The sequence below is a fragment of the Quadrisphaera sp. GCM10027208 genome (genome assembly GCF_042658805.1).
In the GTDB taxonomy this organism is placed as follows: domain Bacteria; phylum Actinomycetota; class Actinomycetes; order Actinomycetales; family SCSIO-59966; genus SCSIO-59966.
The window spans coordinates 343,209-400,517 of the sequence record NZ_JBHSRC010000003.1 but is presented as its reverse complement, the minus strand read 5'-3'; the positions used below and the strand labels follow the sequence as shown (position 1 = coordinate 400,517).

Here is a 57,309-nt window from a genome sequence, read left to right as displayed (position 1 = left end):
CGGTCGACGGACTGCTGTCCGAGCTCGACGAGTACGCCGTCGAGGAGGCGCTCAAGCTCAAGGAGTCCGCAGAGGCCGAGGTCGTGGTCCTGACCATGGGCCCGGCGGACGCCGCCGACGCCGTCCGCAAGTCCCTGCAGATGGGCGCCGACTCCGGCGTCCACGTCCTCGACGACGCCCTGCACGGCTCGGACGCCCCGGCGACCTCCCTCGTCCTCGCCCAGGCCGTCCGCAAGATCGGCGAGAGCGGCCCGGTCGACCTCGTCCTCACCGGCATGGCGTCCACCGACGGCACGATGGGCGTCGTGCCCGCGATGCTCGCCGAGCGGCTCGGTCTGCCGCAGGTCACCTACGCCTCGGAGCTGACCGTCGGCGACGGCACCGTGACCATCCGGCGGGACGGGGACGCCTCGACGCAGGTCGTCGAGGCGAGCCTGCCTGCGGTGGTCAGCGTCACCGACCAGATCAACGAGCCCCGATACCCCTCGTTCAAGGGGATCATGGCGGCGAAGAAGAAGCCGGTCGAGACCTGGTCGCTCGCCGACCTCGGCCTCGACCCCTCCCAGGTCGGGCTGGCCGCCGCCTGGACGAAGGTCGAGTCCTTCACCGCTCGTCCCCCGAGGACCCAGGGCGAGGTCGTCACCGACGAGGGCGACGGCGGCGTGAAGCTCGCCGAGTTCCTCGTCTCCCGCAAGTTCGTCTGACCGGCGTCGTCCACGCCACGAAGGAGGAGAACCTCAGATGACCGAGGTCCTCGTGCTCGTCGACCACGTCGACGGCGCCGTCCGCAAGACCACTCACGAGCTGCTCACCATCGCCCGCCGGATCGGCGAGCCCGCTGCCGTGCTCATCGGTGACGGCTTCGACGCCGCCCAGCCCTCGCTCGCCGAGTACGGCGCCGCGAAGGTGTACGTCGTGCCCTCCGGCGACGTCACCGACTACCTCGTCGCGCCCACGGCGGAGGTGCTCGCCCAGCTCGTCGAGCAGACCTCCCCGGCTGCGGTGCTGCTGCCCTCCAACGCCGAGGCCAAGGAGGTCGCGGCCCGGCTGTCCATCAAGACCGGCAGCGGCCTGATCACCGACGCGGTCGACGTCCAGGCGGACGGCGGGCTGCGCACCACCCAGTCGGTGTTCGCCGGCTCCTACACGGTGGAGGCCACCGTCACCACCGGCACCCCGATCATCACCGTCAAGCCGAACTCGACGACCCCCGAGCCGGCCCCGGCTGCCGCCGAGCGGGTCGACGTCACGCCGACCGTGTCCGAGGCGGCCAGGACCGCCCGGGTGACCGAGCGCAGGCCGCGGGAGAAGAGCGGCCGCCCCGAGCTCACCGAGGCGGCCATCGTCGTCTCCGGCGGGCGGGGCACGAACGGCGACTTCGGCCCCGTGGAGGCCTTCGCCGACGCGCTCGGGGCGGCGGTCGGTGCCTCCCGCGCCGCTGTGGACGCCGGCTGGTACCCGCACGCGAACCAGGTCGGGCAGACCGGCAAGACCGTGTCGCCGCAGCTGTACGTCGCCGCGGGCATCTCCGGGGCGATCCAGCACCGGGCCGGGATGCAGACCTCGAAGACCATCGTCGCGGTCAACAAGGACGAGGAGGCGCCGATCTTCGAGCTCGTCGACTTCGGCGTCGTCGGTGACCTGTTCACCGTGCTGCCACAGGCCACCGAGGAGATCCTCCGCCGCAAGGGCTGAGACCCGGCGCGTCGCCGAGCCGACCTAGACTCCTCGGTCGTGACGGCCTACCTCGACCACGCGGCGACCACGCCGATGCTGCCGGAGGCGGTGGCAGCGATGACGGCCGAGCTCACCGCTGTGGGCAACGCCTCGTCGCTGCACACCTCCGGCCGGCGTGCCCGCCGGGTGGTCGAGGAGTCCCGGGAGCTGCTCGCGGCCGCGCTCGGTGCCCGCCCGGGCGAGGTCGTCCTGACCGCCAGTGGCACCGAGGCCGACAACCTCGCGGTCAAGGGGCTGTTCTGGGCCCGCCGGGACGCCGACCCGCGCCGGCGCCGCGTGCTCGCCTCGGCGGTGGAGCACCACGCCGTCCTCGACGCGCTGGAGTGGCTCGCCGTCCACGAGGACGCCGACGTCGTCCTGCTGCCCGTCGACACGGTCGGCCGGGTGGACGTCGACGCCCTGCGCGCCGAGCTGGCTGCCGACCCCGGGTCCGTCGCCCTGGTGACGGTGATGTGGGCGAACAACGAGGTCGGCACGGTCCAGCCGGTCGCCGACGTCGTCGCCGCCGCGGCCGAGTACGGCGTCCCGGTGCACTCCGACGCCGTCCAGGCGGTCGGGGCGCTGCCGGTCGACTTCACCGCCAGCGGGCTGGACGCGCTCACCGTCTCGGCGCACAAGCTCGGTGGTCCGGTCGGAGCCGGGGCCCTGCTGCTGCGCCGCGGCGTCGGGGTGGTCCCGCTGCTGCACGGCGGTGGCCAGGAGCGCGGGGTGCGCTCGGGCACGCTGGCCGCCGCCTCCTTCCGGGGCTTCGCGGTGGCCGCGGACACCGCGGTGCGCCGCCGCCCGCAGACCGCCGCACGGGTGGCCGCTCTGCGCGACCGTCTCGTCGCCGGGTTGCTCGAGGCGGTGCCGGACGTCGTCCTGCGCGGCGACCCGGACCCGGCCGGACGGCTTCCTGGCAACGTGCACATCACCGTGCCCGGCTGCGAGGGGGACTCGCTGCTCTACCTGCTCGACGCCCGTGGCGTGGAGTGCTCGACCGGGTCCGCCTGCCAGGCCGGGGTCGCCCGGCCGAGCCACGTGCTGCTCGCCATGGGCCTGGACGAGCAGACCGCCTCGGGCGCGCTGCGGCTGACCCTCGGCGCGGCCTCGACCGAGCAGGACGTCGACGCGGTGCTCGAGGCCATCGGGCCGGTGGTGCAGCGGGCCCGTTCAGCCGGGCTGGCCGCGGCCGCGCCCCGGGTGGCGTCGTGAGGGTCCTTGCCGCGATGAGCGGCGGGGTCGACTCGGCCGTCGCCGCGGCCCGCGCGGTCGACGCCGGCCACGACGTCGTCGGCGTCCACCTGGCCCTGTCCCGGGAGCCGGCGGGGGAGCGGACCGGCGCTCGCGGCTGCTGCACGGTCGAGGACGCCCACGACGCCCGGCGCGCCGCCGACGTCCTCGGCGTCCCGTTCTACGTCTGGGACCTGTCCGCGCGGTTCGCGACCGACGTCGTCGACGTCTTCACCGCCGAGTACGCGGCCGGTCGCACACCCAACCCGTGCCTGCTGTGCAACCAGCGGATCAAGTTCTCCGCGCTGCTCGACCGCGCCCTGGCGCTCGGCTTCGACGCCGTCGCCACCGGGCACTACGCCCGGATCGCGCCGGGCCCGGACGGCCGGCCCGCCCTGCACCGGGCGGCCGACCGCGTCAAGGACCAGTCGTACGTGCTGTCAGTGGTGCCCGCCGCCCGGCTGGCCCACGCGCTGTTCCCGCTCGGGGACGCGGTGGACAAGGCCGCCGTCCGCGCCGAGGCGGCTGAGCGCGGGCTCGCCGTGGCCGGGAAGCCGGACAGCCACGACATCTGCTTCGTCCCGGACGGCGACACCCGCGGCTGGCTGGCTCGCCGGCTGCCGCCGCAACGTCCCGGCCCCGTCGTGGACACCGCCGGGCAGGTCGTCGGCAGCCACGACGGCGCCGCCGGGCACACCGTCGGCCAGCGGCGCGGACTCCGGCTCGGCACGCCCGCGCCGGACGGCCGGCCCCGCTACGTGCTCGACGTCTCGGTGGCCACGAACACCATCACGGTCGGCTCGGCCGAGGACCTCGGCGTCGACCGGGTCACCGGCACCGGGCCGGTCTGGTGCGGCCCACCGGCCGAGCCCGGTGCCGTCGTCGGCGTGCAGGTCCGCGCGCACGGGGAGGAGGTGCCGGGCACCGTCACCGAGGCCGGCGAGCGGCTCGTGGTCGCCCTGCACCGGCCGGTGCGCGGGGTCGCCCCCGGGCAGACGGCCGCCCTGTACGACGGCGACCGCGTCGTCGGCAGCGCCACCGTCGAGGCGGCGGGGCGCGACCGGTGACCCGCGCCACCGGCATCGGCTCCTGGCCCGGGGCCGACCCGCTGGAGGCCGCTCGCACGGTGCTCGGTGAGCTCGGCGCCGGCCACCTGCCGCACCTCGTCGAGCTGCCCGCACGCGGTCCCGGCGCCGACATGACCGGGCGCGCTGCCGCCCTCCTCGTCGAGCTGCCGGTGGACCTGCAGCCGACCGGGTGGCGGCTGGTCGACCGGCCGGGGCGTGACCTCGAACGGGCCCGGGCCCTGCTGCGCGCCGACCTCGACGCGCTGGCCGAGGCCGCCGACGGGTGGACCGGGGAGCTCAAGGTGCAGGTGTGCGGGCCGTGGACGCTGGCCTCCACGGTGCGGCTCGCCCGCGGGGAGCGCGTCCTGGGCGACACCGGGGCCCGCCGCGACCTGGCCGTGTCGCTGGCCGAGGGCGTCGCGCAGCACGTACGGGAGGTGCAGCGGCTCGTCCCGGGTGCCCGGGTCGTCGTCCAGGTCGACGAGCCGGGGCTACCGGCCGTGCTCGCCGGCCACCTGGCGACGTCCAGCGGGTGGGGGCGGCTGCCCGCCGTCGACCGCCCCGAGGCCACCGAGGCCCTGCGCTCGGTGCTGTCCGCGGCGACCGGCGCCGGCGCCGCCGGCACGGCGGTGCACTGCTGTGCGGCCGAGCCGCCGGTGGCCCTGCTCCGCGACGCCGGCGCCGGCGCGCTGTCGGTGGACGTCTCGCTCCTGGGTGACGGCGCCTGGGAGTCGGTGGCCGTGGCGGTCGAGTCCGGTGTGGCGCTGTGGGCGGGGGCGGTGCCGACACCGGGCCCGCTGCCGTCGGTGACCGCGGTGGTGGACGCCGTTCGCCGCCCGTGGGCGCGGGTGGGGCTGCCGGACAGCGCCCTGGCGGACGTCGTCCTGTCGCCGGCCTGCGGGCTGGCGGGGTCCTCACCGGCGCACGCACGCGCCGTCCTGGCGAGGGTGGTGGAGGCGGCCGGTGCGCTGACCGAGGCCGCCGCCTGACCCCCGGCCGGAGGTTCGCGCACCCAGTGGCGGTGGTGTGGCCCCTGACGGCCCGGTTTGACGACCACTGTGTGTGCGAACCCCGGCGGAGGTGGGCTCGGGCAGGATGGGCGCGTGAGCGAGAGCAGCCCCGCCGATCTCCCGGACGACGTCCCGCCGGCGACCGAGCAGGAGGCGCCGCCACCGGAGGCCCAGCACGAGTGGACCGAGCTGGCCGAGGAGATCCGCTCCCACCAGTTCGCGTACTACGTCCGGGACGCACCGGTCATCAGCGACGGGGAGTACGACGCGCTCGTCCGCCGGCTGGCGGAGCTCGAGGAGCGGTACCCGGGTCTGCGCCGGCCCGACTCGCCCACGCAGGTGGTCGGCGGGACGTTCTCCACCGACTTCGCCCCCGTCGACCACCTCGAGCCGATGCTCAGCCTCGACAACGCCTTCTCCACCGAGGAGCTGCTCGCCTGGGCGGCCCGCGTCGAGCGGGAGGTCGGGGGCGCCGACGTCCACTACCTGTGCGAGCTGAAGATCGACGGGCTGGCGGTCAACCTGCTGTACGAGGAGGGCCGGCTCACCCGGGCCGCCACCCGCGGGGACGGCCGCACCGGCGAGGACGTCACGAACAACGTGCGCACCATCAGCGGTGTCCCGCACGTGCTGGCCGGCGCCGGGCACCCCCCGCAGGTGGAGGTCCGCGGCGAGGTGTTCTTCCCGGTCGAGGCGTTCACCGACCTCAACGCAGCGCTCGTCGAGGCGGGCAAGCCACCGTTCGCCAACCCCCGCAACGCCGCCGCCGGCTCCTTGCGGCAGAAGGACCCGCGGGTCACCGCATCCCGGCCGCTGCGGATGCTCGTCCACGGCCTCGGGCTGCACGACGGTCTGCACGTCGAGCGCCAGTCACAGGCCTACGAGGTGCTCGCCTCGTGGGGGCTGCCGACCTCGCCGCACACCCGTGTCGTCGACACCATCGAGGAGGTCCAGGCGATCGTCGCCGCCTACGGCGAGGACCGGCACGCGGTCGAGCACGAGATCGACGGCGTCGTGGTCAAGGTCGACGAGGTGGCCCTGCAGCGGCGCCTCGGGTCGACCAGCCGGGCACCTCGGTGGGCGATCGCGTACAAGTACCCCCCCGAGGAGGTGACCACCGAGCTGCTCGACATCCGGGTCAACGTGGGGCGTACCGGGCGGGTCACCCCGTACGCCGTGATGCGACCGGTCCGGGTCTCCGGCTCGACCGTCGAGATGGCCACCCTGCACAACGCCGACGAGGTCCGGCGCAAGGGCCTGCTCATCGGGGACACCGTGGTGGTCCGTAAGGCCGGCGACGTCATCCCCGAGATCGTCGGCCCGGTCGTCGACCTGCGCGACGGCGACGAGCGTGAGTTCGTCATGCCCACCCACTGCCCCTCGTGCGGCACCGAGCTGCGCCCCGAGCGCGAGGGCGACAAGGACATCCGCTGCCCCAACACCCGGTCCTGCCCGGCCCAGCTGCGCGAACGGCTCTTCCACGTCGCCAGCCGCGGGGCGTTCGACATCGAGGCGCTCGGGTGGGAGGCGGCCGGCGCCCTGCTCGAGGCCGGCGTCCTGGACGACGAGGGCGGGCTGTTCGACCTGACCGAGGACGACCTGCGCCGCGTCCCGCTGTTCACCCGCAAGGACGGGCAGCTGTCCGCGAACGGGCGGCGGCTGCTGGACAACCTCCAGCGAGCCCGGTCCCAGCCCCTGTGGCGGGTGCTCGTGGCGCTGTCGATCCGGCACGTCGGTCCGACCGCGGCCCGGGCGCTGGCCCAGCACTTCGGGTCGCTGGAACGGATCTTCGCCGCGGACGTCGAGGAGCTGGCGGCCGTGGACGGCGTGGGACCCGTCATCGCCGAGGCCGTCCGCGCCTGGTGGCAGGTCGACTGGCACCGCGAGGTCGTCGAGCGCTGGGCGGCTGCCGGGGTGCGCACCGCCGACGAGCGGGACGAGTCGGTACCCCGCACCCTCGAGGGCCTCACCGTCGTCGTCACCGGCAGCCTGGCCGGGTTCACCCGCGAGGAGGCCAAGGAGGCGATCCTGGCCCGCGGGGGCCGCGCCGCGTCCAGCGTGTCGAGGCGGACGTCGTTCGTCGTCGTCGGGGACTCCCCGGGCAGCAAGGCGGACAAGGCAGCCGAGCTCGGCGTGCCCGTCCTCGACGAGGAGGGGTTCCGCGTTCTGCTCGAGGGCGGTCCTGAGGCCGTGGCGGGCCGGTCCGAGGGCTGAGGGGGCACCCGACCGGCTCAAGAACCGCCCGCCGGTGCCGATGGTGGACCAGGGCATCGGCGCGGGAAGTGAGACGTGGAGCGGATGACGGCACGATGACGAGCGCGACGGACGTCGAGCGCGAGCGTCCGGCGCCGGCCCGGCCCGCGGTGTTCTGGGTGCACGTCGTCACCGTGCCCGTCCTGGCCGTCCTGCTCGTCGCGTGGCAGGCGGTGACTGCCGGGCCGTGGTGGCTCGCCGACGGCCAGGCGTTCCCCACCGGTGCGGCCGTCGCGCTGGCGGTCGGGGTCGTGCTCGTCGTCGGGGGCGAGCTGTGGCCCGTCCTCGGCAGCCGGACCGTCGACCCCAGCGGAGTGGCCTGGTCGACCACGTTCGCGTTCGCCGTCCTGCTGTTCGCCGGGCTGCTGCCGGCGGTCGCCCTGCTCGCGGGCGCCTCGGTGCTCTCCGGCGTGCTCGCCCGCAAGGCCGCCTACCGCTGGGTCTTCAACGCCGGCCAGTACAGCCTCAGCCTGCTCGCCGCCTGGGGCGTGCTGGTGGCGTTCGACCGCGACGCCCGCCCCACGGAGCTGTGGTCCCCGGCGGACCTGTCCGACCTCGGTGTGGTCGCGCTCGCCGCCGCCGCGTACTTCGTCGTCAACGAGCTGCTCGTCACCTTCGCGGTCAGCGCGCTGAGCGGCACCAGCCTGCTCGACGACCTGCGGTCGATCCTCTACTTCGAGCTCGTCGCCAACGGTGCGCAGCTCGGGCTGGCGCCGCTCGTCGCCGTCGTGATGGAGCACGCACCGGCGCTGACCGCACTCGGCGTGCTGCCCGTGCTGGCCATCCACCGGCAGGCGGTCGCCGAGCGGGAGAGCCGGCACGCCGCCACCCACGACGACCTCACCCAGCTCGCCAACCGCAAGCACTTCGTCACCCTGGCCGAGAGCGCCATGGACCTGGCAGCCCGCAGCGACCAGTCGCTCGCCCTGCTCGTCGTCGACCTCGACCGGTTCAAGGAGGTCAACGACGTCCTCGGCCACCAGGCCGGTGACCGGACGATCGTCGAGGTCGGCCGGCGGCTGCGGCACGCCGTCCGGGACGGGGACGTCGTCGCGCGGCTGGGCGGCGACGAGTTCGCCGTCCTGGTCCCGGCGATCACCTCCGTCGACGACGCTCTCGGCGTGGCCGAGCGGGTGGTCGCCGAGCTCGAGCGGCCGTTCGAGGTGGAGGGCCGGCTCGTCGACCTCGGCGGCAGCGTCGGGGTGGCGCTGCTGCCGCAGCACGCCGGGGACTTCGAGGCCCTGTTCTCCCGGGCGGACGCCGCCATGTTCGCCGCCAAGCGCGACGGCGGCGGCATCCGGGTCTACGGCCCGGAGCTGGACTCCGGTGCCACCGGGCGGGTCGGTCTGCTCGGGTCGCTGCGCCGCGCGATCGAGGCCGGCGACCTCGTCGTGGAGTACCAGCCCAAGATCGACATGCGCACCGGTGCGACGGACGGCGTCGAGGCACTGGTCCGCTGGCGCACCACCGGCGGCGTGCTCGTGCTGCCGGACGACTTCGTCCCGCTGGCGGAGCAGTCCGGGCTCATGCCGCGGCTCACCGCGTCGGTGCTCGAGCAGGCGCTCGCCCAGTGCGCGGCGTGGCAGCAGGCGGGGCTGCGCGTCCCGGTCGCGGTCAACGTGTCGCTGCGCGACGTGCTGGACGCCCGGTTCGCCGTCGGGGTGGCCGAACGGCTGGTCCGCTACGGCGTGCTCGGGCCGATGCTCACGCTGGAGATCACCGAGCGGGTCCTCGCCGAGGACATGCTGCGCGTCCAGGCCACTCTCGAGGAGCTCAGCGGGCTCGGCGTGCGGGTCTCGCTGGACGACTTCGGCACCGGCTGGTCCTCCCTCGTGCTGCTGCGCCGGCTGCCGGTCGCCGAGGTCAAGCTGGACCGGTCCTTCGTCGCCCAGGTCGCCCGGTCCCGCAGCGACGCCGCCATCGTGCGCGCCGTCATCGACCTCGCCCACGAGCTCGATCTCGTCGTCGTCGCCGAGGGGGTCGAGGACGCCGCCACCTGGTCGGCGCTGGCGGCGATGGGCTGCGACACCGCTCAGGGGTGGCACATCGCCCGGTCGCTGCCCGCGCCGGCAGCGACCGCGTGGGTGCGTGAACGAGCCGGGGACCGCCACGGTGCCCGCCAGGTCGGCGACCCCAGGGATCGCCCGCAGCCCGTGCCGGGCCAGACGGGGGACGGGGCCGGCCTGGCCGGTCGGTAGAGTCCGTCCCCATGTCCGCCATCTCCCGCAGCGAGGTCGCGCACCTCGCTCACCTGGCGCGGATCGACCTCACCGACGACGAGCTGGACCGGCTCGCCGGCCAGCTCGACGCCATCGTCGACGCCGTCGCCACCGTGTCCACGGTGGCCGGTGAGGACGTGCCGGCCACCTCCCACCCGCTGCCGCTGACCAACGTCACCCGCCCCGACGAGGTCCGGCCCTCGCTCACCGCCGAGCAGGCCCTCTCCGGCGCGCCGGACAGCGAGCAGCAGCGGTTCCGGGTGCCGCGGATCCTCGAGGAGGAGCAGTGACCGACCTCACCCGCCTGGACGCCGCCGACCTCGCCGGCCGGCTCGCCGCCGGGGAGGTCAGCTCGCAGGAGGTGACCAGGGCCCACCTGGACCGGATCGAGGCCGTCGACGGCGTCGTCCACGCCTTCCTCCACGTGGCCGCCGACCGGGCGCTGGCCGCCGCTCGGGACGTCGACCGGCGGCGGGCCGCGGGCGAGCCGCTCGGCCCGCTGGCGGGCGTCCCGGTCGCCGTCAAGGACGTCCTGGTCACTACCGGCATGCCGACGACCTGCGGCTCCCGGATGCTCGAGGGCTGGGTGCCGCCCTACGACGCCACCGTGGTGCGCCGGCTCGCCGACGGCGGCCTCGTCGTCCTCGGCAAGACGAACATGGACGAGTTCGCGATGGGGTCGAGCACCGAGCACTCCGCGTTCGGGCCCACCCGCAACCCGTGGGACACCGACCGGATCCCGGGCGGGTCCGGCGGCGGGTCCGCCGCGGCCGTCGCGGCCTTCGAGGCCCCGCTGGCCATCGGCACCGACACCGGCGGGTCCATCCGTCAGCCCGGTGCCGTCACCGGCACGGTCGGGGTCAAGCCGACCTACGGCGGCGTGTCCCGCTACGGCCTCGTCGCCCTGGCCTCCAGCCTTGACCAGGCCGGTCCGGTCACCCGGTCGGTGCTCGACGCGGCCCTGCTGCACGAGACCATCGGCGGGCACGACCCGCTGGACTCGACGTCCCTGCCGGACGACGTCCCCGCCCTGGTGGAGGCCGCCCGCCGGGGCGCGTCCGGCGACGGGCTGCACGGTCTGCGCGTCGGTCTGGTCCGGGAGCTCGACGGTGACGGGTACGCCCCCGAGGTGCGCGCCCGCTTCCACGAGGCCGTCGACCTGCTCGCCGGCGCCGGCGCCGAGATCGTCGAGGTGTCGTGCCCGAGCTTCGCGTCCGCGCTCGCCGCGTACTACCTCATCCTGCCGAGCGAGGCGAGCAGCAACCTCGCCAAGTTCGACGCGATGCGCTACGGCCTGCGGGTGCTGCCCGACGGGGTCGGCGCCCCCACCGCGGCCCAGGTGATGGCCGCGACCCGCGCCGTCGGGTTCGGCGAGGAGGTGAAGCGCCGGATCATCCTCGGCACCTACGCCCTGTCCGCGGGCTATTACGACGCCTACTACGGCAGCGCGCAGAAGGTCCGCACACTCATCCAGCGCGACTTCGCCGCCGCGTTCGAGCGTGCCGACGTCCTGGTGTCCCCCACGGCGCCGACGGTCGCGTTCCGGCTGGGGGAGAAGCTGGAGGACCCGCTGGCCATGTACCTCAACGACATCGCGACGATCCCCGCCAACCTCGCCGGCGTGCCCGGGATGAGCCTGCCCAGCGGGCTCGCCGAGGACGACCTGCCCGCCGGCGTCCAGCTGCTCGCCCCGGCCCGCGCCGACGACCGGCTCTACCACGTCGGCGCCGCCCTGGAGGCCATGCTCACCGAGCGCTGGGGCGGCCGCCTGCTCGACCGGGCCCCGGAGGTGACGGCGTGAGCACCGAGACGGTGACCCCGATGGGGTTCGAGGAGGCGATGGAACGCTTCGACCCGGTGCTGGGCCTGGAGGTCCACGTCGAGCTCAGCACCGCGACGAAGATGTTCTGCGGGTGCCCGACGGAGTTCGGCGCCGAACCGAACACCCAGGTCTGCCCCACCTGCCTCGGTCTGCCCGGGGCGCTGCCGGTGCTCAACGCCGCCGCCGTGGAGTCGGCCATCCGGATCGGGCTGGCGCTCAACTGCGACATCGCCTCGTGGTGCCGGTTTGCGCGCAAGAACTACTTCTACCCGGACATGCCGAAGAACTACCAGGTCTCCCAGTACGACGAGCCGATCGCCACCGGCGGCTGGCTCGACGTCGAGGTGCCGGCCCCCGAGGGCAGCGACGCCGCACCCGAGGTGGTGCGGGTCGAGATCGAGCGCGCCCACATGGAGGAGGACACCGGCAAGTCCCTGCACGTCGGCGGCGGCACCGGCCGCATCCACGGCGCGGAGTACTCGCTGCTCGACTACAACCGGGCCGGCGTGCCGCTGATCGAGATCGTCACCAAGCCGGTCGAGGGCACCGGGTCACGGGCCCCGGAGGTCGCCCGCGCGTACGTCGCCACCCTGCGGGACCTGCTGCGGGCGCTCGGGGTGTCCGACGTCCGGATGGAGCAGGGGTCGCTGCGCTGCGACGTCAACCTCTCCCTGCGGGAGAGTCCGCAGGCCCCGCTGGGCACCCGCACCGAGACGAAGAACGTCAACTCGCTGCGCTCGGTCGAGCGGGCCGTCCGCTACGAGATCGGCCGGCAGGCGGCGGTGCTCGCCGCGGGAGGCCGGGTGCACCAGGAGACCCGGCACTGGCACGAGGACACCGGGCTGACCACGCCGGGGCGCAGCAAGGAGACCGCCGAGGACTACCGCTACTTCCCCGAGCCCGACCTCGTGCCCGTCGCCCCCGACCCGGCCTGGGTGGAGGAGCTGCGCGGCACCCTGCCGGAGCCGCCGGCGCAGCACCGGCGCCGGCTGCAGGCGCAGTGGGGGTTCTCCGACCTGGAGATGCGCGACGTCCTCAACGCCGGTGCGGTGCCGCTGATCGAGGCCACCGTGGCGGCGGGGGCCAGCCCCGCCGCCGCCCGCAAGTGGTGGAGCGGTCCGGTCGCCCGACGGGCCAAGGAGGACGGCGTCGACCTGGCGGACCTCGGCATCACCCCCGCGCAGGTCGCCGAGCTGCAACGGCTCGTCGACACCGGCCGGATCAACGACAAGCTCGCCCGCCAGGTCCTCGACGGGGTGCTGGCCGGTGAGGGCGACCCCGAGCAGGTGGTCGCCGCCCGCGGGCTCGAGGTGGTCAGCGACGACGGCGCCCTCGGGGCAGCCGTCGACCGGGCGATCAGCGCCAACCCCGACGTCGCCGACAAGATCCGGGCGGGCAAGGTGGCCGCCGCCGGTGCTCTGATCGGCGCGGTGATGAAGGAGATGCGCGGGCAGGCGGACGCCGGGCGGGTCCGCGAGCTCGTCCTGGAGCGGCTCGGCCAGTCCGGCTGAGCGGGCGTCAGCCCAGCGGCAGGCGGACCAGCCGGTCGTCGCCGGGGCGGGGCTCGCCGCGGGCGGTGTTGTTCGTCAGCACCCACAGGGCGCCCCCGTCCGGGGCCAGGACGACGTCGCGCAGCCGGCCCAGCTCCCCGGTGAGCAGGGCCTCCGGCTCGCCCACCTGGCCGTCGTCCAGCGGCACCCGCCACAGGCGCTGCCCGCGCAGGGCGGCCAGGTAGACGGCGTCACCGGTGACGAGCAGCCCGCTGGGGGAGGCGTCCGCCGTCGGCCAGGTGAGCAGCGGGTCGACGAAGTCGTCGTCACCGCCGGGCCCCTCGACGTACGGCCAGCCGTAGTTGGCGCCCGGCTCGAGCAGGTTCAGCTCGTCGAGCCGGTCGGTGCCGAACTCGCTGGCGTACAGCCGACCCTCTGCGTCCCAGCCCAGGCCCTGCACGTTGCGGTGCCCCACGGTCCAGACCGGGGAGCCCGGGAACGGGTTGTCCGCGGGGACACCGCCGTCGGGTGTGAGCCGGAGCACCTTGCCGCCCAGCGAACCGAGGTCCTGGGCCAGGTCCGCCTGGCCGGCGTCCCCGGTGGTGGCGTAGAGCATGCCGTCCGGGCCGAACGCGATCCGCCCCCCGTTGTGGTTGACCCCGGCGGGGATGCCCTCGAGCAGCACCTCCGGCTCCCCGAGGGTGAGCCCGTCCAGCGGCGCCCGCACGACGCGGTTGCCGTCCGCGGCGGTGAGGTAGAGGTACACCAGGGCGTCCTCGGTGAACGTCGGGGAGACCGCCACGCCGAGCAGCCCGCCCTCCCCGTCCGGCCGCACGCCCGGCACCCGGCCGTCCTCGCCGGTGGCGGTGACGACCTCCGGCGTGCCGTCCGCGCCGACTCGGACGAGCTGTGCCCGGTCACGCAGCGAGACCAGCGCCGACCCGTCCGGCAGCACCGCCACCGACCACGGCACGTCGAGGTCGGTGACGACGTCGCGGGGTGCGCCGGGACGTCCCGTCACCCGGGTCGCGGCGTCCGGGCCGACGGCGGTGGGCGTGGCGGCCGGCTGGGACCCGGTCCCGTCCCCGGTCACCGTGGGGGCCGGCGCCGCCGCCTGGCCGGTCCCGCCACTCTGCTGTTCCGGGGAGTCCGTGCACGAGGCGAGCAGGGCGGTCGCGACGGCGGCGGACAGGGCGGCGAGCGCAGCGCGGGGCACGGCAGCAGTGTGCCTCCCAGGGGTGGCCGGCGGCACGGCGTCGCTGCCACGATGCCGGGCATGCTGTCGTTCCCGGAGTCCTGGGTGATCACCCTGCCGGACGCCCAGTGGGTGGAGGATCTCGGCGACCTGCCCGGGGGGGTGCGCGCCGCCGTCTGGGACGTCGAGCACCCGCCCGCCGGCGCGCTCGGCACCGACCTCGCCGACGTGGCCGTCGTCGTCCCGCCCTACCTGCACCCGGCCCGCGGCCTCCCGTCGCTGCGGGACCTGCCGGCACTGCGGCTGGTCCAGACGCTCACCACCGGGTACGACGCGGTCGCCCCGCACGTCCCGCCCGGGGTCGCCCTGGCGACGGCGTCCGGGGTGCACGACGCGGCGACCGCCGAGCTCGCCGTCGGGCTCGCCCTCGCCTCGCTGCGCGGCATCGACGACGCGGCGCGGGACATGGAGTCCGCCCGCTGGCGGCACGTGCTGCGGCCCTCCCTCGCCGACCGGCGGGTGCTCGTCGTCGGCACCGGTGGCATCGGCCGCGCCGTCGTCGAGCGGCTGCGGCCGTTCGAGGTCGCCCTCACCCGGGTCGCGACCCGGGCCCGGCAGGACGACGACGGTCACGTGCACGGCGTGGACGAGCTGCCCGCGCTGCTGCCCGGGCACGACGTCGTCGTGCTCGCCGTGCCGCTGACCCAGCGCACCCGTCACCTCGTCGACGCCGCGTTCCTCGCCGCGATGCCGGACGGTGCGCTGCTCGTCAACGTCTCGCGCGGCCAGGTCGTCGACACCGGCGCGCTGCTCGCCGAGCTGCGCCGGCACCGGCTGCGGGCGGCCCTGGACGTGGTCGACCCGGAGCCGCTGCCCGCCGACCACCCGCTGTGGGGAGCCCCCGGGCTGCTGATCACCCCGCACGTCGGCGGGGACACCACGGCGATGCGGCCACGGGCGCTCGAGCTGCTGCGCGACCAGGTGGCCCGGCTGGCGCGCGGCGAGCCGCCACGCAACCTCGTCCCGGACTCCCGTCTCGGCACGTGAGCGCAGCGTCTTAGGACTCGGACGATCGGTACAGTGCGGTCATGACCGAGGTGCCCACCCAGTCCGACATCAAGCCCCGCAGCCGGGACGTCACCGACGGCCTGGAGCGTGCTGCCGCCCGCGGCATGCTGCGCGCGGTGGGGATGGGGGACGAGGACTTCGCCAAGCCCCAGGTCGGCGTCGCCAGCAGCTGGAACGAGATCACCCCGTGCAACCTGTCGCTGGACCGGCTCGCCCAGGCGGCCAAGGACGGCGTGCACGCCGCCGGCGGCTACCCGCTGGAGTTCGGCACGATCTCCGTGTCCGACGGGATCTCGATGGGCCACGAGGGGATGCACTTCTCCCTGGTGTCACGTGAGGTCATCGCCGACAGCGTCGAGACGGTCATGCAGGCCGAGCGCCTCGACGGGTCGGTGCTGCTGGCCGGGTGCGACAAGTCGCTGCCCGGGATGCTGATGGCCGCGGCGCGTCTCGACCTCGCCAGCGTCTTCCTCTACGCCGGGTCGACGCTGCCCGGCATCGCCAAGCTGTCCGACGGCACCGAGCGCGAGGTCACCATCATCGACGCCTTCGAGGCCGTCGGGGCGTGCGCGCGGGGGCTGATGAGCCGCGCGGACGTCGACGCGATCGAGCGCGCGATCTGCCCCGGTGAGGGGGCCTGCGGCGGCATGTACACCGCCAACACCATGGCCAGCGCGGCCGAGGCCCTCGGCATGTCCCTGCCCGGCAGCGCCGCGCCGCCGGCCACCGACCGCCGCCGCGACGGGTACGCCCGGCGCTCCGGGCAGGCCGTCGTCGGCATGCTCGCCCGCGGCATCACCGCCCGGCAGGTGATGACCCGCGAGGCGTTCGAGAACGCGGTGGCCGTCGTCATGGCCCTCGGCGGGTCGACCAATGCCGTTCTGCACCTGCTCGCCATCGCGCACGAGGCCGAGGTCGAGTTCACCCTCGACGACATCCAGCGCGTCGGCGACCGCGTCCCGCACCTCGCCGACGTCAAGCCGTTCGGCCGGCACGTCATGACCGACGTGGACCGGGTCGGTGGTGTCCCGGTCGTCATGAAGGCGCTGCTGGACGCCGGGCTGCTGCACGGCGACTGCCTCACGGTCACCGGCCGCACCGTGGCGGAGAACCTCGCCGACATCGCGCCGCCCGACCCCGACGGACAGGTCCTGCGGGCGCTCGCCGACCCGATCCACGCCACCGGCGGCCTGACCATCCTGCGGGGGTCGCTGGCACCTGACGGCGCTGTCGTCAAGAGCGCCGGCTTCGAGCGCACGGAGTTCGTCGGCACCGCGCGCGTGTTCGACCGGGAACGGGCCGCGATGGACGCGCTCGAGGACGGCACGATCGGCGCCGGGGACGTCGTCGTCATCCGCTACGAGGGCCCCAAGGGCGGCCCGGGCATGCGGGAGATGCTCGCCATCACCGGGGCTATCAAGGGCGCCGGCCTCGGCAAGGACGTGCTGCTGCTCACCGACGGCCGGTTCAGCGGCGGGACGACCGGGCTGTGCGTCGGGCACCTGTGCCCGGAGGCCGTCGACGGCGGGCCGATCGCCTTCGTCCGCGACGGCGACCGGATCCGCCTGGACCTGCGGACCCGCGCCCTCGACCTGCTCGTCGACGACGACGAGCTCGAGCGGCGCCGGGCCGGCTGGCAGCCGCTGCCACCCCGCTACACCCGCGGCGTCCTGGCCAAGTACGCCCGGCTCGTCGGTCCGGCGTCCGGGGGTGCCGTGTGCGACTGACCGGCCGGCCGCTGCCGGTGACGTCCGGATACCGAGCGTCCGGATACCGAGCGTCCGGATGCCGAGACGTGCGTCCCACGGCGTTGACACCGGGGGTGAACCGCAGCAACCTGGCGGCGTGCGGACCAACTCCCGGCTCCTCGTACTCGGACGGCGCGCGTAAGCCGACCCGAGAGCCGACCTGACCGCGCGCGACCCCTCGCTGAGCCTCCGGGCCGAGGGGTTTTTTCGTGCCGCAGCACCGAGCGGACCACCCCGGCCCGCGTCACCACCGAAGGGAAGCCAGATGTCCAGCGGACCACGTGCGGTGCCCCGCCCCGCACCCCGGCCCAGCGGCCGGCGCGTCGACGAGGCCCCGGCCGACCGACCGGCCCCGGCACACCCGGAGCCGGTACGCACCACCGGGGCCGGCAGCCTCGTACTGGCCCTCGAGGCCGCCGGGGTGGACGTGGTCTTCGGCATCCCGGGCGGGGCGATCCTGCCGGCCTACGACCCGCTGCTGGACAGCGAGAAGGTCCGCCACATCCTCGTCCGCCACGAGCAGGGCGCCGGGCACGCCGCGGCCGGCTACGCCCAGGCGACCGGCCGGGTCGGGGTCTGCATGGCGACGTCCGGACCGGGGGCGACGAACCTCGTCACCGCCATCGCCGACGCCCACATGGACTCCGTGCCCGTGGTCGCGATCACCGGTCAGGTGTCCAGCGCGGCGATCGGCACCGACGCCTTTCAGGAGGCGGACATCGCCGGGATCACGATGCCGATCACGAAGCACAACTACCTCGTCACCGACGCCGACGACATCCCGCGCACGATCGCCGAGGCCTTCCACATCGCCGGTACCGGGCGGCCCGGCCCCGTGCTCGTCGACATCTCCAAGGACGCCCTGCAGGCCGCGACGACGTTCCGCTGGCCCACCCGGATCGACCTGCCGGGCTACCGCCCGGTAACCCGCCCGCACGGCAAGCAGGTGCGCGAGGCCGCCCGGCTGCTCGCCACCTCCCGTCGTCCGGTGCTCTACGTCGGGGGCGGGGTGATCAAGGCCGACGCGACCGAGGAGCTGCGGCGGCTCGTCGACCTGTCCGGTGCACCCGCGGTCACGACGCTGATGGCCCGCGGCGCCCTGCCCGACTCCCACCCGCAGAACCTCGGCATGCCCGGGATGCACGGCACCGTCGCGGCCGTCACCGCGCTGCAGAAGGCCGACCTCATCGTGTCCCTCGGTGCCCGGTTCGACGACCGGGTCACCGGCCAGCTGTCGACGTTCGCGCCGCACGCCACCGTCGTGCACGCCGACATCGACCCGGCCGAGATCTCGAAGAACCGGGTCGCGGACGTGCCCATCGTCGGGGACGCCAAGGAGGTCATCGCCGAGCTCGTCACCGCCCTGGCCGAGGAGCACGCCAGCTGCGGGCGGCCCGACCTGGCGCCCTGGTGGCGGCAGGTGGACTCCTGGCGGGAGACCTACCCGCTCGGGTACACCGAGCCGGACGACGGCACGCTGTCGCCCCAGTACGTGATCGAGCGGCTGGGCGCGCTCGCCGGCCCGGACGCCGTCTACGTCGCCGGGGTCGGTCAGCACCAGATGTGGGCCGCCCAGTTCATCCGGTACGAGAAGCCTCGCAGCTGGATCAACTCCGGCGGCCTGGGGACGATGGGCTTCGCCGTCCCGGCTGCCATGGGGGCCCAGGTCGGGCGCCCGGACGCCACCGTCTGGGCGGTCGACGGCGACGGCTGCTTCCAGATGACGAACCAGGAGCTCGCCACCTGCGCCATCAACGGCATCCCGATCAAGGTGGCGATCATCAACAACTCCAGCCTCGGCATGGTGCGCCAGTGGCAGACCCTCTTCTACGACGGCCGGTACTCCCACACCGACCTGCACACCGGTTCGGCGGTCGAGGCCGGCCAGCGGGTGCCGGACTTCGTCAAGCTCGCCGACGCCTACGGCTGCGTGGGCCTGCGCTGCGAGCGGCCCCAGGACGTCGACGACGTGCTGCGCCGCGCGATGGAGGTCACCGACCGGCCGGTGGTCATCGACTTCGTCGTCCACCGGGACGCGATGGTCTGGCCGATGGTGCCCGCCGGGGTCAGTAACGACGACATCCAGGTCGCCCGGGGCACCGCCCCCGTCTGGGACCGGGAGGAGGGGTAGCGATGAGCCGTCACACCCTGTCGGTGCTGGTGGAGAACAAGCCCGGCGTGCTCACCCGGGTCGCCGGCCTGTTCGCCCGCCGCGGGTTCAACATCCACTCCCTGGCCGTCGGCCCCACCGAGCACGACGACGTCTCCCGGATGACCGTGGTCGTCGACGTCGACGAGCTGCCGCTGGAGCAGGTCACCAAGCAGCTCAACAAGCTCGTCAACGTGCTGAAGATCGTCGAGCTGGCGCCGGAGGCCTCGGTGCAGCGCGAGCAGGTGCTGGTGAAGGTCCGCGCCGAGGCCGCGACCCGCTCCCAGGTCCTCGACGTCGTCACCCTGTTCCGCGCCAAGGTCGTCGACGTCGCTGCCGACTCCCTCACCGTCGAGGCGACCGGCGACAGCGAGAAGATCGAGGCGCTGCTGCGGGTGCTCGAGCCGTTCGGCATCCGCGAGCTCGTCCAGTCCGGGATGGTCGCCATCGGACGGGGCGGGCGCTCGATCACCGACCGGGCGCTGCGCACGGCCTGACTCCAGGACCTCACGAGACCCGACCTGACCCCGACCGATCCTCAGACACACCGCCAGACACCACCAGGCACCCCGAGACACAGGAGAACCCCTACCGTGGCCGAGATGTTCTACGACGACGACGCCGACCTCAGCCTCATCCAGCAGCGCAACGTGGCCGTCCTCGGCTACGGCAGCCAGGGGCACGCCCACGCCCTGTCCCTGCGCGACTCCGGCGTCGACGTCCGGGTCGGGCTGCCGGAGGGCAGCCGCAGCCGGGCCAAGGCCGAGGCCGAGGGGCTACGCGTCGTCACCCCGTACGAGGCGTGCGAGGAGGCGGACCTGATCATGGTCCTGGTCCCCGACCACGTGCAGCGGCACCTCTACGCCGAGGCGGTCGCCCCCAACCTCGTCGACGGCGACGCCCTGTTCTTCGGTCACGGCTTCAACATCCGGTTCGGCTACATCGAGCCGCCGGCGGGCGTGGACGTCGCGATGGTCGCCCCGAAGGGCCCCGGCCACCTCGTCCGCCGGGAGTACGTCGACGGCCGGGGCGTGCCGGTGCTCGTCGCGGTGGAGCAGGACCCGAGCGGCGGCGCCTGGCCGCTCGCCCTGGCCTACGCCAAGGCCATCGGCGGGCTGCGGGCCGGCGGCATCCGGACGACGTTCACCGAGGAGACCGAGACCGACCTGTTCGGTGAGCAGGCCGTCCTGTGCGGCGGGGTGTCCAAGCTCGTCCAGTACGGCTTCGAGACGCTCACCGAGGCCGGCTACCAGCCCGAGGTCGCCTACTTCGAGTGCCTGCACGAGCTCAAGCTCATCGTCGACCTCATGTACGAGGGCGGCATCGCCAAGCAGCGCTGGAGCGTCTCGGACACGGCCGAGTACGGCGACTACGTCTCCGGCCCGCGCGTCATCGACCCCCACGTCAAGGAGAACATGCAGGCAGTGCTGGAGGACATCCGCAACGGCTCGTTCGCCCGGCGGTTCATCGAGGACCAGGACGCCGGCGCGCCGGAGTTCCGCCGGCTGCGCGCGCAGGAGGAGCAGCACCCGATCGAGGCCACCGGGCGAGAGCTGCGCAAGCTCATGAGCTGGGTGCGCAGCGACGACTCCGACTACACCGAGGGCACCGCGGCCCGCTGATAGTCCGGAAGGTGAGACAGGATGGACCGGCAGGTGGACGACGGGCGTAGCCTGGGTCCTGCTATGCGGCACGCCCTCATCCTTCGCTGCCGCGGCGGGGCCTGAGCCGGTCGGTCGCCCCGCCGCGGAGACCCCGCGCACCGACCGCAGGTCCGACCACAGCGAAACCGACGCCGGCAGCGAGCCGGCACACCGAGAGGGGCATCCCGTGGACGACGCAGCTCGCCAGGCACTGCAGGAGTCGATGGACCGCCGCGACCAGGGTCGTTGACCCGCGGCACCACCACCGAACGGACCCCGGGCACCTGAGGTGCCCGGGGTCCGCGCACGTGCCGGACTGTTCAGCTGCTGGACGCACCGTCCGACCGGTGGACGTCGCGCCGTAGGGTCGGAGGATGAGCGACGCGATCCGGGTGGCCGTGGTGGGCGGGGACGGCATCGGTCCCGAGGTCACCGCGGAGGCCCTCAAGGTGCTGCGCGCGGCCGACCCGGGCGCGACCGTGGAGACCACCGAGTACGACCTCGGCGCCCGCCGCTGGCACGCCACCGGCGAGACCCTGCCCGACTCGGTGCTCGAGGAGATCCGCGGGCACGACGCGATCCTGCTGGGGGCCGTCGGGGACCCGAGCGTGCCGAGCGGCGTCCTGGAGCGCGGGCTGCTGCTGCGGCTGCGGTTCGAGCTCGACCACTACGTCAACCTGCGCCCCGCCCGGCTGTTCCCCGGGGTGCTCTCTCCGCTGGCCGAGCCCGGTGATGTCGACGTCGTCGTCGTCCGGGAGGGCACCGAGGGCCCGTACACCGGTAACGGCGGCGCGCTGCGGGTCGGGACGCCGCAGGAGGTCGCCACCGAGGTCAGCGTCAACACCGCTTTCGGCGTCGAGCGCGTCGTCCGCGACGCCTTCGCCCGGGCGCAGCGCCGTCCGCGGCGGCGGCTGACCCTCGTCCACAAGCACAACGTGCTGTCCTACGCCGGGCACCTGTGGCGCCGCACGGTCGACGCCGTCGGGGCGCAGTTCCCCGACGTCACGGTCGACTACCTGCACGTCGACGCGGCCACCATCTTCCTCGTCACGGACCCGGGGCGCTTCGACGTCGTCGTCACCGACAACCTCTTCGGTGACATCGTCACCGACCTGGCTGCCGCGGTGACGGGCGGCATCGGGCTGGCGGCGTCCGGCAACATCAACCCGGACCGGACCACGCCGAGCATGTTCGAGCCGGTGCACGGGTCGGCTCCGGACATCGCCGGCACCGGCAGAGCGGACCCGACGGCCGCCATCCTCTCCGCGGCGATGCTGCTGGAGCACCTGGGGCGCACGGACGCCGCGGCCCGGGTGGTGGAGGCGGTCGCCGCCGACCTCGCCGTCCGGGGGACCGCCCCGCGCAGCACCCAGGAGATCGGTGACGCCGTGGCCGGTCGCCTCGGCTGACGGGTACGGTGCGGACCCATGAGTACGACCGCGCCGCACCGCACCTCGTCCCTGCAGTTCGAGCTGACGCCCAGTGCGCACCCCCGGTCCGAGGCGGAGCGGGAGGCGATCCTCGCCGCCCCCGGCTTCGGCAAGTACTTCACCGACCACATGGCGCGGGCCCGGTGGACCGCCGAGAGCGGTTGGGGAGAGGCCCGGGTGGAGGCCTACGGTCCGCTCCAGCTGGATCCCTCGGCCGCCGTCCTGCACTACGCGCAGGAGATCTTCGAGGGGCTCAAGGCCTACCGGCACGAGGACGGGTCGATCTGGGCCTTCCGGCCCGAGGCGAACGCCGCCCGGTTCACCCGCTCGGCACGTCGACTGGCGCTGCCCGAGCTGCCCGAGGACGCCTTCCTGGCCTCCATCGAGGCTCTCGTGGCCGCCGACGCGGCGTGGGTGCCGACCGGCGGTGAGGCGTCGCTGTACCTGCGGCCGTTCATGTTCGCCTCCGAGGGCTTCCTCGGCGTCCGGCCGGCCGCCCGCGTGGACTACCTGGTGATCGCCTCCCCGGCCGGCGCGTACTTCCCGGGGGGAGTGCAGCCGGTGAGCATCTGGCTCTCCCGCGACTACACCCGTGCCGCACCCGGGGGCACCGGCTCGGCGAAGTGCGGCGGGAACTACGCAGCGAGCCTGGCTGCCCAGCGGGAGGCGGCCGAGCACGGCTGCGACCAGGTCTGCTTCCTCGACGCGGTCGAGGGGCGGTGGGTCGAGGAGCTCGGTGGGATGAACCTGTACTTCGTCCACCGGGACGGCACCGTGGTCACCCCCGCGCTGACCGGGACCATCCTCGAGGGCGTGACCCGGGACTCCATCCTCACCCTGGCCCGCGAGCAGGGGCTCGGCGTCCAGGAGCGACCGGTCTCGGTGCAGGAGTGGACCGAGGGCGTCGCGTCCGGGGACATCGTCGAGGTCTTCGCCTGCGGGACGGCCGCCGTCATCACCCCCGTCGGCCGGCTGCTGGACGGCGACACCGAGGTCTCGACCGGCGACCGGCCCGGCGAGGTGACGATGCGGTTGCGGGACGCGCTGCTCGACCTCCAGTACGGCCGCACCGAGGACACCCACGGCTGGATGCGCCGCCTCACCCCCTGACCTGTCCGACCTCCCCTCCGTGATCATGCAATCCCGCCACCCTCGTGGTGCGTGGTCCCTCCCCCTCCCCCTTGTCCGTGATCATGCAATCCCGCCACCCTCGGTGTGCGTGATCCCTCCACCCCCTCGTCCGTGATCATGCAATCCCGCCACCCAGCCGCCGCAACAGAATGCTGTGCTCCGCAGGCTTCTTGCGGCGTGTTGCGCCAGCAACCCAGCATTCTGCGAGCGGACGGACGGTGGTGCGGGTGGCGGGATTGCATGATCACGAAGGGGTGGACGGTGGTCCGGATGGTGGATGGGTGGTACCGGACGGCGGGACGACGTGCCAGGATGTCGCCGTGACCACCACCGTGATCATTACCTGAGGCGCGCCGGCACCACCCCGCCGAGCGCGCAGACCTCCCGTACCCGGGGGGTCTTTTTCGTTGTCGGAGCAGCTCGACGTCTGAGCAGCTCGTACTCCAGGCCCGAGGGACATCGTGAACGCCAGCACCGCCAGCACCTCGAGAGCAGCCGGCATCGAGGTCTACGACACCACCCTGCGCGACGGGGCCCAGCAGGAGGGCCTGTCCCTGTCGGTGGGTGACAAGCTCGCCATCGCCGGGCACCTCGACGACCTGGGCGTCGACTACATCGAGGGCGGCTGGCCCGGCGCGATCCCCAAGGACACGGAGTTCTTCCACCGTGCTGCCCAGGAGCTGACCCTCCGGCACGCGGTCCTGACGGCGTTCGGCGCGACCCGCCGACCCGACCGTCGGGCGGACGACGACCCGCAGGTCCGGGCGCTGCTGGACTCCCAGGCCGCTGTGGTCACCCTCGTCGCCAAGAGCCACCCCCGGCACGTGGAGTCCGCGCTGCGGACGACGCTCGCCGAGAACCTGGCCATGGTGCGCGACACGGTGCGCCTGCTCCGGCAGGAGGGGCGACGCGTCGTCCTGGACGCCGAGCACTTCTTCGACGGGTACCGCGCCGACCGCACCTACGCGCTCGAGGTGGTGCGCGCCGCCGCGGAGGCCGGGGCCGAGGTCGTCGCGCTGTGCGACACGAACGGCGGGATGCTGCCGGCCGACGTCGCCGGCGCGGTCGCCGACGTGCTGGAGACGACCGGAGCCCGGCTCGGGATCCACTGCCACAACGACACCGGCTGCGCCGTGGCGAACACCCTCGCCGCGGTGGACGCCGGCGCGACCCAGGTGCAGGGCACGCTCAACGGGTACGGCGAGCGGACCGGGAACGCCGACCTGCTCACCGTCGTCGCCGACCTCGTGCTCAAGCAGGGCCGCCCGGTGCTGGACCCGACGCGGCTTCGGGAGGCGACCCGGGTCGCGCACGCGGTCAGTGAGATCACGAACGTGCCGCCCTACTCCCGCCAGCCCTACGTCGGAGCGAGCGCCTTCGCGCACAAGGCGGGCCTGCACGCCTCGGCGATCCGGGTGGACCCCGACCTGTACCAGCACGTCGACCCCGGGGCGGTCGGCAACGACATGCGAATGCTGGTCTCGGACATGGCGGGCCGGGCCAGCATCGAGCTCAAGGGCCGCGAGCTCGGCTACGACCTCGCCGGCGAGCCAGAGGTCCTCAGCCGGGTCATCGCGCGGGTCAAGGCCCTGGAGGCCGCCGGGTACACGTTCGAGGCCGCGGACGCCTCCTTCGAGCTGCTGCTGCGCGAGGAGGTCGAGGGGGCCCGCGCGGCCCTGTTCGACGTGGAGAGCTGGCGGGTCATCACCGACTACCGCGAGGCCGACCGGGACGCCCGGTCCGAGGCCACCGTCAAGCTGCACGCGGCCGGTCGCCGGCACGTCGCCACCGGCGAGGGCAACGGCCCGGTCAACGCCCTGGACCAGGCCCTGCGCCAGGCGCTGCTGCCCGCCTACCCCGAGCTGGAGCGGATGGAGCTCATCGACTTCAAGGTCCGGATCCTCGACGCCGCGCACGGCACGGACGCCGTCACCCGGGTGCTGATCGAGACCACGGACGGGCAGACGAGCTGGCAGACGGTCGGCGTCGGTCCGAACGTCGTCGAGGCCTCCTGGGAGGCGCTCGTCGACGGGGCCGTCTACGGCCTGCTGCGCCAGGGCGTGCAGCGTCGGTGACGTCGAGCCGTCATGCTGGTGGCGTGACCCAGCCCGACGACGGCCAGACCGACAGCACCACCTTCGCCGACCTGGGCCTGCGCAGCGAGCTGCTCGAGGCCCTTGACACCCTCGGCTACGAGGAGCCGACCCCGATCCAGCGGGAGTCGATCCCCTGCCTGCTCGAGGGGCGGGACCTCGTCGGCCAGGCGGCCACCGGGACCGGCAAGACCGCCGCCTTCGCCCTGCCGATCCTGCACCGGCTCGTGGCGGGCTCCAGGCCGGACGCCGCCGGGCCGGTTGCACTCGTGCTCGTGCCCACCCGTGAGCTCGCCGTCCAGGTCTCCGAGGCCGTCCACCGCTACGGCCGCAGCCTCGGCGTCCGGGTGCTGCCGATCTACGGCGGTCAGCCGATCGGCCGCCAGCTCGCCGCCCTCAAGGCCGGTGTCGACGTCGTCGTCGCCACCCCGGGACGGGCCCTGGACCACATCGGACGCCGGACCCTGCGCCTGGACGACCTCGCCGTCGTCGTCCTGGACGAGGCCGACGAGATGCTCGACATGGGCTTCGCCGAGGACATCGGCGCCATCCTCGACGCCACGCCTACTGGCCGGCAGACCGTCTTGTTCTCCGCGACGATGCCGCACCGCATCGACGCCATGGTGCGTCGGTACCTGCGCGACCCCGTCCGGCTGCGGATCGAGCGGGAACGGCCGGCCGAGGGGGAGCAGCCGCAGCTGCGGGAGAGCGCCTACCTCGTGGCCCGTGCCCACAAGCCCGCCGCCCTGGGGCGGATCCTCGACGTCGAGGTGCCGACCGCCGCTCTCGTCTTCTGCCGGACCCGCGACGAGGTCGACCAGCTCACCGAGACCCTCAACGGGCGCGGGTACCGGGCCGAGGCGCTGCACGGCGGGATGGGCCAGGAGCAGCGGGAGCGGGTGATGTCCCGGCTGCGCTCGCAGACCGCCGACCTGCTCGTCGCCACTGACGTCGCCGCGCGCGGGCTGGACGTCGAGCACCTCACCCACGTCGTCAACTACGACGTCCCGTCCGCTCCGGAGGCGTACGTGCACCGGGTCGGCCGGGTCGGTCGGGGCGGCCGTGAGGGCGTGGCGATCACGCTCGCGGAGCCGCGGGAGCACCGGATGCTCAAGACCATCGAGCGGGTCGCCCGGCGCCGGATCACGATGGAGCGGGTGCCCACCGTCGCCGACCTGCGGGCGCGCCGGCTGGAGCTCACCAGGGCCGCGCTCGAGGAGAGCCTGCTCGCCGAGGACCTGGAGGCCTTCCGTGTCGTCGTCGAAGCCCTCACCGACGAGCACGACCTCATGGAGATCGCCCTGGCGGCCGTCAGGCTGGCGCACGAGGCCACCGGCGCCGGGGACGAGGCCGAGATCCCCCAGGTCGCCACCCGGGCGGAGCCGGCGCAGCGACCTGTCCGCAGGGAGCCGGACGCCCGCCCGGAGCGCCGCGGCCCGCGGCCCGTCACGCCCGGTACGACGCGGCTCTACGTCGGCCTCGGCCGGCAGGCGGGTCTGCGCCCGCAGGACCTCGTCGGCGCCATCACCGGCGAGACGTCGCTGTCGGGCAAGCAGATCGGCGCCATCGAGATCACCGAACGGTTCGCCCTCGTCGAGGTGCCGCAGGACGCCGCGCAGGAGGTCATCGACGGCCTGCGCGCCAGCACCGTCCGGGGCCGGACCCCGTACGTCCGCCTCGACCGCCACGCCTAGGGTGCCCCGATGGTGCTCTCGCTCCACCGCCTCGATCCCGCCGGCGACGACCGGGCCGCTCTCGTCGACTTCATGACCCGCAACGTCTTTCCCTTCCACGTTCGCCCGCGGCTCTCGGTCGAGGACGTCGAACGGGCGATCTGCGAGGGGGTGTTCCGCAGCGACGACAACGACTCGTACTGGATCGAGCACCCGCACATGGGCCGGATCGGCTTTCTGCGTCTTGAGGACCTCACCGACTCCGCTCCGCTGCTCGACCTGCGGCTCGACGGACCGTTCCGCGGTCGGGGGCTTGGCGCCCAGGCCTTACGAGCGGCGACCGACCTGGTGTTCGGCACGATGCCGGACGTCAACCGCTTCGAGGGCCAGACCCGCGAGGACAACGTGGCGATGCGCAGGACGTTCCTGCGGTGCGGCTGGGTGAAGGAGGCGCACTACCGGGACGGCTGGCCTGTCGAGGGCGCAGAGCCCGTTGCCTCGGTCGCTTACGGCATCCTGCGCCGCGACTGGCTCACCGGCACGACGACGACCTTCGTCTGGGAGGACCTCGCGCTCTGACTCGCACCGCGCTCCGGCGCCCCCTCGCCGGCGAGCACGGTGTCGCAGACGGCGAGCAGCGCCGCGCGCAGCGGAGCCGCCCGGTCGGCGAACGCCCGCTGGGCCCGGACGTACTCCGCCTTGCCCTGCGGGGTCTCGATCGCGACCGGGGAGTACCCCAGCGCGGACAGGTCGTAGGGCGAGGCGCGCATGTCGAGGGTGCGGACGTCCCGGGCCAGCTCGAGGCAGTCGAGCAGCAGCTCGCCGGGGACGGCGGGCCCGAGCCGGAACGCCGCCTTGTAGAGGTCCATGGTGGCGTGCAGGCAGCCGGGCTGCTCCAGGTCCACCTGCGTGGCCCGGGTGGGCCGCAGCTCGTTGCGGGGCACGGCGTCGTCGGTGAAGAACCGGAACGCGTCGACATGGCTGCACCGCAGGCGGTGGGACTCGACGACCTCGTCGGTGCCCCGGCTGCCCAGGCGCAGCGGCCAGTCCGCGTGCCGGACGGCGTCGGCCGGGCGCCGGTAGACCATCGCCCACTCGTGCAGGCCGAAGCAGCCGAGGTGCGGCGGGCGGGACGCGGTGGCCCGCAGCAGGGCCGCGGTGGCGCGCACGACCCGGCCCTGGTCGGCGAGCAGGGCCGCCACGTCGACGTGCAGGTCCCCGCCGGACCCGGCGGCGTACCAGCGCCAGCCCCGCCGGGCGTCGTCGGCGGGCACGTCGGCCAGCGTGACGCCGACGCCCGGGTGCCAGCGCCGTAGCCGGCCGGGCCGCAGGGAGTAGTACGTGAACAGGAAGTCCTCGACCGGGTGCCGGACGCCGCCGGCGGCCCGGGCACGGTGGGCGGCGGTCAGCCGGTCGGCGCGGTCCTCGTGGGCCGCCTGCCGCGCCGTCCACACCTGCGGCGGCAGCACGGTCACCGGACCAGGGTAGGCCGCCGCCTACAGTGGCCGGATGCGACGCCGCACCGTGACCGCCGTGCTCGGCGCCGTGCTCCTCGTCCTCCTCCTGACCGCCGTGGCCGCGGTCGTCGGCCTCGGCGGGCGCGACGGCGCCGGGGACGACGGCCAGGCCGGGCCCGCGCCGGCCGCCACGACGCCCGCTCCGCCGGCGACCACCCCGGACGGCTCCCCGGTCACCGATCTCGTCGTCCTCGGCGACTCGCTGGCCGCCGGCTACCAGCCGACGCTGCCGGGGGACCGTACCGACCCCGACGGCGGGTACGCCGGCGTCCTGCGGGACGCGCTCGGCGAGGCCGCGGGGGAGCCGCCGGCGCTGACCAACCTCGCCTGCCCGGGGGAGACCGTCGGCACCTTCCTGGCCGGCGGCACGTGCGACTACCCGGCCGGCAGCCAGGCCGCCGCGGCGGACGCGGCGCTGCGGGCACTGCCCGACGGCGGCGCGGGGGCGCTCGTCACCGTCCAGCTCGGCGCCAACGACGTCCAGCGCTGCGCCCGGTTGGACGTGGGCGGGCCCACCGGTCCGTCCGCCGAGGTCGACGAGGCCTGCGCGGCGGCCGGTCTGGACGCCGTCCGGCAGGGGCTGGCCGAGGTGCTCGCCGGGGTCCGGGACGCCGCACCGCAGGCCCGGGTCGTCGTCCTGGACTACTACAACCCCTACGCCGTGGCCGCCCTGCTCGGCCCCGGGCTGGCCGAGTTCGCGACCCGCGCCGACGAGGTGCACACGGCGCTGAACGAGCTCGTGGCGGACGTCGCCCGGGACGCCGGAGCCGTCGTCGCGCCGGTCGGTGCCGCGTTCACCGCGGGGGACGACGGCGAGCCGCCGGTGGGGCCGATCTGCTCACTGACGTGGATGTGCGCCGACCCGCCCGACATCCACGCCACCGACGCCGGGTACCGGGTCATGGCCGAGCAGGTGCTCGCCGTCCGCTGACCTGCCCGCCGGGGGGACCCCGGTGGCCGCCGGTAGGGTCGCCGGGTGCGCATCGCGAGGTTCACCGACGGTGAGGACCCCCGCTTCGGGGTCGTCGAGGGTGCTCCCGGGCAGGAGGTGCTCCACGTCGTCACCGGCGACCCCCTGTACGCCCCGCTCCAGCCGACCGGTGAGACGGTGCAGCTCGAGGACGTCCGGCTGCTGGCCCCGACGATCCCGCGCAGCAAGGTCGTCGGCATCGGCAAGAACTACGCCGACCACGCTGCCGAGATGGGCGGGGAGCCGCCCGCGGAGCCGCTGGTCTTCCTCGCCCCGAACACGGCCGTCGTCGGACCGGACGACCCGATCGTGCTCCCGCCGTTCTCCGCTGAGGTGCACTACGAGGGCGAGCTGGCCGTCGTCATCGGCAGGATCTGCAAGGACGTCCCGCTCGAACGGGTTCCCGACGTCGTGCTCGGCTACACCTGCGCCAACGACGTCACGGCCCGGGACGTGCAGCGCACCGACGGGCAGTGGGCCCGCGCCAAGGGGTTCGACACCTCGTGCCCGATCGGGCCGTGGATCGTCACCGACCTCGACCCCGGCGACCTGCGGGTGACCACCCGGCTGGACGGCCGCACCGTCCAGGACGGGCGGACCAGCGACATGGTCTTCGGCGTCCCCGAGCTCGTCTCGTACGTCAGCCGGGCGTTCACCCTGCTGCCCGGGGACGTCCTGCTCACCGGGACGCCGGCCGGCGTGGGCCCCATGGACGCCGGCCAGCGCGTCGAGGTGGAGATCGAGGGGATCGGCGTGCTCGCCAACCCGGTCGTGCGCCGCTGACTCGCCCGGGTGACTCGCCCGGGTGACTTGGCCGGTGAGCAGCCCACGGACCCGCCGATAGGCTCGTCCTCCGTGACCTCCGAAGACCAGACCCCGTCGCCGGACCTGGCCGCCGGGGCGGGCGCGAGCGCCGTCCGGGTGCGCTTCTGCCCCTCCCCGACCGGGACGCCGCACGTCGGCCTGCTGCGCACGGCCCTGTTCAACTGGGCCTACGCCCGCCACACCGGCGGCCGGCTGGTCTTCCGCATCGAGGACACCGACGCCGCCCGCGACAGCGAGGAGAGCTACCACCAGCTGCTCGACGCGATGCGCTGGCTCGGCCTGGACTGGGACGAGGGCGTCGAGGTCGGCGGCCCGCACGCGCCGTACCGGCAGTCGCAGCGCGGGGAGATCTACGCGGACGTCCTGGCCCGGCTCGTCGAGGGCGGCCACGTCTACGAGTCCTTCTCCACCCCGGAGGAGGTCGAGCGCCGGCACCTCGCCGCCCGCCGTGACCCCAAGCTCGGCTACGACAACCACGACCGCGACCTCACCGTCGAGCAGCGGGCCGCGCTGCGGGCCGAGGGCCGCACCCCGGTGCTGCGGCTGCGGATGCCCGACCAGGACGTCGTGGTCCACGACCTCGTCCGCGGGGAGGTCCGGTTCCCCGCCGGCAGCATCCCGGACTTCGTCGTCGCGCGCGCCAACGGCCAGCCGCTGTACACCCTGGTCAACCCGGTCGACGACGCCCTCATGGGCATCACCCACGTGCTGCGCGGCGAGGACCTGCTCTCCTCGACCCCTCGGCAGATCGCGCTGTACCAGGCGCTGCAGGACATCGGGCTGACCGACCGCGTACCGCAGTTCGGCCACCTGCCGTACGTCCTGGGGGAGGGCAACCGCAAGCTGTCCAAGCGCGACCCCGAGTCCAACCTGTTCCACCACCGCGACCGCGGGTTCCTGCCCGAGGGGATGCTCAACTACCTTGCCCTGCTCGGCTGGGCGATCGCCCCGGACCGGGACGTGTTCACCGCCGAGGAGATGGTGGCCGCCTTCGACGTGACCGCGGTCAACCCCAACCCGGCGCGGTTCGACGTCCGCAAGGCCGAGGCGATCAACGCCGCCCACGTCCGCCGCCTGCCGGCCCGTGAGCTGCGCGACCGGCTCGTGCCGTACCTGCGCGCGGCCGGACTGCTCGGCGAGCAGCCCACCGCCGACCAGCTCGCCGTCCTGGACGCCGCCACCCCACTGGTCCAGGAGCGGATGACGCTGCTCGGTGAGGCGCCGGGGATGCTGGGGTTCCTGCTGCGGGACGACGCCGAGCACGTCGTCGAGGACGACGCGCTGGCCGCGCTGCGTCCGGAGGCGCCGCAGGTGCTCGCGGCGGCCATCGAGGCCCTCGAACCGGTCACGGACTGGCGGGCGGCCACCATCGAGGCGGCGCTGCGGGAGGCGCTCGTGGACCGGCTCGGCGTCAAGCCCAAGTTCGCCTTCGCCCCGGTCCGGGCGGCCGTCACCGGTCGCCGGGTGTCGCCGCCGCTGTTCGAGTCCATGGAGATCCTCGGCCGCGACCCCAGCCTGCGCCGGATCGCCGCGCTGCGCGAGCGGCTGTGACGCCACCGGGCCCGCCGGACGCCTGGTCGCCGCGGCCGTACCACCAGGTGCTGCGGGGACCGGCTCACCGCTGGTGGCGCCCGCTGCTCGGTCTCGGCGTCGTCCTGGCAGGGCTGGCCGCCGTCCTGCTCGGCACGCTGGTGGTGACGGTGGTCGCCACCGCCGTCGGCGCCGTCCGGCTCGAGGACCCCGCGGACGCCCTCGACGAGTGGTGGGTGCTGCTCGTCACCAACCTCGGGCTCGCGGCGCTCATCCCGGTCTCCGCCCTCGCCGTGCTCGCCGGTCACGGCTGGCGACCCGGCTTCCTGTCCTCCGTCGAGGGCAGGCTGCGGTGGCGGTGGCTGCTCGTCTGCGCCGCGGTGTCGGCGGTCGTGCTCGTCGGCGGCACGGCGGTGCTGTGGGGCGTCGGAGGCGTGCCCTCGGGGCGGGGCGGCGAGGACGTCGTCCTGCTGCTGGCCGTCGTGCTGCTCACCACGCCGTTGCAGGCCGCGGGGGAGGAGTACCTGTTCCGGGGCTGGCTCACCCAGGCGGTCGGGTCGTGGTTGCGCGGGCCGGTCGTCTCGGCGGTGGTCGCGGCCCTCGTCAGCGCCTCGCTGTTCGCCCTGGCGCACGGCGCCCAGAACGCCTGGCTGTTCACCGACCGGCTCGCCTTCGGCCTGCTGGGCTCCTACCTGGTGTGGCGGACCGGTGGGCTCGAGGCGGCGATCGCCGTGCACGCCGTCAACAACGTCGTCGTGCTCGTGCCGACGGTCCTCACCGGCGGGCTCGCGGACGCCCTGTCGGTGACCTCGGCGCCCGCGCTGCCGGTCCTGCTCGACCTCGCCGTGATGGCCGTCACCGGGGTGGCGCTGACGCTGGCAGCCCGGTGGGCCGGGGTGCGACGGCTGCTCGTGCCGCCGCCACCGGCAGCGGGCGTTTTGGCCCCCTCCCGACCCCTCGGGTAGAGTCCTGCGGCGGTAGGACGCCGGCGCGCAGCACCCGGTGGAATACCCCTTGGGGTATGGTGTAATTGGCAGCACGACTGATTCTGGTTCAGTTAGTCTAGGTTCGAGTCCTGGTACCCCAGCGCGAGTTGGGACTCCCCGCCCTCACCGGCTAGAGTCCCTTCGCTCCGGCTCGCCCGGAGCAGCGCACGGCCCCGTTGTGTAGCGGCCTAGCACGCCGCCCTCTCAAGGCGGTAGCGCGGGTTCGAATCCCGTCGGGGCTACGTCGAAAGCCCGGTGCACCACCAGGTGCGCCGGGCTTCGTCGTCCCCATCCGATGAGACATCCGATGAGACGTCGCCGATCACCCGAGACCCCTCTTCGTGATCATGCAGTCCCGCCACCCACCAGTCACTGGCCCAGCCCACGGGTCCAGCCCGCAGAGTGCTGGCTTGGAGGCGCGACACGCCCAGACCGTGTCGAGCACAGCATTGTGTGGTCGAGATCGTGTGGTCGAGGCGGCTGACCGACGTGGGCTGCCACGACGTCAGGTGCCGGAGCGGCGCAGCACCTCGGTGAGCCGGTTGGCCGCCGAGACCACCGCCGCGGCGTGCTGGCGGCCCGGCTGGCGGGTGAGCCGCTGGATCGGCCCCGAGATCGACACGGCGGCCACGACCCGGCCGGACGGACCGCGGACCGGCGCGGACACCGACGCGACCCCCGGCTCGCGCTCGCCGACGCTCTGCGCCCAGCCGCGACGGCGGACGCCGGACAGTACCGTCGCGGTGAACCGGGCGTCGCGTAGTCCGCGGTGGAGCCGGTCCGGCTCCTCCCAGGCCAGCAGCACCTGGGCGGCGGATCCGGCCTGCATGGTCAGCGTGGAGCCGACCGGGATGGAGTCCCGTAGACCCGAGGGGCGCTCCGCCGCGGCCACACACAGCCGGACGTCGCCCTGGCGGCGGAACAGCTGTGCGCTCTCACCGGTGTGGTCCCGCAGCGCGGTCAGCACCGGGCCGGCGGCCGCGAGCAGCCGGTCCTCCCCGGCGGCTGCTGCCAGCTCCGACAGCCGGGGACCGAGGACGAACCGGCCCTGCAGGTCCCGGGCGACCAGACGGTGGTGCTCGAGCGCCACCGCGAGCCGGTGCGCGGTCGGCCGGGCCAGGCCGGTCGCGGCCACCAGCTGGGCGAGGGTGGACGGGCCGGCCTCCAGGGCGGAGAGGACCACGGCGGCCTTGTCCAGGACGCCGACTCCGCTACTCTTGTCCATAAGCCGATACTGCCGTCTCGCTGCCTGAGACGCAAGCGGGACACGAGCTCGACACGTCCGGAGGGACCGCCATGGGTCGCACGCTGGCCGAGAAGGTGTGGGACGCGCACGTCGTCCGCCGCGGGGAGCCGGGCGAACCCGACCTGCTGTACATCGACCTCCACCTCGTCCACGAGGTGACGAGCCCGCAGGCGTTCGACGGGCTGCGCCTGGCCGGCCGTCAGGTCCGCCGGCCCGACCTCACCATCGCCACCGAGGACCACAACGTCCCGACCCAGGCCATCGACCTGCCGATCGCCGACGCGACGAGCCGGACCCAGGTCGAGACGCTGCGCCGCAACTGCGCGGAGTTCGGCGTCCGGCTCCACCCGCTCGGCGACGCCGAGCAGGGCATCGTGCACGTCGTCGGTCCCCAGCTCGGGCTCACCCAGCCCGGGATGACGGTGGTCTGCGGTGACTCGCACACCTCGACCCACGGCGCGTTCGGTGCGCTGGCGTTCGGGATCGGGACCTCGGAGGTCGAGCACGTCCTGGCGACCCAGACGCTGCCGCTCGTGCCGTTCCGCACGATGGCCGTCACCATCGAGGGCGAGCTCGCGGACGGCGTCACGGCGAAGGACGTCATCCTCGCCGTCATCGCGCGGATCGGGACCGGCGGTGGCCAGGGCTACGTCCTGGAGTACCGCGGCGAGGCGATCCGCCGCCTGTCGATGGAGGCCCGGATGACGATCTGCAACATGTCCATCGAGGCCGGCGCCCGCGCCGGGATGATCGCCCCCGACGAGACGACGTTCGAGTACCTGCGGGGGCGGCCGCACGCGCCCCAGGGGGAGCAGTGGAACGAGGCGGTCCAGACGTGGCGCACGCTGCGGACCGACCCGGACGCGGTCTTCGACGCCGAGGTCGTCCTGCACGCCGATGAGATTGCCCCGTTCGTCACCTGGGGCACCAACCCGGGTCAGGGACTGCCGCTGTCGGCCTCGGTGCCCGCGCCGGAGGACTTCACCGACCCCGACGAGCGGGCGGCCGCCGAGCGCGCCCTGGAGTACATGGGCCTGCGGCCGGGGACGCCGCTGCGCGAGGTGGCCGTCGACACGGTCTTCATCGGCTCGTGCACCAACGGCCGGATCGAGGACCTGCGCGCGGCCGCGGACGTCGTCCGCGGCCGTCGCAAGGCCGACGGCGTCCGGGTGCTCGTGGTCCCTGGGTCGGCGCGGGTGCGTCTGCAGGCGGAGGCCGAGGGCCTCGACGCCGTGTTCACCGACTTCGGCGCGGAGTGGCGGCACGCCGGCTGCTCGATGTGCCTGGGGATGAACCCCGACCAGCTCCAACCGGGTGAGCGAGCCGCCTCGACGTCCAACCGCAACTTCGAGGGCCGGCAGGGCAAGGGCGGTCGGACCCACCTTGTCAGCCCGCTCGTCGCCGCCGCCACCGCCGTCCGGGGCACGTTGAGCTCGCCCGCCGACCTGGCACCCCTGCGCGAGACCGTCGACGCCTGAGGAGACCGAGATGGAACCGATCACCACCCACACCGGCGTCGGGATCCCGCTGCGCCGCAGCAACGTCGACACCGACCAGATCATCCCGGCCGTCTACCTCAAGCGGGTGACCCGTACCGGCTTCGAGGACGGGCTGTTCGCCGCGTGGCGGTCCGACCCGGAGTTCGTCCTCAACCACCCCGCCTACCGCGGCGGCTCCGTCCTCGTCGCCGGTCCGGACTTCGGCACCGGCTCGTCCCGGGAGCACGCGGTGTGGGCACTCAAGGACTACGGCGTCCGGGCCGTGCTGTCCTCACGGTTCGCCGACATCTTCCGCGGCAACGCGGGTAAGCAAGGACTGGTGGCCGGTCGGTTGGCGCAGTCCGACATCGAGCTGATCTGGAAGGTGCTGGAGAACCACCCTGGCACCGAGGTCACCGTCGACCTGCGGGAGCGCCTCGTGCGCTGCGAGGACGTCGTCGCGCCGATGCACGTCGACGACTACACCCGCTGGCGGCTGATGGAGGGCCTCGACGACATCGCGCTGACGTTGCGGCACGCCGACGACGTCGAGGCGTTCGAGCGGTCCCGGCCGGCCTGGCTGCCGACGACGCTGCCGGCTCGCTGAGCTCGGCGGCGGAGCTGCGCCGCGGTCGACGTCTGGACGAAAACCGCTGCGTCACAAGGTCTTTCGCGGCGGCACTGGCGGCGGAGCGGCGACGGAGCAGGCCCTGCCGCCCGGTGACGTCTTCGCCGGCTTCCTGTCGAGGCGTTGCGACACAACAGGTTCCTCGGCCGGATGTGGTGGCGAAGATCACCGCGACGTCGTAGCGTCCCCCTCGAGCCGGGCGCCCGCCCTGCCGCGTTCATCGGAGGGGAAGCAGTGAACAAGGGACAGCTGGTCGAGGCCCTCGAGGCGCGACTGGGCAGCAGGAAGGCCGCGGCCGAGGCCGTGGACGCCGTCATCGACACCATCGTGCGGAACGTCGCGAAGGGCGAGCGGGTCGCGATCAGCGGCTTCGGCACCTTCGAGCGCGCTGCCCGTGCAGCCCGCACCGGTCGCAACCCGCGCACCGGTGAGACCGTGCGGATCAAGAAGACGTCGGTGCCCCGCTTCAAGGCCGGCTCGGCGTTCAAGGGATTCGTCGCCAAGCCGAGCACGCTGCCGAAGCAGGCACGGGCAGCGGCCGGGACGGCGAAGGCCGCGACCACCCGTGGGGCCGCGACGACGTCGGCGACGCCGTCCTCCGGTACGGCGGCGAGGAGCACGACCTCGCGGACCCCGGCGACGAGGACCGCCGCCACGAAGGCCACTCCCGCGAGCAGGTCGACGACGGCGAGCAAGACGACACCGGCGAAGAAGACCACGGCGACGAAGACCACAGCGACGAAGGCCACAGCGACGAAGAAGACGGCGGCGAAGAAGACCGCGACGGCAGCCAGGACGCCGGCCGCGAAGAAGAGCACGCCGGCGAAGAAGACGACGGCCGCCAAGAAGACGACGGCCGCGAAGAAGACGACGGCTGCCAAGAAGACGACGGCGGCCAAGAAGACGACCGCCGCGAAGAAGACGACGGCGCGCTCCACTGCGCGGACGACGACCAGCCGGTCCTGACCACCGCGTTGCCGACCGGGGCGGTCCTCTCCGCGGAGGACCGGCCCCGGGTCGCGCCGGCACCCGAGCCGCCGGCGCGGCGTCCCGTCCCCGGGTGGGGCAAGATGGAGGTGCTCCGGCGGCCGTGCCGGGGTCCTCGCAGCACCCGATGATGGGAACCTATGAGCACCGTCCTGACCGTTGACGGCGGTCGTCCGCTGACCGGCAGCATCCAGGTCCGTGGCGCGAAGAACTTCGTCTCCAAGGCGATGGTCGCCAGCCTGCTCGGGGACACGCCGAGCCGGTTGCGCAACGTGCCGGCGATCCGCGACGTGTCCGTCGTCACGGGTCTGCTCCAGCTGCACGGCGTCGACGTCTCGGTCGGCGACGAGGACGGTGAGCTCCTCCTCGACCCGGCCAACGTCGAGCAGGCCCACGTCGCGGACATCGACGCGCACGCCGGGGCCAGTCGGATCCCGGTGCTGTTCTGCGGCCCGCTCCTGCACCGCCTCGGTGAGGCGCACATCCCCGACCTCGGCGGGTGCCGCATCGGTGACCGGCCGATCAACTACCACCTCGACGTCCTGCGGCAGTTCGGTGCCGTCGTGGAGAAGCGCACCCAGGGCATCTGGATCAGCGCACCCCGACCGCTGCGCGGCACCCGCCTCGAGCTGCCCTACCCCAGCGTGGGGGCGACCGAGCAGGTCCTGCTCACCGCGGTCCGGGCGCAGGGAGTCACCGAGCTGCGCAACGCCGCCATCGAGCCCGAGATCGCCGACCTCATCGCCGTGCTGCAGAAGATGGGCGCGGTCATCAGCGTCGGCACCGACCGGGTGATCCGGATCGAGGGCGTGGACCGGCTCACCGGGTACACCCACCGCGCCCTGCCCGACCGGATCGAGGCGGCGTCGTGGGCCTGCGCGGCGCTGGCCACCGGTGGCGACGTGCACGTCGTCGGCGCGCAGCAGCAGCCGATGCTCACGTTCCTCAACGTCTTCCGGAAGGTCGGCGGCGCCTTCGACATCGACGACGACGGGATCCGCTTCTTCCACCCCGGCGGCCGGCTCAACTCGATCGCCCTGGAGACCGACGTCCACCCGGGGTTCATGACCGACTGGCAGCAGCCGCTCGTCGTCGCCCTCACCCAGGCCAGCGGGCTGTCGATCGTGCACGAGACCGTGTACGAGAACCGGTTCGGCTTCGTCGAGGCGCTGCAGCGGATGGGCGCCACCATCCAGGTCTACCGCGAGTGCCTCGGGTCGGCGCCCTGCCGCTTCGGCAGTCAGGACTTCCGGCACTCCGCGGTCATCTCCGGCCCGACGCCGCTGCGGGGCGCCGACATCGTCGTCCCGGACCTGCGCGGCGGGTTCAGCCACCTCATCGCCGCACTCGCCGCCGAGGGCACCTCCCGGGTGCACGGCATCGACATCATCGACCGCGGCTACGAGCACTTCTCGGCCAAGCTGACCGCGCTCGGCGCGGACTTCAGCTACGAGGAGGCGCCGGTCCTCACGGGGTGACCCCGAGGATCCGGACGCTGTCGACGCGCCGTGCGCCGACCGGGCCGCTCACCGTCACCGTGACCCGCTGCCCGGGCCGCAGGTGGCGCAGCCCGCTGCCGTCGAGCGCCCCCGGTGCGAGGTCGAGCTCCACGCCGTCGTCGAGGACGCACGCACCGGTACCGTCATCGCGGTCGTAGCGCAGCACCGTCGCTTGCACGCCGACAGCCTAGTCAGGCCGGCTGCCGGCCCACGGACAGCTCAGCGGTGCGCGGTCCCACTCCCAGGGCGAGCGCCTGCTCGAGGTCGGCGGGGGTGTCGACGTCGCGGCGCAGGCGGGGCAGGTCCGGTTCGAACCGGACGGCGCCGAGCGCCTCGTGCGCGGCGGCCGAGCCCGGACCGAACGCCGTCCGCAGGCCGCGCGACCCGGGCGCCGCGAGGAGCACCGTGCCGGTGCCCTCGGCGTCCGGGACGACGACGGACGGCGCACCGGCGGCGAGCAGCCCTGCGGCACCCTCCAGCGCGGAGGACAGGTCCGCGGGACGCAGCGCGGGCACGTCGGCGAGCAGGACGGCGACCGGTGCGTCCGGCAGGACGGCCAGACCGTCTCGCACCGCGGCGTCCAGGCCCGCGCCCGGGACGGACTCGTCGACCACGCGTGCCCCGGCTGCGGTGACCGCGGCCGCCGCCCGGGCGTCGCCGGTCACGACGACGACGTCGTCCACCGCGGGACACGCCAGGACGGCTGCCAGAGTGTCCAGGGCGACCGCCTCCGCCAGCTGCCGCCGTGCCGCGGCGTCCCTGGCGAGCCGCGACTTCGCCGTCCGGCCGCCCTTGACCGGGAGCACGACGCGCCAGCGGGTCGACGGGGTGCGCACGCCGGAGATCGTCGCACGCGTGCCAGGATGGGCGGCCGGCCCGGCCAGCCGCCGGGCCGCCGTCCGACCGCAGACAGCAGCGACCCCAGGAGGACCCGGGTGCCCAGGCGCACAGCAGGTGGTGGGTTCCTGGTCGCCGTCGCGATCGTCCGGCCGCTGCTGATGGCCCTCACCCGCCGGGACTGGCGGGGGACGCAGCACCTGCCGGCCGAGGGCGGCTTCGTCGTCGTGTCGAACCACATCTCGCACGTCGACCCGTTCACGCTCGGGCTGTTCCTGTGGGACAACGGCTACCCGGTGCGCTTCCTGGCCAAGGAGTCGGTGTTCCGCATCCCGGTGGCCGGTCTCGTCGTCCGCGGCGCCCGCCAGATCCCCGTCTACCGGGAGAGCGCGGACGCCGCCCGGGCGCTGTCGGCGGCCGTGGACGCCGTCCGGGCCGGAGAGTGCGTGGGGATCTACCCCGACGCGACGCTGACCCGTGACCCGGACCTGTGGCCGATGGTCGGCAAGACCGGGGCCGCCCGGCTCGCCCTGACCACCGGCTGCCCGGTGGTCCCGGTCGCCCAGTGGGGCCCCCAGGAGATCCTGCCGCCGTACGGGCGCCGGCCGCGGCTGTGGCCCCGCCGCACGGTCCACGTCTGGGCCGGTCCGCCGGTCGACCTCAGCCAGTGGCAGGGGCGGCCCCTGGACCGGACGACGCTGCGGGAGGCGACGGACGCCATCACCGCGGCGATCGTCGGGCTGCTCGAGCAGATCCGCGGCGAGCAGGCCCCGCCCCGCCGCTGGGACCCCCGCCAGCACCGGGCGCCGCGCACCGGCAACCCGAGGAGGCGCCGGCGATGACGACCCGCGCCGCGGTCCTGGGCACCGGCAGCTGGGGGACGACGTTCGCGATGGTCCTCGCCGACGCCGGCTGCCAGGTCCGGATGTGGGGACGGCGTCCCGAGGTCTGCCAGGACATCACCCGGCGCCACCGCAACGGTGACTACCTGCCCGGGGTCGAGCTGCCCGCGACGATCAGCGCCGGCACCGACCCCGCGCAGGCCCTCGCGGACGCCGACATCGTCGTCCTCGCCGTACCGTCGCAGTCCCTGCGGGAGCACCTCGGCGCGTGGAAGGACCTCATCGCCGAGGACGCGCTCGTCGTCAGCCTCATGAAGGGCGTCGAGCTCGGCACCCACCTGAGGATGAGCGAGGTCGTCCACGAGGTCGCCGCCGTCCCCGCCGAGCGCGTCGTCGTCGTCTCCGGGCCCAACCTGGCCGCTGAGATCGCAGCCCACCAGCCGACCGCGACGGTCGTCGCCTGCACCGACCACGCCGCGGCCGACCGGGTGGCACAGGCGTGCTCGGCGCCGTACTTCCGCCCCTACACCCAGACCGACGTCGTCGGGGTGGAGCTGGGCGGGGCGGTGAAGAACGTCATCGCGCTGGCGGTCGGGATCGCCGAGGGGCTCGGGTACGGGGACAACACCAAGGCGTCGATCATCACCCGCGGACTGGCCGAGACCGCCCGGCTCGGTGCCGCGCTCGGCGCCGACCCGGCCACGTTCGCCGGCCTGGCCGGCCTGGGGGACCTCGTCGCGACGTGTGCGTCACCGCTGTCCCGCAACCGGACGGTCGGGGTGAACCTCGGCCGCGGACGGTCCGTCGAGGAGGTCCTGGCCGGCACCCGGCAGACCGCCGAGGGCGTGAACTCCTGCCGGTCCGTCCTCGACCTGGCCCGCTCCGCCGGTGTCGAGGTGCCCATCGTCGAGCTCGTCGTCCGGGTGCTCCACTCCGGGATGCCGGTGCAGGACATGGCCGGGGCCCTGCTGTCCCGGGCCCGCAAGCACGAGCTGGACTGAGGCCCTCAGCCGGCGGGCCGCCCTCAGCCGGCGGCGTCGTCGAGAGCCGCTCGCAGGTCGGCCCACAGGTCCTCGACGTCCTCGACACCGACGGACAGGCGGACCAGGGACTCCGGGACGACGGGTGGCTCGGCGGCGTGCCGACGGCGGCGCTCCAGCGTCGACTCCACACCGCCCAGACTCGTGGCGGGCACCCAGAGCGCGACGCCCGCGACGACCCGGTCGGCGGCCTGTGCGCCGCCACGGACCTCGACCGAGACCATCGTGCCCCAGCCGGGGTACCGGACCCGCTCCACGGCCCGGTGGCCGCGCAGGCGCTCGGCCAGCTCTCGGGCGCTGGCCTCGGCGCGGTCCACTCTCAGGTGGACCGTACGCAGGCCGCGCAGCGCCAGCCACACCTCCCAGGGTCCGGGGACGGCGCCGTGCAGGGTCCGGTGCCGGCGCAGGGCGGCCGCCAGGTCCGGGTCGGCGGTCACCGCGGCGCCGAGCAGGACGTCGGAGTGACCGGCGAGCAGCTTCGTCGCCGAGTGCACGACGACGTCTGCGCCGAGGGTGAGGGGCAGCTGCCGCAGCGGGGTGGCGAAGGTGCTGTCGACGACCGCGGTCGCCCCGTGTCGTGTCGCCGCGGCGCAGCAGGCCGCCACGTCAGCGACCTCGAGCATCGGGTTCGTCGGTGACTCCAGCCACAGCAGGGTCGCGCCGTCCAGGGCCGCGGTGACCGCCTCGGCGTCCGTGACGTCGACCCGGCGCACGGTGAGGCGGTCGGCGGCGGCGAGCTCGTCGAGCAGCGCCAGGGTGGTGTTGTAGGCGGCAGTGGGCACGACGACGGCCGGCGCGGCCTCACCGGCGGTGCGGCGGCGCGCCAGCGCGACCTCCACGACTGCGCTCACGGCGGCCATCCCCGAGGCGAACGTCACCGCGGCGCCGCCCTCGAGGCCGCCGAGCGCCGACTCGAAGTCCTCCCAGGTCGGGTTGGCGTACCGGCCGTAGCCCCGCGCAGCCGGGTCCTCGGAGGCGACGAACGTCGAGGACAGCACCGGTGGGGAGGTCAGGGGGGCGTCCGGTCGCCGCGGTGGGCGACCGGCGACGACGGCCCGGGTGGCCGGGCTCCAGCGGGGATCCACCTGCCGGAGCGTAGTGCCGCGGACCGATAGGGTCCGGCTCCGATGAGCGCCTCCGCCACCCCCGGCCCTGCCGGTCGCCGTGCCCGGGTCGCCGTGGTCTTCGGTGGCCGCTCCTCCGAGCACGCGATCAGCTGTGTCACGGCTGCCGGCGTCCTGCGAGCGATCGACCGGACCCGGTGGGACGTCGTCCCGATCGGGGTCACCCGGACCGGCCGGTGGGTGCTCGCCGCCGACGACCCCGCCCGCTGGGAGATCACCGGCGGGCGGCTGCCCGAGGTGCCCGCGGAGGGTGGGGACGTCGTCGTCCCGCTGTCCACCGGACAGCGCGAGCTCGTCGTCCTGGAACCCGGCGAGGTGCCGCGCGCACTGGGCGCCGTCGACGTCGTCCTGCCCCTGCTGCACGGCCCGTACGGGGAGGACGGCACGGTGCAGGGCCTGCTCGAGCTCGGCGACGTCCGGTACGTGGGGTCCGGTGTGCTGTCGTCGGCGCTGAGCATGGACAAGCACTACATGAAGCTCGTGCTCGCCGGCTCGGGGCTGCCGGTCGGCGCGCACACGGTGCTCCTGCCGGGGCAGTGGGAGGCCGACCGGGCTGCCTGCCGGGCGCGGGTCGACGCACTCGGCTACCCCGTGTTCGTCAAGCCGGCCCGCGCCGGCTCCTCGATCGGCATCACCCGGGTGGCCGGCCCGGAGGGACTGGACGCCGCGGTCGCCGCGGCCTCCGAGCACGACCCCAAGGTCGTCGTCGAGGCAGGCCTGCAGGCCCGCGAGATCGAGTGCGGCGTCCTGGAGGACCCGGACGGCGGACCGCCGGAGGCGTCCCTGCCCGGAGAGATCGTCGTCACCAGTGAGCGGCACGAGTTCTACGACTTCGACGCCAAGTACCTGGCCGAGGACGGCGCCGTCCGGCTGGACTGCCCGGCCGACCTGCCCCCGGGCACCTCGGACGCCGTCCGCGAGCTCGCCGTCCGGGCGTTCACCGCGATGGGGTGCGAGGGGCTGGCGCGGGTGGACCTGTTCCTCACCGCGGACGGCCGGCTCGTCGTCAACGAGATCAACACCATGCCCGGGTTCACGCCGGTGTCGATGTTCCCGCGGATGTGGCAGGCCACCGGACTGGACTACCGCGGACTCGTGGACCGCCTACTCACCCTGGCCCTGCGCCGTCCCACCGGTCTGCGCTAGAACGCCGCCCGGCCGGGCTCACGGCCGGCTCAGGGGCGGGTCACAGGCACTCGCGCACCTGGGGGAGCTGCTCGACGAGCGGTCCCAGCTGGACGAGCACGGCCTCGGAGCCGGAGGTGTCCTCCGGCGGGAACGACACCTCGACGGCGGGCACGCGGCCGTAGGTCGTGAACACCGGGCGCTCACCGGAGTCGTCGAGCACCCAGTCCACGCCGTCCACGCGCACGCACGCGTCGGTCGTGGGCCCGGGGGTCGGCACGCCGCAGCGCAGCAGCACCGGGGGGTCGCCCCAGGCCGCGGTCGACTGGGCGGTCGTGTCCCGGCGGGGGCGGTCGGCGAGCTCGTCCAGGCCTCCGGAGCGCAGTGACACCATGACCTCGGCGCACAGCGGGTCGGCGGCCTCGGGAGCCGCCTCCACCGGGACCGCTGAAGCGCAGCCCGCGAGCGTCACGAGCGTCGCCAGCGCCCCCGCGGCGAGGCTCAGGCGTGGACGACGGTGCACGTGACGGTGCGGGTGATGCCCTTGACGCCCTGGATCTTCGACATCACGAGCGGCCCGAGCTCGTCCACCGTCGCGGCCTCCACCCGGGCGATGACGTCGTACGGGCCGGTCACGTCCTCGGCCAGTACCACGCCGGGCAGTCCGGCGATCTCCGCGGCCACCTCGGCGGCCTTGCCCACCTCGGTCTGGACCAGAACGTAGGCCTGAACCACCACGGCGTCCTCCTCGGTCGTGCTCGTCTCGTCACCGGGTCCGGTGCGGTCGCACGCTACCGTGTCCGCTGCGCTGACCGGCAGGACGGAGGCCCACGTGCAGGACGGCCCGCGCCTGGACGACCTCGGCGAGGCGGGCGTGCTCAGCCGGATCGTGGCGCTGCTGCCCGCCGGGGAGAGCACTCTGCTCGGACCGGGCGACGACGCGGCGGTCGTCGCTGCGCCCGACGGCCGGGTCGTCGTCAGCACCGACGTGCTGGTCGAGGGGGAGGACTTCCGCCGGGACTGGTCCACCGGCGCCGACGTCGGGTGGAAGGCCGCGGCGCAGAACCTTGCCGACGTCGCGGCGATGGGAGCCGTGCCGACGGCCCTCGTCGTCGGACTCGCCGCTCCGGGCCGCCTGCCGGTCTCCTGGGCCGAGGACCTCGCCCGGGGGCTCGCCGCCGCGTGCGGCCCGCACGGCGTCGGCGTCGTCGGCGGGGACCTGTCCGCGGCGGCGCAGGTGGTCGTCTCGGTGACCGTGCTCGGAGACCTGGAGGGTCGCTCGCCCGTCCGCCGGGACGGCGCCCGGCCGGGGGACGTCGTCGCCGTGGCCGGGACCCTGGGCCGGTCCGCCGCCGGTCTCGCCCTGCTCCGCTCCGGGCGCCCGGGGGACGGCGCTGACCTCGTGGCCACGCACCTGCGACCGCGGCCTCCGCTGGCCGCCGGTCCGGCGGCCGCGCTGGCCGGGGCCACCGCGATGATCGACGTCTCCGACGGTCTCCTGCTGGACCTGTCCCGGGTCGCCGCGGCGTCCGGGGTCGGGGTGGACCTGGACCGCAGCGACCTGGCCGTCCACGTCGACCCCCTGGTGGGACCGCTGGCCCGGCTCGCGGACGACGGTGCGGACGGCGGGACCCAGCGGGGGAGGTCCGAGGCGTTGCGGGCGGTGCTCACCGGGGGCGAGGACCACGCGCTGGCCGCCTGCTTCCCGTCGGGGACGGCGCTGCCACCGGGTTTCGACGTCGTCGGCCGGGTCGTTGCGGCGTCCCCGCCCGGGTCGGTGCTCCTCGACGGCGCGCCGCCCCCCGACGGTGCTGCCGGCTGGGACCACTTCACCCCGCGGTGATCAGCCGAACACCCCCTCGGTGATCATGCAATCCCGCCACCCTGCCACGACCCCCTCGTGATCATGCAATCCCGCCACCCACCGGCTCGCAGAATGCTGGGTTGGTGGCGCGACACGCCGGCCAAGCCGTGCTGAGCGCAGCATTCTGTGGTGGAGGCGCCCGGCGCCGGCATGGGCTGACACGGCAACCAGGACCAGCCTTCGCCCCTCGAGGTGGCCGCCAGCGGCGATGGGGCGTTCATGCAGTCCCTTCAGCCGTGGGGCGTCACGTCGAGTGGCGCACCTGGCGGCGATGAAGGTCGGCCTCAGCTGCCCATCGCCCGACGACCGGGGTCGGCTACACGATGCTGGATTCGTCCCCGCTGTGCCGGCGTGTCGGGCCTACAACCCAGCACTCTGCCGGGGGCGGGAGGGGCTGGGGTGGCGGGATTGCATGATCACGACGGGGTCGTGTGGGGTGGCGGGATTGCATGATCACGACGGGGGTGGGGGGTGAGGACCGGTCCGGGCGGGGGGGTGAGGCCCGGTCAGGGTGAGGAGGGGGAGCGGGTCAGCGGGTGACCTTGCCGGCCTTGAGGCACGAGGTGCACACGTTGAGCCGCTTCGGGGTGGACCCGACCATCGCGCGGACCCGCTGGATGTTCGGGTTCCAGCGCCGCTTCGTGCGACGGTGCGAGTGCGAGATGTTGTGACCGAAGCCCGGCCCCTTGCCGCAGACGTCGCAGTTGGCAGCCACGGGTTCTCTCCTGACAGGTCTTGGTGCCACCGGCGGTGGTGGCGTCGTGCACGGATGTGTGTCCGCCGCGCGGCGGACGCGCGGACGTACCCGGGTGGCCGGGCAACCCCGCAAGGGTAGCCGAGCGTCGTCCGCTGTCCCAAACCCGCTGGCCCGAACCGACCAGCTCGCGGCGTCCGACCCGGTCGTTATCCTGCCCCGGACTGCAGGAGGGAGACCCGCGTGACGGCACCGCTGGCGGTACTCGACGCCGCTGCCGCCCGGCGGTGGGCCTCCGCCGCCGCCGGCGCACTCGAGGCGACGCGGGCGCAGATCGACACCCTCAACGTCTACCCCGTCCCGGACGGCGACACCGGCACCAACCTGCACCTCACCGTCGTCCAGGGTCTCGCCGAGGTGCGCGCCCTGGACGACGGCGCCTCGCTCGGCGAGGTCAGCGCGGCGTACGCCCGAGGCTGCCTGCTCGGGGCGCGCGGCAACTCGGGGATCATCGTCGCCCAGCTCCTGCACGGCTGGGCGGAGGAGCTCGCCGGCCATGACGAGGCAGGCCCGGACGTCGTCCGCCGGGCTCTGCGCCGGGCGGACGCCGAGGCGTGGGTCGCCGTGGCGGACCCGGTCGAGGGGACGATCCTGTCGGTGACGAGGGCGGCCGCGGACGCCGCCGCCGGCAGCGCCGGGACCCTGGACGAGCTCGTGACCGAGGTCGTCGACGCCGCGCGGGCGGCGCTCGCCCGGACTCCTGAGCAGCTGCCGGTCCTCGCTGCCGCCGGTGTGGTCGACGCCGGCGGTGCCGGACTGCTCGTCCTGCTCGAGGCCCTGCAGGACGTCGTCGCGGGCCGCCCTGGACGCCCTGGCGAGCTGCCGGCCCCGGCCGTGGTTGTGCCGGCGGGCTCGGCGGCCTCGCAGGCGGCCCAGGGGTGTGCCCGCGCCCGGGACGACGACGATAACGATGACGATGACGATGACGATGACGACGACTCCTTCGGCTCCGAGGTCATGTACCTCCTGGAGGCCGACGACGCAGCCATCAGGGTTCTGCGCCAACGGCTGCGCTCCCTTGGCGACTCCCTCGTCGTCGTCGGTGGCCACGGCCTGTGGAACGTGCACGTGCACACCGACGACCCGGGGGCCGCGGTCGAGGTCGGTATCGACGCCGGGCGTCCCCGGCAGGTCCGGATCACCCACCTCGCCGAGCAGGTGCGCCGGACCGCCGGCGTGGCGGCGCGTTCCCCGGTCCGGCCCAGGGCGCTCACGGTGGTGGCCTTCGCCGCCGGTCCGGGCTTGGCGGGTGCCTTCGAGCAGGCCGGGGCGCTCGCCGTCCGGCCTGCCGCCGGGCACCGAGTGTCCACCGCGGAGGTCCTCGAGGCCGTCCGCGCGGCCGGCGCCCGCACGGTCGTCGTCCTGCCCAACGACCCGGACACCCTCGCCGTGGCGCAGGCGGCCGCCGAGCAGGCCCGGGCGCAGGGGGTGCAGGCGGTGGTCCTGCCGACCCGCACCCAGGTGCAGGGCCTGGCCGCGGTCGCCGTGCACGACCCGGGTCGCGATCCCGAGGAGGACGTCCTGGCGATGTCGGCCGCCGCCGCCGCGACCCGGCACGGCGCCGTGACCGTGGCCGCCCGGGAGGCGATCACCTCGGCAGGCCGGTGCCGGCCAGGGGACGTGCTCGGCGTCGTGGACGGCGACTTCGCGCTGATCGGCGAGGACCTGGTGGCCGTCGCCGTCGACGTCCTGCGCCGGCTGCTGTCCGGGGGTGGCGAGCTCGTCACCCTGGTCACCGGTGACGGTGCGCCGGACGACCTCGTGCCCGCCGTCCGGGGCGCCGTCTGCGCGGACCGCCCGGACGTCGAGGTGCAGGTCGTCGACGGCGGCCAGCAGCGCTACCCGCTGCTCGTCGGCGTCGAGTGAACCGGCGCCGGCAGGCCGCGGGTGCGCCGCTCCGTCGTGGGTGCCGGGTGACAGGCTGAGCGCATGTCGCGGATGGAGGAGTCCCTCACCCGGGTGCTCGGGCCGCGGACCGCGAAGGCGATGGAGTCGGCGCTCGGGCTGCGCACCGTCGGTGACCTGCTGCGGCACTACCCGCGTCGGTACGCCCACCGCGGCGAGCTCACCGACCTGGGGTCGCTGGTGGAGGGGGAGCACGTCACCGTGGTCGCCGAGGTCGTCTCCGTCACCACCCGTCGGATGCGCAACCGACCGGGCTGGCTCGGCGAGGCCGTCGTCACCGACGGCCGAGGCCGCGTCCGCCTCACGTTCTTCTACCGGCACGAGTACATGGCCGACCTGCTCACCGCGAAGCTGCGGCCCGGGACGACCGCCCTGTTCTCCGGCAAGGTCGAGTCCTACCGGGACCAGCTGCAGCTGACCCACCCGGACTTCGAGCCGCTGCCCGGCGCGCTCGCCGAGGACGAGGCGCAGGCCCTCGCCGGGCAGCCGCTGCCGATCTACCCGGCCTCGGCACGCCTGCAGACCTGGAGCATCGAGCGCTCCGTGCACGTCGTGCTCGACACCCTGGAGCCGCACGACGTCCCGGACCCGCTGCCGGCCGCGCTGCGTGAGCGGGACCAGCTGCCGTCCCTGCTCGACGCGTTCCACCTGGTCCACCGACCCACCGACCTCGAGCAGGTCGAACGAGGGGAGCGCCGGCTGCGCTACGAGGAGGCGTTCCTGCTGCAGACGGCCCTGGCCCGGCGCCGGGCCGCCGCCGCCGTCCTGCCCGCCTCGGCGTACCCGCCGCGCGACGACGGGCTGCTCGCGGCCTTCGACGCCCGGCTGCCCTTCACCCTGACCGCCGGTCAGAGCCGGGTGGGCGACACGATTGCTGCCGAGCTCTCCCGCCCGCACCCGATGCACCGGCTGCTGCAGGGCGAGGTCGGCTCCGGCAAGACCCTCGTCGCACTACGCGCCATGCTGCAGGTCGTCGACGGCGGCGCGCAGGCCGCCCTGCTCGCCCCGACCGAGGTGCTCGCCGTGCAGCACCAGCGGTCGATCACCGCGATGCTCGGCGACCTGGCCGCCGGCGGGATGCTCGGCGGTCACGACCGCGCCACCCGGGTCGCCCTGCTCACCGGCGCCATGCCGGCCGCTGCTCGGCGGGCCGCCCTGCTCGACATCGCCGGCGGTGCCGCCGGGATCGTCGTCGGCACCCACGCGCTCCTGCAGGAGCACGTCGAGTTCGCCGACCTCGGGCTCGTCGTCGTCGACGAGCAGCACCGGTTCGGGGTGGAGCAGCGGGACGCCCTGCGCGCCAAGGCCGGCGCGCCGCCGCACGTGCTCGTGATGACCGCGACGCCGATCCCCCGCACGGTGGCGATGACGGTCTTCGGGGACCTGGAGCTCTCGACGCTGACCGAGCTGCCGGGGGGCCGGCAGCCGATTCGCACGCACGTCGTCCAGGACGCCAACGAGCGGTGGGTGCGGCGGGTGTGGCAGCGGGTGCGCGAAGAGGTGGACGCCGGTCACCAGGCGTACGTGGTCTGCCCGCGGATCGGGGGCGAGGACGCCCCGGACGACGCGCCGCCCCCAGAGGAGGACGGCGCCGGCCCGGGTACCGGTGCCCCGGCCCGCCGCCCCGAGGTCGCCGCCCTCGACGTCGTCACCGCCCTGCGTGCCCACCCGGACCTGGCCGGGCTGCGGATCGAGGTGCTGCACGGCCGCCTCGGCGCGGAGGAGAAGGACACCGTCATGGCGGCGTTCGCGGCCGGCGACGTCGACGTGCTCGTCGCGACCACGGTCGTCGAGGTGGGCGTCGACGTCCCGAACGCCACGACCATGGTCGTGCTGGACGCCGACCGGTTCGGCGTCTCCCAGCTGCACCAGCTGCGTGGCCGGGTGGGTCGGGGCAGCGCCCCCGGCCTGTGCCTGCTCGTCACCGGCCCGGCGCCGGCCGCGACCCTCGCACGCGTCGACGCCGTGGCCGGTACCACCGACGGCTTCCGGCTCAGCGAGATCGACCTCGAGCAGCGCCGTGAGGGTGACGTGCTCGGGGCCGCGCAGTCCGGTGGCCGCTCGTCCCTGCGGAAGCTCCGGCTGCGCCGCGACGAGGGGGTCATCGCCCAGGCCCGCCAGGACGCCGCCGAGATCGTCGCCGCCGACCCCGAGCTCACCGGCTACCCCGAGCTCGCGGCCGCCCTGGCGACCGTCCTCGGCGAGGACCGGCAGGCGTTCCTGGAGCGCGGATGACCCGGATCGTCGCGGGACGCGCCAGGGGACGGCGGCTCGCCGTGCCCCGCGGCGCTGCGACCCGGCCGACCGCCGACCGGGTCCGGGAGGCCCTGTTCTCGCGGCTGCAGCACGAGGACGTCCTCGACGGCGCCCGGGTGCTGGACCTGTACGCGGGCTCCGGTGCCCTCGGCCTGGAGGCCGCCAGCCGCGGGGCCGCCCACGTCGTCCTCGTCGACTCGGCGCCGGCGGCGTCGGCGGCATGCCGCCGTAACGTCGCGGCCCTGGGCCTGGAGGGCGTGTCGGTGCGGGCCCAGGCGGTCTCCACGTTCCTGGCCGGCGACGTCGACGCGCCCTACGACCTCGTCCTGCTCGACCCCCCGTACGACCTGCCCGAGACCACGTTGGCGACCGTGCTCGACGCGCTCGTCACGGGTGAGTGGCTGGCGGCCGGCGCCGTCGTCGTCGTCGAGCGCAGCACCCGCAGCCCCGAGCCGCAGTGGCCGGCCGGGCTGGCCCGCTACGCCGAGCGCCGCTACGGGGAGACCCGGTTGTGGTTCGCCGAGCCGGCCGCCGCGGCGCGGTAGCGTGACGGCCGTGACCCGCTGCGTGTGCCCCGGCTCCTACGACCCGGTCACCGCCGGCCATGTCGACATCGTCCGGCGTGCCGCCCGGCTCTTCGACGAGGTCGTCGTCGCCGTGCTCGCCAACCCGGCCAAGCAGGGGATGTTCGCGGTGCCCGAGCGGGTCGAGATGCTCACCGAGGCGCTCGAGGGGGTCGACGGCGTCCGGGTCGAGGCCGTCGAGGGGGGCCTGCTCGTGGACTACTGCCGACGGGTCGGAGCCGCGGCGGTCGTCAAGGGGCTGCGGGGCGGCACCGACTTCGCCTACGAGCTGCCGATGGCGCTGATGAACCGGCACCTCACCGGGCTGGAGACGGTGTTCCTGCCGGGGGACCCCCGGTTCGAGCACGTCTCCTCCAGCCTCGTCAAGGAGGTCGCCGGGCACGGGGGCGACGTCAGCGAGCTGGTCCCCCCTGGAGTGTGGGCCCGGCTCGTCGCCCGCCGCGGCTGACCGCGTTTTGGGGCCGTCCCGCACGCTGGGATACTCTTGCCCGTCGGCCTCGTCGCTGTGCGCGTCGGGGCCGGGGTCATGTGCGCCCCCGCCGGGGCGACCGGAGCCGACACCTGTGAGGAGACCGTGGCCGCCCTCGACCCGAGATCGCCGTTCGTGCTCGACACCGTCGAGCTCGGTCGCCGTCCGGGGTCGATGCGCACGGTCCGTCGCACGGTGCCGGCGCCGGCGGACCTCGGGACCGACGTGATCGGCGTCCCCGAGGGCAGCGACCTCGAGCTGGACCTGCGGCTCGAGGCCGTCATGGAGGGTGTCCTGGTGTCCGGCACGGCACGCGGACGCGCCGCCGGCGAGTGCGTACGCTGCCTGGACGACGTCGGCCTGGACGTCGAGGTCGACGTCCAGGAGCTCTTCGCCTACCCGGGCAAGGCGCCGGACGGCGACGAGGACGACGAGGTGCGCGAGCTCGAGGGCGACCTCCTCGACATCGAGCCCACCCTCCGGGACGCGGTGGTGCCTGCGCTGCCGTTCCAGCCGGTGTGCTCCCCGGACTGCCCGGGGCTGTGCCCGCAGTGCGGTGCCCGGTACGCCGACGAGCCGGGGCACGAGCACGACGTCGTCGACCCCCGGTGGGCGGCGCTGCAGGGCCTGGCCGGTGAGCAGCCGGCCCGGACGAACGACGAGAGAGAGAAGTGACGTGGCCGTCCCGAAGCGGAAGATGTCCCGCAGCAACACGCGTTCCCGCCGCTCCCAGTGGAAGGCGAGCGCTGCGACGCTGACCACGTGCCCGCGGTGCCGGGAGCCGAAGCTGCCGCACGCCGCGTGCCCGGCCTGCGGCGCCTACAAGACCCGCAGCTACGTCGAGGCGCTGCGTCCGGAGCACGGGCGCGGCTGACCGCGTCGCGGTGGGAGAGCGGCAGCACACCGGCGCCGCCGGGGCCCAGGCCCCGGCCGGGCCGGGCAGCAGCCCGCTGGACGACCTGCAGGCCCGGCTGGGGCTGCGGATCGACCGCGGGCTGCTCGAGCGTGCCCTGACGCACCGGTCCTACGCCTACGAGAACGGCGGTCTGCCGACGAACGAGCGGCTGGAGTTCCTCGGTGACGCGGTGCTCGGGCTCGTCGTCACCGACGCGCTGTACCGGCGGCACCCCGAGCTGCCCGAGGGCCAGCTGGCGAAGCTGCGCGCGGCAGTGGTGAACATGCGGGCGCTCGCGGACGTCGCCCGCGGGCTGGACCTCGGGGCGCACGTCCTGCTGGGGCGCGGGGAGGAGACCACCGGGGGACGGGACAAGTCCTCGATCCTCGCCGACACCCTCGAGGCCGTCCTCGGCGCGGCCTACCTCGACCACGGGATCGAGGTCACCCGGGACCTGGTCCACCGGCTCGTCGACCCGCTGCTCGCCTCGTCGATGACCCTTGGCGCCGGCCTGGACTGGAAGACCAGCCTGCAGGAGCTGACGGCCGGGCTCGCCCTCGGCGTCCCGGAGTACGGGCTGCAGGAGGAGGGCCCGGACCACGCCAAGGTCTTCCACGCCGTCGTCGTCGTCGGCGGCACGACCTGGGGTCAGGGGACCGGGCGCAGCAAGAAGGAGGCCGAGCAGGAGGCCGCCGCGGCTGCCTGGCGCGCACTGCGCGCCGAGGCCGGTCCGGCCCGGGACTAGAGACCGTGCCCGAGCTGCCCGAGGTCGAGGTGGTGCGGCGCGGCCTCGTGCGCTGGGTGGTCGGCTCCCGGCTCGGCGCCGTCGAGGTCCTGCACCCCCGGCCGGTGCGCCGCCACCTGGCCGGTCCCGCGGACCTGGCCGCCCGGCTGCAGGGGGCCGTCGCCGTCGACGCGGTGCGCCGGGGCAAGTACCTGTGGCTCCAGCTCGACTCCGACGAGGCCCTGCTCGTGCACCTCGGGATGAGCGGCCAGCTGCTGGTGCAGCCCCTGGACGCCCCCGCCGAGCGGCACCTGCGGGTGCGGGTGGGCCTGGACGGCGAGCGCGAGCTGCGGTTCGTCGACCAGCGGATGTTCGGCGGGCTGGCCGTCGTCCCCCTCGAGCCCACCGCGGACGGTCTGCCGGCCGGCACCGGCGGCGCCGGGACGCCGTCCGCCGCTGCCCTGCCGCACCAGGTCGCGCACATCGCCCGGGACCCGCTGGACCCGTACCTGGACGTCGAGGCCTGGCAGCGTCGGCTGCGCCGCCGGCGCACCGGGGTCAAGCGGGCCCTGCTCGACCAGACCCTGCTGTCGGGGATCGGCAACATCTACGCCGACGAGGCGCTGTGGCGCGCGCGGCTGCACTACGCCCGGCCCACGGACACCCTGACCCGCGCCACCGCCGTCGGCCTGCTCGAGCACGTCCGGGCGGTGCTGGGGGAGGCCCTGCTCCAGGGCGGGACGAGCTTCGACGCCCTCTACGTCGACGTCAACGGGCGCAGCGGGTGGTTCGACCGGTCGCTGGCGGTCTACGGCCAGGCGGGCCGGCCCTGCCCGCGGTGTGCAGCGCTCGTGCGCCGCGAGCCGTTCATGAACCGTTCGTCGTTCACCTGCCCGACGTGCCAGCCCCCGCCCCGCCGGGCACGCTGGTGACCGGAGCGGGTTCGTCACCGCTGTACCGGGACTGCATGATCACGAGTGGGTGCGGGGGTGGCGGGATTGCATGATCACGAAGGGAGGGTCGAGTGGGCGCACCGCAGGACGTCGCGCGGCTCACCGCCGTGGTGCGCGGGCACGTCCAGGGGGTCGGGTTCCGCAGCTGGGTCCGCTCGCAGGCGCTCGCGCTCGGTCTGGTCGGCCACGCGCGCAACACCGACGACGGTCGCGTCGAGGTGGTCGCCGAGGGGGCCACGGCGGCTCTGGCCGAGCTGCTCGCGCGGCTCGAGGGGCCGGTGCCCGGGCGGCCCGGTCGGGTGACGGGGGTCAGCGCCCGGTGGGCCGAGGCCACCGGGCGGCCGGCCGGCTTCGTCGAGCGGTGACCGCTTCCGGTTGACCGCGCATACCCCCCTGGGTATTGTTCGGACAACCGTTCCACCGACCCGGAGGAGATCGCCATGTGCAGCCCCGTCGTCTGCCGTCAGTGCAACAAGATCACCTGGTCCGGTTGCGGCATGCACGTCGACCAGGTGATGGCCGGCGTCCCGCAGGACCGCCGCTGCACCTGCTGAGCCTCGCTCAGCGCAGCTGCCCGGCCTCCCAGTCGACCGCCGCGCGGTAGTCCGGCCGGTCCAGCAGCACCTCGTGCGAGCCCCGGGCCACGACCCGGCCCCCGCCGAGCAGCAGCACCTCGTCGACGGCCGCCAGGCCGGCGAGCCGGTGGCTCACCACGAGCAGACCGCGCCCGCCGGCCCGGCAGGCCGCCGCGAGATCCGCGACGAGTGCGTCGGCGGACGCCGGGTCCAGGTGCTCGGCCGGTTCGTCGACGAGCAGCGTCGTCGCGCCGGTCAGCAGCGCCCGGGCCACGAGCAGCCGCCGGCGCTGGCCGCCGGACAGGTCCGTCCCCCCGCTGGCCAGCACCGTCTCCAGCCCCTGGGGCAGGGAGGCCAGCCACGGGCCGAGCCCCACCGTCTCCACGGCCCGCACGAGGACGGCGTCCGGGACCGCCCCGGCGGCCAGCCGGAGGTTCTCGGCCACCGTCGTGCCGAAGACGTGCGCCTCCTCACTGGTGAGGTGGACCGTCCCGGCGTGCACCGTGCCGGCCCGCGGCGGCAGCAGCCCGGCCAGGGTGAGCAGCAGGGTGCTCTTGCCCTCCCCGCTCGGCCCGGCGACCGCGACGACGCGACCCGGGGAGACGTCCAGGTCGATCCCGCGCAGCAGGACCGGTCCGTCCGGCCACCCGACGGCCAGCCCACGGGTGACCAGGCCCCCGCCCGCGGCGTGCGAGCGCGGCGAGGGAACCCGGGCGGGGACCGGGGCCCCGGTCTCCTGCCCGGCCAGCAGGTCCGCCAGGCGGGCCGCCGCGTCCCGGCCGCGGACCAGCTCGGTCGCGGCCGCCGGCAGCTGGGCCACCGCCTCGGCGGCCGCCAGCGGCAGCAGGACGACGACCGGCAGCCACACCTCGCCGAGCGTGCCGGCACGGACCGCCGCAGAGCCCAGGACCAGCGCGCCCAGGACGGCCGCCCCGGTGGCGAGCACCTGGACCGCCGAGGCGAGGGCCGCCGGGCGTGCGGCGCGGTCGAGCCGCTGCGCCAGGGCCGTCTCCAGCTCGGCCAGCCGGCGCCGCCGGGCGGGGACCGCACCGGCCACCTCGAGCTCGGCGAGCCCGTCGAGCAGCGCCGCGGTCTCGGCGGTGACCGCCTCGCGGGCCTGCTGGGCTCCGCGCAGGGCCTCGGTGGCCGAGCGGGCTGCCAGCTGCGGGGCCACGACGCCGGCCACGAGCAGGGCAGCCAGCAGCACGACGCCGGCGGCCGGCAGCACGAGGGTGGTGGCGAGCACCGCGCCCAGGCCGACGACGAGCGCCACCGCGAACGGCAGGACGCCGCGGACGACGACGTCCCCGACGGCGTCCACGTCGTCGCCGAACCGCGTCAGCAGCTCCCCGCGGCGCAGGGCCGCGACCCGCTGCGGCGGGGCCGTGGCGAGCGACCGGTACACCCGCTCGCGCAGCACGACGAGCCCGCGCAGGGCGAGGTCGTGGGCGGCGACCCGCTCGAGGTAGCGGAACACCCCGCGGCCGATGCCCAGCGCCCGGACGCTGACCACTGCCAGGGTCAGGTCGAGCACCGGCGGCTGCTGCGAGGCCCGGGCGATCAACCACGCCGAGACGCCGGTGAGGGCCACGGCGCTGCCGAGGGCGAGGGCTCCGGCGAGGACGGCGACCGCGGCGCGCCGGGGCTCCACCTCCAGCGCGGCGAGCACCTCGTGCAGCGGTCGCCGCGGGCGCGGGCTCACACCGGCACCCGCTCAGCGGCGGCGGCCCGGACGGTCACGACGTCGTCGGCGGCCGCGACCAGGGCGGGACGGTGGGCGACGACGAGGACCGCGCACCCGGCGTCGCGCAGCCTGGCGATGACGTCCAGGGGCAGCCGTTCGCTGCCGGCGTCGAGGTGCGCGGTCGGCTCGTCGAGCACGACGACGTGTGCGCCGCGGGACACCCGCAGCAGCGCCCGGGCCAGGGCGATCCGCTGCCGCTGCCCCGCGGACAGGCCGGCCCCACCGGTCCCCAGCGGGGTCTGCCACCCACCTGGCAGGGTGTCGACCACCTCGTTGAGCCCGGCCTGTGCCGCCGCGGCGCGCACCTCGTCGTCCGTGGCGTCGGGGGCGACGAGCCGGACGTTGCCGGCCAGGGTGTCGGGCACGATGACGGGTCGCTGGGGGACCCAGGCGAGGCGGGACCGCCAGGTGTCCGGGTCCACGTCGGCCAGGTCCACCGGCGGTCCGCCGTCCGGTGGCACGACGAGGACCCGCCCGGCGTCCGGCCGGCGCAGTCCCAGCAGCACCTCGACCGCGGTGGACTTGCCGGCCCCGCTGTCGCCGACCAGGGCGGTGACCCTCCCGGGCACCAGCTCCAGGTCCAGGTCCGCGGGTGCGGTCACCGCCCGGCCCGGGTGCTCGACGCTCACCGCCTCGAACCGGATGCCACCGACGGCGGGGGCGGGCGCCGTGCCGGCCCGGCGCACCGGCCCGGCCAGGACGTCGAGGGCCTCCCCGGCCGCGGCGATCCCGTCGGCGCTGGCGTGGAAGTGCTGGCCGACCATCCGCAGCGGCAGGTACACCTCGGGAGCGAGCACGAGGACGACGAGACCGGTTCGCAGGTCGAGGTCACCGGAGACCAGGCGCAGCCCGATGCCGACCGCGACCAGCGCGACGGACAGCGTGGTGAACAGCTCGAGCACGAGGCTGGACAGGAACGCCTGGCGCAGCACCGCGCTGGTCGAGCGGCGGTAGGCCTCCCCGACCGCACGGACCCGGGCGGCCTGGTCGAGCTCGCGGCCGAGCGCCCGCA

General features: G+C 74.8%; 52 protein-coding genes and 2 tRNA genes (2 of these 54 running past the window's edge). 43 read left to right on the top strand and 11 right to left on the bottom strand.

The features are described 5' to 3' along the window. From ACFP6A_RS07310 to gatB, 10 genes are all read left to right on the top strand, one after another. Positions 1–704, top strand: partial view of an electron transfer flavoprotein subunit beta/FixA family protein gene (locus ACFP6A_RS07310; RefSeq protein ID WP_379602741.1) — the 3' portion only. Its footprint begins 88 nt before the window's first position; 704 of the gene's 792 nt are visible here — the last part of the coding sequence; its start codon lies beyond the left edge, outside the window; the stop codon is at positions 702–704. Between the two features lie 37 nt (positions 705–741). Continuing rightward, a complete protein-coding gene (locus ACFP6A_RS07305; protein WP_379602739.1) occupies positions 742–1,695 on the top strand; it encodes an electron transfer flavoprotein subunit alpha/FixB family protein in 954 nt (317 codons plus the stop codon). 39 nt (positions 1,696–1,734) lie between these two features. Further along, positions 1,735–2,931 (top strand): cysteine desulfurase family protein, encoded by a 1,197-nt coding sequence (locus ACFP6A_RS07300; RefSeq protein ID WP_379602737.1) that lies wholly within the window; start codon positions 1,735–1,737, stop codon positions 2,929–2,931. Further along, positions 2,928–4,016, top strand: a complete 1,089-nt coding sequence (gene mnmA, locus ACFP6A_RS07295) for a tRNA 2-thiouridine(34) synthase MnmA (RefSeq protein ID WP_379602735.1) — start codon at positions 2,928–2,930, stop codon at positions 4,014–4,016. The genes ACFP6A_RS07300 and mnmA overlap by 4 nt, the downstream gene beginning before the upstream one ends. Beyond that, positions 4,013–5,005 carry a methionine synthase gene (locus ACFP6A_RS07290; RefSeq protein WP_379602733.1) on the top strand — a complete coding sequence of 331 codons (993 nt, stop codon included), beginning with the start codon at positions 4,013–4,015 and terminating at the stop codon, positions 5,003–5,005. Before mnmA ends, ACFP6A_RS07290 begins: the two co-directional genes overlap by 4 nt. A 114-nt stretch (positions 5,006–5,119) precedes the next feature. Continuing rightward, a complete protein-coding gene (ligA, locus tag ACFP6A_RS07285) occupies positions 5,120–7,240 on the top strand; it encodes an NAD-dependent DNA ligase LigA (protein ID WP_379602731.1) in 2,121 nt (706 codons plus the stop codon). Positions 7,241–7,335: 95 nt separating this feature from the next. Continuing rightward, the gene (locus ACFP6A_RS07280; protein ID WP_379602729.1) at positions 7,336–9,477 is read left to right on the top strand and encodes a putative bifunctional diguanylate cyclase/phosphodiesterase; all 2,142 of its coding nucleotides are present in this window, start codon (positions 7,336–7,338) and stop codon (positions 9,475–9,477) included. 11 nt (positions 9,478–9,488) lie between these two features. Beyond that, positions 9,489–9,788, top strand: coding sequence for an Asp-tRNA(Asn)/Glu-tRNA(Gln) amidotransferase subunit GatC (gene gatC, locus ACFP6A_RS07275; RefSeq protein ID WP_379602727.1), 300 nt, complete (start codon positions 9,489–9,491; stop codon positions 9,786–9,788). Next, positions 9,785–11,299, top strand: a complete 1,515-nt coding sequence (gene gatA / locus ACFP6A_RS07270; RefSeq protein ID WP_379602725.1) for an Asp-tRNA(Asn)/Glu-tRNA(Gln) amidotransferase subunit GatA — start codon at positions 9,785–9,787, stop codon at positions 11,297–11,299. Before gatC ends, gatA begins: the two co-directional genes overlap by 4 nt. A gap of 20 nt (positions 11,300–11,319) precedes the next feature. Continuing rightward, the gene (gene gatB / locus ACFP6A_RS07265; RefSeq protein ID WP_379602912.1) at positions 11,320–12,831 is read left to right on the top strand and encodes an Asp-tRNA(Asn)/Glu-tRNA(Gln) amidotransferase subunit GatB; all 1,512 of its coding nucleotides are present in this window, start codon (positions 11,320–11,322) and stop codon (positions 12,829–12,831) included. A gap of 7 nt (positions 12,832–12,838) precedes the next feature. On the opposite strand, the gene ACFP6A_RS07260 is transcribed toward gatB, so the two are convergent. Continuing rightward, a complete protein-coding gene (locus tag ACFP6A_RS07260) occupies positions 12,839–14,026 on the bottom strand; it encodes a PQQ-dependent sugar dehydrogenase (protein WP_379602723.1) in 1,188 nt (395 codons plus the stop codon). Positions 14,027–14,086: 60 nt separating this feature from the next. Between ACFP6A_RS07260 and ACFP6A_RS07255 the strand changes: the two genes are divergently transcribed. The 10 genes from ACFP6A_RS07255 to ACFP6A_RS07210 all read left to right on the top strand — a co-directional run bounded on the left by ACFP6A_RS07255 (position 14,087) and on the right by ACFP6A_RS07210 (position 27,519). Then, a complete protein-coding gene (locus tag ACFP6A_RS07255) occupies positions 14,087–15,052 on the top strand; it encodes a 2-hydroxyacid dehydrogenase (RefSeq protein WP_379602721.1) in 966 nt (321 codons plus the stop codon). A gap of 41 nt (positions 15,053–15,093) precedes the next feature. Beyond that, positions 15,094–16,800 carry a dihydroxy-acid dehydratase gene (gene ilvD / locus ACFP6A_RS07250; protein ID WP_379602719.1) on the top strand — a complete coding sequence of 569 codons (1,707 nt, stop codon included), beginning with the start codon at positions 15,094–15,096 and terminating at the stop codon, positions 16,798–16,800. 286 nt (positions 16,801–17,086) lie between these two features. After that, positions 17,087–18,952, top strand: coding sequence for an acetolactate synthase large subunit (locus ACFP6A_RS07245; RefSeq protein ID WP_379602717.1), 1,866 nt, complete (start codon positions 17,087–17,089; stop codon positions 18,950–18,952). 2 nt (positions 18,953–18,954) lie between these two features. Continuing rightward, complete coding sequence (gene ilvN, locus ACFP6A_RS07240; RefSeq protein ID WP_379602715.1) at positions 18,955–19,467, top strand: acetolactate synthase small subunit; 513 nt, start codon at positions 18,955–18,957, stop codon at positions 19,465–19,467. Positions 19,468–19,563: 96 nt separating this feature from the next. Next, positions 19,564–20,592 carry a ketol-acid reductoisomerase gene (gene ilvC / locus ACFP6A_RS07235; protein WP_379602713.1) on the top strand — a complete coding sequence of 343 codons (1,029 nt, stop codon included), beginning with the start codon at positions 19,564–19,566 and terminating at the stop codon, positions 20,590–20,592. 395 nt (positions 20,593–20,987) lie between these two features. Then, on the top strand, positions 20,988–22,022 hold the full coding sequence (locus tag ACFP6A_RS07230; RefSeq protein ID WP_379602711.1) for a 3-isopropylmalate dehydrogenase: 1,035 nt from the start codon (positions 20,988–20,990) through the stop codon (positions 22,020–22,022). Positions 22,023–22,040: 18 nt separating this feature from the next. Then, the gene (locus ACFP6A_RS07225; RefSeq protein ID WP_379602709.1) at positions 22,041–23,153 is read left to right on the top strand and encodes a branched-chain amino acid aminotransferase; all 1,113 of its coding nucleotides are present in this window, start codon (positions 22,041–22,043) and stop codon (positions 23,151–23,153) included. A 482-nt stretch (positions 23,154–23,635) separates the two neighbouring features. Further along, positions 23,636–25,249, top strand: a complete 1,614-nt coding sequence (cimA, locus tag ACFP6A_RS07220; RefSeq protein WP_379602707.1) for a citramalate synthase — start codon at positions 23,636–23,638, stop codon at positions 25,247–25,249. 23 nt (positions 25,250–25,272) lie between these two features. Beyond that, a complete protein-coding gene (locus ACFP6A_RS07215; protein WP_379602705.1) occupies positions 25,273–26,961 on the top strand; it encodes a DEAD/DEAH box helicase in 1,689 nt (562 codons plus the stop codon). A 9-nt stretch (positions 26,962–26,970) separates the two neighbouring features. Continuing rightward, entirely contained in the window at positions 26,971–27,519 is a 549-nt protein-coding gene (locus tag ACFP6A_RS07210; RefSeq protein ID WP_379602703.1) for a GNAT family N-acetyltransferase, read from the top strand. Here the strand turns inward: ACFP6A_RS07210 and ACFP6A_RS07205 are convergent. Next, positions 27,447–28,415 (bottom strand): 3-methyladenine DNA glycosylase, encoded by a 969-nt coding sequence (locus ACFP6A_RS07205; RefSeq protein ID WP_379602701.1) that lies wholly within the window; start codon positions 28,413–28,415, stop codon positions 27,447–27,449. The two genes, ACFP6A_RS07210 and ACFP6A_RS07205, sit on opposite strands and share 73 nt — an antisense overlap. 34 nt (positions 28,416–28,449) lie before the next feature. Here ACFP6A_RS07205 and ACFP6A_RS07200 point away from each other — a divergent pair, with 34 nt between their 5' ends. The 6 genes from ACFP6A_RS07200 to ACFP6A_RS07175 all read left to right on the top strand — a co-directional run bounded on the left by ACFP6A_RS07200 (position 28,450) and on the right by ACFP6A_RS07175 (position 33,010). Next, positions 28,450–29,388 (top strand): SGNH/GDSL hydrolase family protein, encoded by a 939-nt coding sequence (locus ACFP6A_RS07200; RefSeq protein WP_379602700.1) that lies wholly within the window; start codon positions 28,450–28,452, stop codon positions 29,386–29,388. Between the two features lie 45 nt (positions 29,389–29,433). Further along, positions 29,434–30,210, top strand: a complete 777-nt coding sequence (locus ACFP6A_RS07195) for a fumarylacetoacetate hydrolase family protein (protein WP_379602698.1) — start codon at positions 29,434–29,436, stop codon at positions 30,208–30,210. Between the two features lie 72 nt (positions 30,211–30,282). Next, positions 30,283–31,803: a glutamate--tRNA ligase gene (gene gltX / locus ACFP6A_RS07190; RefSeq protein ID WP_379602696.1), complete on the top strand. Its 1,521-nt coding sequence runs from the start codon at positions 30,283–30,285 to the stop codon at positions 31,801–31,803. Further along, positions 31,800–32,747: a CPBP family intramembrane glutamic endopeptidase gene (locus tag ACFP6A_RS07185; RefSeq protein ID WP_379602695.1), complete on the top strand. Its 948-nt coding sequence runs from the start codon at positions 31,800–31,802 to the stop codon at positions 32,745–32,747. The genes gltX and ACFP6A_RS07185 overlap by 4 nt, the downstream gene beginning before the upstream one ends. 50 nt (positions 32,748–32,797) lie before the next feature. After that, positions 32,798–32,869 (top strand) — tRNA-Gln (locus ACFP6A_RS07180). Positions 32,870–32,937: 68 nt separating this feature from the next. Next, a tRNA-Glu gene (locus ACFP6A_RS07175) sits at positions 32,938–33,010 on the top strand. 263 nt (positions 33,011–33,273) lie between these two features. Here ACFP6A_RS07175 and ACFP6A_RS07170 read toward each other — a convergent pair. Then, positions 33,274–33,993, bottom strand: coding sequence for an IclR family transcriptional regulator (locus tag ACFP6A_RS07170; RefSeq protein ID WP_379602694.1), 720 nt, complete (start codon positions 33,991–33,993; stop codon positions 33,274–33,276). A gap of 71 nt (positions 33,994–34,064) precedes the next feature. Here ACFP6A_RS07170 and leuC point away from each other — a divergent pair, with 71 nt between their 5' ends. The 4 genes from leuC to murA all read left to right on the top strand — a co-directional run bounded on the left by leuC (position 34,065) and on the right by murA (position 38,585). Beyond that, entirely contained in the window at positions 34,065–35,492 is a 1,428-nt protein-coding gene (leuC, locus tag ACFP6A_RS07165) for a 3-isopropylmalate dehydratase large subunit (RefSeq protein WP_379602693.1), read from the top strand. A 10-nt stretch (positions 35,493–35,502) separates the two neighbouring features. Then, the gene (gene leuD, locus ACFP6A_RS07160) at positions 35,503–36,099 is read left to right on the top strand and encodes a 3-isopropylmalate dehydratase small subunit (RefSeq protein WP_379602692.1); all 597 of its coding nucleotides are present in this window, start codon (positions 35,503–35,505) and stop codon (positions 36,097–36,099) included. A gap of 255 nt (positions 36,100–36,354) precedes the next feature. Beyond that, complete coding sequence (locus ACFP6A_RS07155) at positions 36,355–37,086, top strand: HU family DNA-binding protein (RefSeq protein WP_379602690.1); 732 nt, start codon at positions 36,355–36,357, stop codon at positions 37,084–37,086. 161 nt (positions 37,087–37,247) lie between these two features. After that, positions 37,248–38,585, top strand: coding sequence for a UDP-N-acetylglucosamine 1-carboxyvinyltransferase (gene murA, locus ACFP6A_RS07150; protein ID WP_379602688.1), 1,338 nt, complete (start codon positions 37,248–37,250; stop codon positions 38,583–38,585). Here the strand turns inward: murA and ACFP6A_RS07145 are convergent. Both ACFP6A_RS07145 and cofC read right to left on the bottom strand, forming a co-directional pair. Then, positions 38,575–38,784 carry a hypothetical protein gene (locus tag ACFP6A_RS07145; protein ID WP_379602686.1) on the bottom strand — a complete coding sequence of 70 codons (210 nt, stop codon included), beginning with the start codon at positions 38,782–38,784 and terminating at the stop codon, positions 38,575–38,577. The genes murA and ACFP6A_RS07145 overlap by 11 nt on opposite strands. A 13-nt stretch (positions 38,785–38,797) precedes the next feature. After that, positions 38,798–39,442, bottom strand: coding sequence for a 2-phospho-L-lactate guanylyltransferase (gene cofC / locus ACFP6A_RS07140; protein WP_379602684.1), 645 nt, complete (start codon positions 39,440–39,442; stop codon positions 38,798–38,800). Positions 39,443–39,541: 99 nt separating this feature from the next. On the opposite strand from cofC, the gene ACFP6A_RS07135 reads away from it, so the two are divergent. Continuing rightward, positions 39,542–40,285 (top strand): lysophospholipid acyltransferase family protein, encoded by a 744-nt coding sequence (locus ACFP6A_RS07135; RefSeq protein WP_379602683.1) that lies wholly within the window; start codon positions 39,542–39,544, stop codon positions 40,283–40,285. Then, the gene (locus ACFP6A_RS07130; protein WP_379602681.1) at positions 40,282–41,286 is read left to right on the top strand and encodes an NAD(P)H-dependent glycerol-3-phosphate dehydrogenase; all 1,005 of its coding nucleotides are present in this window, start codon (positions 40,282–40,284) and stop codon (positions 41,284–41,286) included. The genes ACFP6A_RS07135 and ACFP6A_RS07130 overlap by 4 nt, the downstream gene beginning before the upstream one ends. Positions 41,287–41,309: 23 nt before the next feature. On the opposite strand, the gene ACFP6A_RS07125 is transcribed toward ACFP6A_RS07130, so the two are convergent. Next, the gene (locus ACFP6A_RS07125) at positions 41,310–42,410 is read right to left on the bottom strand and encodes a trans-sulfuration enzyme family protein (RefSeq protein WP_379602680.1); all 1,101 of its coding nucleotides are present in this window, start codon (positions 42,408–42,410) and stop codon (positions 41,310–41,312) included. A gap of 42 nt (positions 42,411–42,452) precedes the next feature. On the opposite strand from ACFP6A_RS07125, the gene ACFP6A_RS07120 reads away from it, so the two are divergent. Beyond that, a complete protein-coding gene (locus ACFP6A_RS07120) occupies positions 42,453–43,595 on the top strand; it encodes a D-alanine--D-alanine ligase family protein (RefSeq protein WP_379602679.1) in 1,143 nt (380 codons plus the stop codon). A 40-nt stretch (positions 43,596–43,635) separates the two neighbouring features. Here the strand turns inward: ACFP6A_RS07120 and ACFP6A_RS07115 are convergent, their stop codons facing one another. Further along, complete coding sequence (locus ACFP6A_RS07115) at positions 43,636–44,097, bottom strand: DUF3515 family protein (protein WP_379602677.1); 462 nt, start codon at positions 44,095–44,097, stop codon at positions 43,636–43,638. Continuing rightward, on the bottom strand, positions 44,076–44,309 hold the full coding sequence (locus tag ACFP6A_RS07110; RefSeq protein ID WP_379602910.1) for an Lrp/AsnC family transcriptional regulator: 234 nt from the start codon (positions 44,307–44,309) through the stop codon (positions 44,076–44,078). The genes ACFP6A_RS07115 and ACFP6A_RS07110 overlap by 22 nt, the downstream gene beginning before the upstream one ends. A 97-nt stretch (positions 44,310–44,406) precedes the next feature. Here ACFP6A_RS07110 and ACFP6A_RS07105 point away from each other — a divergent pair, with 97 nt between their 5' ends. Then, positions 44,407–45,417 (top strand): thiamine-phosphate kinase, encoded by a 1,011-nt coding sequence (locus ACFP6A_RS07105; protein WP_379602675.1) that lies wholly within the window; start codon positions 44,407–44,409, stop codon positions 45,415–45,417. 550 nt (positions 45,418–45,967) lie between these two features. Here the strand turns inward: ACFP6A_RS07105 and rpmB are convergent. Further along, positions 45,968–46,153, bottom strand: coding sequence for a 50S ribosomal protein L28 (gene rpmB / locus ACFP6A_RS07100; RefSeq protein ID WP_379602673.1), 186 nt, complete (start codon positions 46,151–46,153; stop codon positions 45,968–45,970). Positions 46,154–46,375: 222 nt separating this feature from the next. Between rpmB and ACFP6A_RS07095 the strand changes: the two genes are divergently transcribed. The 9 genes from ACFP6A_RS07095 (at position 46,376) to ACFP6A_RS07055 (ending at position 54,343) form a co-directional block, all read left to right on the top strand. Further along, positions 46,376–48,058 (top strand): DAK2 domain-containing protein, encoded by a 1,683-nt coding sequence (locus ACFP6A_RS07095; protein WP_379602671.1) that lies wholly within the window; start codon positions 46,376–46,378, stop codon positions 48,056–48,058. 63 nt (positions 48,059–48,121) lie between these two features. Continuing rightward, positions 48,122–50,332 (top strand): ATP-dependent DNA helicase RecG, encoded by a 2,211-nt coding sequence (gene recG / locus ACFP6A_RS07090; protein ID WP_379602669.1) that lies wholly within the window; start codon positions 48,122–48,124, stop codon positions 50,330–50,332. Further along, positions 50,329–50,898: a 16S rRNA (guanine(966)-N(2))-methyltransferase RsmD gene (gene rsmD / locus ACFP6A_RS07085; RefSeq protein ID WP_379602667.1), complete on the top strand. Its 570-nt coding sequence runs from the start codon at positions 50,329–50,331 to the stop codon at positions 50,896–50,898. The genes recG and rsmD overlap by 4 nt, the downstream gene beginning before the upstream one ends. Before the next feature lie 10 nt (positions 50,899–50,908). Further along, on the top strand, positions 50,909–51,385 hold the full coding sequence (gene coaD / locus ACFP6A_RS07080) for a pantetheine-phosphate adenylyltransferase (protein WP_379602665.1): 477 nt from the start codon (positions 50,909–50,911) through the stop codon (positions 51,383–51,385). A gap of 78 nt (positions 51,386–51,463) precedes the next feature. Next, the gene (locus ACFP6A_RS07075) at positions 51,464–52,081 is read left to right on the top strand and encodes a YceD family protein (protein WP_379602908.1); all 618 of its coding nucleotides are present in this window, start codon (positions 51,464–51,466) and stop codon (positions 52,079–52,081) included. Between the two features lies 1 nt (position 52,082). Next, positions 52,083–52,280, top strand: coding sequence for a 50S ribosomal protein L32 (gene rpmF / locus ACFP6A_RS07070; protein ID WP_379602663.1), 198 nt, complete (start codon positions 52,083–52,085; stop codon positions 52,278–52,280). 10 nt (positions 52,281–52,290) lie between these two features. Continuing rightward, complete coding sequence (rnc, locus tag ACFP6A_RS07065; RefSeq protein WP_379602661.1) at positions 52,291–53,046, top strand: ribonuclease III; 756 nt, start codon at positions 52,291–52,293, stop codon at positions 53,044–53,046. A 5-nt stretch (positions 53,047–53,051) separates the two neighbouring features. Beyond that, a complete protein-coding gene (gene mutM / locus ACFP6A_RS07060) occupies positions 53,052–53,957 on the top strand; it encodes a bifunctional DNA-formamidopyrimidine glycosylase/DNA-(apurinic or apyrimidinic site) lyase (protein ID WP_379602659.1) in 906 nt (301 codons plus the stop codon). 92 nt (positions 53,958–54,049) lie between these two features. Beyond that, on the top strand, positions 54,050–54,343 hold the full coding sequence (locus ACFP6A_RS07055; RefSeq protein ID WP_379602657.1) for an acylphosphatase: 294 nt from the start codon (positions 54,050–54,052) through the stop codon (positions 54,341–54,343). 196 nt (positions 54,344–54,539) lie between these two features. Here the strand turns inward: ACFP6A_RS07055 and cydC are convergent, their stop codons facing one another. Both cydC and cydD read right to left on the bottom strand, forming a co-directional pair. Beyond that, a complete protein-coding gene (cydC, locus tag ACFP6A_RS07050) occupies positions 54,540–56,255 on the bottom strand; it encodes a thiol reductant ABC exporter subunit CydC (protein WP_379602656.1) in 1,716 nt (571 codons plus the stop codon). Further along, positions 56,252–57,309, bottom strand: the 3' portion of a protein-coding gene (gene cydD, locus ACFP6A_RS07045) for a thiol reductant ABC exporter subunit CydD (RefSeq protein ID WP_379602654.1). The gene runs 628 nt beyond the window's last position; 1,058 of the gene's 1,686 nt are visible here — the last part of the coding sequence; its start codon lies beyond the right edge, outside the window; its stop codon occupies positions 56,252–56,254. Before cydD ends, cydC begins: the two co-directional genes overlap by 4 nt.

Excerpts from the sequence above, each read along its gene's own strand:
- ACFP6A_RS07075 (WP_379602908.1), top strand. The coding sequence starts at position 51,464 with ATGTGCGCCCCCGCCGGGGCGACCGGAGCCGACACCTGTGAGGAGACC.
- ACFP6A_RS07170 (WP_379602694.1), bottom strand. The coding sequence starts at position 33,993 with ATGGACAAGAGTAGCGGAGTCGGCGTCCTGGACAAGGCCGCCGTGGTC.
- recG (WP_379602669.1), top strand. The coding sequence starts at position 48,122 with ATGTCGCGGATGGAGGAGTCCCTCACCCGGGTGCTCGGGCCGCGGACC.
- ACFP6A_RS07200 (WP_379602700.1), top strand. The coding sequence starts at position 28,450 with ATGCGACGCCGCACCGTGACCGCCGTGCTCGGCGCCGTGCTCCTCGTC.
- ilvN (WP_379602715.1), top strand. The coding sequence starts at position 18,955 with ATGAGCCGTCACACCCTGTCGGTGCTGGTGGAGAACAAGCCCGGCGTG.
- gatC (WP_379602727.1), top strand. The coding sequence starts at position 9,489 with ATGTCCGCCATCTCCCGCAGCGAGGTCGCGCACCTCGCTCACCTGGCG.
- leuC (WP_379602693.1), top strand. The coding sequence starts at position 34,065 with ATGGGTCGCACGCTGGCCGAGAAGGTGTGGGACGCGCACGTCGTCCGC.
- ACFP6A_RS07280 (WP_379602729.1), top strand. The coding sequence starts at position 7,336 with ATGACGAGCGCGACGGACGTCGAGCGCGAGCGTCCGGCGCCGGCCCGG.
- ACFP6A_RS07130 (WP_379602681.1), top strand. The coding sequence starts at position 40,282 with ATGACGACCCGCGCCGCGGTCCTGGGCACCGGCAGCTGGGGGACGACG.
- ACFP6A_RS07210 (WP_379602703.1), top strand. The coding sequence starts at position 26,971 with ATGGTGCTCTCGCTCCACCGCCTCGATCCCGCCGGCGACGACCGGGCC.
- rsmD (WP_379602667.1), top strand. The coding sequence starts at position 50,329 with ATGACCCGGATCGTCGCGGGACGCGCCAGGGGACGGCGGCTCGCCGTG.
- ACFP6A_RS07225 (WP_379602709.1), top strand. The coding sequence starts at position 22,041 with ATGAGTACGACCGCGCCGCACCGCACCTCGTCCCTGCAGTTCGAGCTG.
- ACFP6A_RS07120 (WP_379602679.1), top strand. The coding sequence starts at position 42,453 with ATGAGCGCCTCCGCCACCCCCGGCCCTGCCGGTCGCCGTGCCCGGGTC.
- leuD (WP_379602692.1), top strand. The coding sequence starts at position 35,503 with ATGGAACCGATCACCACCCACACCGGCGTCGGGATCCCGCTGCGCCGC.
- ACFP6A_RS07230 (WP_379602711.1), top strand. The coding sequence starts at position 20,988 with ATGAGCGACGCGATCCGGGTGGCCGTGGTGGGCGGGGACGGCATCGGT.
- ACFP6A_RS07305 (WP_379602739.1), top strand. The coding sequence starts at position 742 with ATGACCGAGGTCCTCGTGCTCGTCGACCACGTCGACGGCGCCGTCCGC.
- ACFP6A_RS07245 (WP_379602717.1), top strand. The coding sequence starts at position 17,087 with ATGTCCAGCGGACCACGTGCGGTGCCCCGCCCCGCACCCCGGCCCAGC.
- murA (WP_379602688.1), top strand. The coding sequence starts at position 37,248 with ATGAGCACCGTCCTGACCGTTGACGGCGGTCGTCCGCTGACCGGCAGC.
- gatB (WP_379602912.1), top strand. The coding sequence starts at position 11,320 with ATGGGGTTCGAGGAGGCGATGGAACGCTTCGACCCGGTGCTGGGCCTG.
- ilvD (WP_379602719.1), top strand. The coding sequence starts at position 15,094 with ATGACCGAGGTGCCCACCCAGTCCGACATCAAGCCCCGCAGCCGGGAC.
- ACFP6A_RS07255 (WP_379602721.1), top strand. The coding sequence starts at position 14,087 with ATGCTGTCGTTCCCGGAGTCCTGGGTGATCACCCTGCCGGACGCCCAG.